The 57,671-nt window shown below is 68.1% G+C and carries 53 protein-coding genes and 2 pseudogenes (1 of these 55 only partly in view); 16 read left to right on the top strand and 39 right to left on the bottom strand.

Annotation, left to right across the window (positions count from 1 at the left end):
• Both EET10_RS11935 and EET10_RS11930 read left to right on the top strand, forming a co-directional pair.
• Nucleotides 1–568, top strand: partial view of an alpha/beta hydrolase gene (locus tag EET10_RS11935; protein WP_036401164.1) — the 3' portion only. It extends 398 nt beyond the left edge of the window; 568 of the gene's 966 nt are visible here — the last part of the coding sequence; its start codon lies off the left edge, out of view; the stop codon is at nt 566–568.
• A gap of 7 nt (nt 569–575) precedes the next feature.
• Nucleotides 576–1,270, top strand: a pseudogene (locus EET10_RS11930) (alpha/beta hydrolase); the annotation flags it as partial.
• A gap of 10 nt (nt 1,271–1,280) precedes the next feature.
• Here EET10_RS11930 and EET10_RS11925 read toward each other — a convergent pair.
• Nucleotides 1,281–2,309 (bottom strand): AraC family transcriptional regulator, encoded by a 1,029-nt coding sequence (locus EET10_RS11925; RefSeq protein ID WP_036401166.1) that lies wholly within the window; start codon nt 2,307–2,309, stop codon nt 1,281–1,283.
• Nucleotides 2,310–2,383: 74 nt separating this feature from the next.
• Between EET10_RS11925 and EET10_RS11920 the strand changes: the two genes are divergently transcribed.
• Genes EET10_RS11920 through EET10_RS11910 form a run of 3 tightly spaced genes read left to right on the top strand, consistent with a single transcriptional unit; the run spans nt 2,384 to nt 5,870 of the window.
• A complete protein-coding gene (locus tag EET10_RS11920; RefSeq protein ID WP_063468124.1) occupies nt 2,384–3,775 on the top strand; it encodes a cytochrome P450 in 1,392 nt (463 codons plus the stop codon).
• The gene (locus tag EET10_RS11915; RefSeq protein ID WP_063468123.1) at nt 3,772–5,250 is read left to right on the top strand and encodes a flavin-containing monooxygenase; all 1,479 of its coding nucleotides are present in this window, start codon (nt 3,772–3,774) and stop codon (nt 5,248–5,250) included. The genes EET10_RS11920 and EET10_RS11915 overlap by 4 nt, the downstream gene beginning before the upstream one ends.
• Nucleotides 5,251–5,294: 44 nt before the next feature.
• Nucleotides 5,295–5,870: a pyridoxamine 5'-phosphate oxidase family protein gene (locus EET10_RS11910; protein ID WP_122502168.1), complete on the top strand. Its 576-nt coding sequence runs from the start codon at nt 5,295–5,297 to the stop codon at nt 5,868–5,870.
• 82 nt (nt 5,871–5,952) lie between these two features.
• Here EET10_RS11910 and metK read toward each other — a convergent pair whose 3' ends face one another.
• The 5 genes from metK to mihF all read right to left on the bottom strand — a co-directional run bounded on the left by metK (nt 5,953) and on the right by mihF (nt 9,942).
• On the bottom strand, nt 5,953–7,164 hold the full coding sequence (gene metK / locus EET10_RS11905; protein ID WP_036401174.1) for a methionine adenosyltransferase: 1,212 nt from the start codon (nt 7,162–7,164) through the stop codon (nt 5,953–5,955).
• Nucleotides 7,165–7,290: 126 nt separating this feature from the next.
• A complete protein-coding gene (gene coaBC, locus EET10_RS11900; protein ID WP_036401177.1) occupies nt 7,291–8,553 on the bottom strand; it encodes a bifunctional phosphopantothenoylcysteine decarboxylase/phosphopantothenate--cysteine ligase CoaBC in 1,263 nt (420 codons plus the stop codon).
• A 16-nt stretch (nt 8,554–8,569) separates the two neighbouring features.
• Nucleotides 8,570–8,899 carry a DNA-directed RNA polymerase subunit omega gene (gene rpoZ, locus EET10_RS11895; protein ID WP_023373127.1) on the bottom strand — a complete coding sequence of 110 codons (330 nt, stop codon included), beginning with the start codon at nt 8,897–8,899 and terminating at the stop codon, nt 8,570–8,572.
• A 72-nt stretch (nt 8,900–8,971) separates the two neighbouring features.
• Nucleotides 8,972–9,532 carry a guanylate kinase gene (gene gmk, locus EET10_RS11890; RefSeq protein ID WP_244601920.1) on the bottom strand — a complete coding sequence of 187 codons (561 nt, stop codon included), beginning with the start codon at nt 9,530–9,532 and terminating at the stop codon, nt 8,972–8,974.
• Between the two features lie 92 nt (nt 9,533–9,624).
• Nucleotides 9,625–9,942, bottom strand: coding sequence for an integration host factor, actinobacterial type (mihF, locus tag EET10_RS11885; RefSeq protein ID WP_015355818.1), 318 nt, complete (start codon nt 9,940–9,942; stop codon nt 9,625–9,627).
• Between the two features lie 627 nt (nt 9,943–10,569).
• Between mihF and EET10_RS11880 the strand changes: the two genes are divergently transcribed.
• On the top strand, nt 10,570–13,530 hold the full coding sequence (locus EET10_RS11880; RefSeq protein WP_122502167.1) for a PE family protein: 2,961 nt from the start codon (nt 10,570–10,572) through the stop codon (nt 13,528–13,530).
• A 32-nt stretch (nt 13,531–13,562) separates the two neighbouring features.
• Here EET10_RS11880 and EET10_RS30190 read toward each other — a convergent pair whose 3' ends face one another.
• Nucleotides 13,563–13,733, bottom strand: a complete 171-nt coding sequence (locus tag EET10_RS30190) for a hypothetical protein (protein ID WP_168991026.1) — start codon at nt 13,731–13,733, stop codon at nt 13,563–13,565.
• 41 nt (nt 13,734–13,774) lie between these two features.
• Between EET10_RS30190 and EET10_RS32280 the strand changes: the two are divergent.
• Nucleotides 13,775–14,280 (top strand): annotated as a pseudogene (locus tag EET10_RS32280) (lipoprotein LpqH).
• 13 nt (nt 14,281–14,293) lie between these two features.
• Here EET10_RS32280 and pyrF read toward each other — a convergent pair.
• From pyrF to pyrR, 7 genes are all read right to left on the bottom strand, one after another.
• Nucleotides 14,294–15,118 carry an orotidine-5'-phosphate decarboxylase gene (pyrF, locus tag EET10_RS11870; RefSeq protein WP_036401180.1) on the bottom strand — a complete coding sequence of 275 codons (825 nt, stop codon included), beginning with the start codon at nt 15,116–15,118 and terminating at the stop codon, nt 14,294–14,296.
• Entirely contained in the window at nt 15,115–18,480 is a 3,366-nt protein-coding gene (gene carB / locus EET10_RS11865; RefSeq protein ID WP_036401182.1) for a carbamoyl-phosphate synthase large subunit, read from the bottom strand. Before carB ends, pyrF begins: the two co-directional genes overlap by 4 nt.
• 82 nt (nt 18,481–18,562) lie before the next feature.
• Nucleotides 18,563–19,687 carry a glutamine-hydrolyzing carbamoyl-phosphate synthase small subunit gene (gene carA / locus EET10_RS11860; RefSeq protein ID WP_036401185.1) on the bottom strand — a complete coding sequence of 375 codons (1,125 nt, stop codon included), beginning with the start codon at nt 19,685–19,687 and terminating at the stop codon, nt 18,563–18,565.
• A complete protein-coding gene (locus EET10_RS11855) occupies nt 19,684–20,181 on the bottom strand; it encodes a PH-like domain-containing protein (RefSeq protein WP_036401187.1) in 498 nt (165 codons plus the stop codon). Before EET10_RS11855 ends, carA begins: the two co-directional genes overlap by 4 nt.
• A 76-nt stretch (nt 20,182–20,257) precedes the next feature.
• A complete protein-coding gene (locus tag EET10_RS11850; protein ID WP_122502166.1) occupies nt 20,258–21,550 on the bottom strand; it encodes a dihydroorotase in 1,293 nt (430 codons plus the stop codon).
• Entirely contained in the window at nt 21,547–22,506 is a 960-nt protein-coding gene (locus EET10_RS11845) for an aspartate carbamoyltransferase catalytic subunit (RefSeq protein WP_036401194.1), read from the bottom strand. Before EET10_RS11845 ends, EET10_RS11850 begins: the two co-directional genes overlap by 4 nt.
• Nucleotides 22,503–23,066, bottom strand: a complete 564-nt coding sequence (gene pyrR / locus EET10_RS11840; RefSeq protein ID WP_063468546.1) for a bifunctional pyr operon transcriptional regulator/uracil phosphoribosyltransferase PyrR — start codon at nt 23,064–23,066, stop codon at nt 22,503–22,505. The genes EET10_RS11845 and pyrR overlap by 4 nt, the downstream gene beginning before the upstream one ends.
• A 238-nt stretch (nt 23,067–23,304) precedes the next feature.
• Between pyrR and EET10_RS31620 the strand changes: the two genes are divergently transcribed.
• Entirely contained in the window at nt 23,305–24,969 is a 1,665-nt protein-coding gene (locus EET10_RS31620; RefSeq protein ID WP_122502165.1) for a PE family protein, read from the top strand.
• A 78-nt stretch (nt 24,970–25,047) separates the two neighbouring features.
• The gene (locus EET10_RS11825) at nt 25,048–25,680 is read left to right on the top strand and encodes a class I SAM-dependent methyltransferase (protein WP_099188287.1); all 633 of its coding nucleotides are present in this window, start codon (nt 25,048–25,050) and stop codon (nt 25,678–25,680) included.
• 13 nt (nt 25,681–25,693) lie between these two features.
• Here the strand turns inward: EET10_RS11825 and EET10_RS11820 are convergent, their stop codons facing one another.
• The 4 genes from EET10_RS11820 to EET10_RS11805 form a co-directional block, all read right to left on the bottom strand.
• Nucleotides 25,694–26,704, bottom strand: coding sequence for a sulfotransferase domain-containing protein (locus EET10_RS11820; protein ID WP_174719686.1), 1,011 nt, complete (start codon nt 26,702–26,704; stop codon nt 25,694–25,696).
• A gap of 32 nt (nt 26,705–26,736) precedes the next feature.
• On the bottom strand, nt 26,737–27,930 hold the full coding sequence (locus EET10_RS11815; protein WP_036401203.1) for a type III polyketide synthase: 1,194 nt from the start codon (nt 27,928–27,930) through the stop codon (nt 26,737–26,739).
• Entirely contained in the window at nt 27,927–29,396 is a 1,470-nt protein-coding gene (locus EET10_RS11810) for a fatty acid desaturase (protein ID WP_122502164.1), read from the bottom strand. The genes EET10_RS11815 and EET10_RS11810 overlap by 4 nt, the downstream gene beginning before the upstream one ends.
• Nucleotides 29,397–29,667: 271 nt before the next feature.
• Nucleotides 29,668–30,528, bottom strand: coding sequence for an LppX_LprAFG lipoprotein (locus EET10_RS11805; protein WP_099188283.1), 861 nt, complete (start codon nt 30,526–30,528; stop codon nt 29,668–29,670).
• A 361-nt stretch (nt 30,529–30,889) separates the two neighbouring features.
• Here EET10_RS11805 and EET10_RS11800 point away from each other — a divergent pair, with 361 nt between their 5' ends.
• The 3 genes from EET10_RS11800 (at nt 30,890) to EET10_RS11790 (ending at nt 33,732) form a co-directional block, all read left to right on the top strand.
• Nucleotides 30,890–32,095 (top strand): serine hydrolase domain-containing protein, encoded by a 1,206-nt coding sequence (locus EET10_RS11800; protein WP_036401205.1) that lies wholly within the window; start codon nt 30,890–30,892, stop codon nt 32,093–32,095.
• Nucleotides 32,096–32,104: 9 nt separating this feature from the next.
• Nucleotides 32,105–32,644 carry a GNAT family N-acetyltransferase gene (locus EET10_RS11795; protein WP_036401207.1) on the top strand — a complete coding sequence of 180 codons (540 nt, stop codon included), beginning with the start codon at nt 32,105–32,107 and terminating at the stop codon, nt 32,642–32,644.
• A gap of 137 nt (nt 32,645–32,781) precedes the next feature.
• Entirely contained in the window at nt 32,782–33,732 is a 951-nt protein-coding gene (locus tag EET10_RS11790) for an ERCC4 domain-containing protein (protein WP_122502163.1), read from the top strand.
• 1 nt (nt 33,733) lies between these two features.
• Here EET10_RS11790 and EET10_RS11785 read toward each other — a convergent pair whose 3' ends face one another.
• The 4 genes from EET10_RS11785 to EET10_RS11770 all read right to left on the bottom strand — a co-directional run bounded on the left by EET10_RS11785 (nt 33,734) and on the right by EET10_RS11770 (nt 37,809).
• Nucleotides 33,734–34,153, bottom strand: a complete 420-nt coding sequence (locus tag EET10_RS11785) for a type II toxin-antitoxin system VapC family toxin (protein ID WP_036401212.1) — start codon at nt 34,151–34,153, stop codon at nt 33,734–33,736.
• On the bottom strand, nt 34,150–34,374 hold the full coding sequence (locus EET10_RS11780) for an antitoxin (RefSeq protein ID WP_036401216.1): 225 nt from the start codon (nt 34,372–34,374) through the stop codon (nt 34,150–34,152). The genes EET10_RS11785 and EET10_RS11780 overlap by 4 nt, the downstream gene beginning before the upstream one ends.
• 35 nt (nt 34,375–34,409) lie before the next feature.
• Complete coding sequence (locus EET10_RS11775; RefSeq protein WP_036401219.1) at nt 34,410–37,250, bottom strand: aminotransferase class I/II-fold pyridoxal phosphate-dependent enzyme; 2,841 nt, start codon at nt 37,248–37,250, stop codon at nt 34,410–34,412.
• Nucleotides 37,251–37,554: 304 nt separating this feature from the next.
• Nucleotides 37,555–37,809: a GreA/GreB family elongation factor gene (locus EET10_RS11770; protein WP_051490382.1), complete on the bottom strand. Its 255-nt coding sequence runs from the start codon at nt 37,807–37,809 to the stop codon at nt 37,555–37,557.
• A gap of 198 nt (nt 37,810–38,007) precedes the next feature.
• Between EET10_RS11770 and EET10_RS31615 the strand changes: the two genes are divergently transcribed.
• Nucleotides 38,008–38,139 carry a hypothetical protein gene (locus tag EET10_RS31615; protein WP_280177813.1) on the top strand — a complete coding sequence of 44 codons (132 nt, stop codon included), beginning with the start codon at nt 38,008–38,010 and terminating at the stop codon, nt 38,137–38,139.
• A 135-nt stretch (nt 38,140–38,274) separates the two neighbouring features.
• Here the strand turns inward: EET10_RS31615 and EET10_RS11765 are convergent, their stop codons facing one another.
• From EET10_RS11765 to EET10_RS11755, 3 genes are all read right to left on the bottom strand, one after another.
• The gene (locus tag EET10_RS11765) at nt 38,275–39,540 is read right to left on the bottom strand and encodes an NAD(P)/FAD-dependent oxidoreductase (RefSeq protein WP_063468261.1); all 1,266 of its coding nucleotides are present in this window, start codon (nt 39,538–39,540) and stop codon (nt 38,275–38,277) included.
• A gap of 122 nt (nt 39,541–39,662) precedes the next feature.
• On the bottom strand, nt 39,663–40,313 hold the full coding sequence (locus EET10_RS11760) for an Rv1733c family protein (RefSeq protein WP_122502162.1): 651 nt from the start codon (nt 40,311–40,313) through the stop codon (nt 39,663–39,665).
• Nucleotides 40,314–40,427: 114 nt separating this feature from the next.
• Nucleotides 40,428–41,963 (bottom strand): PucR family transcriptional regulator, encoded by a 1,536-nt coding sequence (locus EET10_RS11755; protein ID WP_063468263.1) that lies wholly within the window; start codon nt 41,961–41,963, stop codon nt 40,428–40,430.
• Nucleotides 41,964–42,049: 86 nt separating this feature from the next.
• Between EET10_RS11755 and EET10_RS11750 the strand changes: the two genes are divergently transcribed.
• Entirely contained in the window at nt 42,050–43,525 is a 1,476-nt protein-coding gene (locus EET10_RS11750) for a dihydrolipoyl dehydrogenase family protein (protein WP_063468264.1), read from the top strand.
• 37 nt (nt 43,526–43,562) lie between these two features.
• On the opposite strand, the gene EET10_RS11745 is transcribed toward EET10_RS11750, so the two are convergent.
• From EET10_RS11745 to EET10_RS11730, 4 genes are read right to left on the bottom strand one after another with little or no spacing between them, the layout of a single operon-like run.
• On the bottom strand, nt 43,563–43,970 hold the full coding sequence (locus tag EET10_RS11745; protein ID WP_051490385.1) for a hypothetical protein: 408 nt from the start codon (nt 43,968–43,970) through the stop codon (nt 43,563–43,565).
• Nucleotides 43,967–44,491, bottom strand: a complete 525-nt coding sequence (nusB, locus tag EET10_RS11740; RefSeq protein ID WP_036401224.1) for a transcription antitermination factor NusB — start codon at nt 44,489–44,491, stop codon at nt 43,967–43,969. Before nusB ends, EET10_RS11745 begins: the two co-directional genes overlap by 4 nt.
• 2 nt (nt 44,492–44,493) lie before the next feature.
• Nucleotides 44,494–45,057, bottom strand: coding sequence for an elongation factor P (gene efp / locus EET10_RS11735; RefSeq protein WP_036401225.1), 564 nt, complete (start codon nt 45,055–45,057; stop codon nt 44,494–44,496).
• Between the two features lie 15 nt (nt 45,058–45,072).
• Entirely contained in the window at nt 45,073–46,191 is a 1,119-nt protein-coding gene (locus EET10_RS11730; protein ID WP_063468265.1) for a M24 family metallopeptidase, read from the bottom strand.
• A gap of 32 nt (nt 46,192–46,223) precedes the next feature.
• Here EET10_RS11730 and EET10_RS11725 point away from each other — a divergent pair, with 32 nt between their 5' ends.
• A complete protein-coding gene (locus EET10_RS11725) occupies nt 46,224–46,976 on the top strand; it encodes a B-4DMT family transporter (protein WP_063468266.1) in 753 nt (250 codons plus the stop codon).
• Here EET10_RS11725 and aroQ read toward each other — a convergent pair.
• From aroQ to EET10_RS11675, 10 genes are all read right to left on the bottom strand, one after another.
• A complete protein-coding gene (aroQ, locus tag EET10_RS11720) occupies nt 46,973–47,413 on the bottom strand; it encodes a type II 3-dehydroquinate dehydratase (protein ID WP_036401227.1) in 441 nt (146 codons plus the stop codon). The two genes, EET10_RS11725 and aroQ, sit on opposite strands and share 4 nt — an antisense overlap.
• Nucleotides 47,410–48,498, bottom strand: coding sequence for a 3-dehydroquinate synthase (gene aroB, locus EET10_RS11715; protein ID WP_122502161.1), 1,089 nt, complete (start codon nt 48,496–48,498; stop codon nt 47,410–47,412). Before aroB ends, aroQ begins: the two co-directional genes overlap by 4 nt.
• Nucleotides 48,495–49,031 (bottom strand): shikimate kinase, encoded by a 537-nt coding sequence (locus EET10_RS11710; RefSeq protein ID WP_063468267.1) that lies wholly within the window; start codon nt 49,029–49,031, stop codon nt 48,495–48,497. The genes aroB and EET10_RS11710 overlap by 4 nt, the downstream gene beginning before the upstream one ends.
• Nucleotides 49,032–49,047: 16 nt before the next feature.
• Nucleotides 49,048–50,253: a chorismate synthase gene (gene aroC, locus EET10_RS11705; protein ID WP_063468274.1), complete on the bottom strand. Its 1,206-nt coding sequence runs from the start codon at nt 50,251–50,253 to the stop codon at nt 49,048–49,050.
• A gap of 228 nt (nt 50,254–50,481) precedes the next feature.
• A complete protein-coding gene (locus tag EET10_RS11700; RefSeq protein WP_063468268.1) occupies nt 50,482–50,901 on the bottom strand; it encodes a prepilin peptidase in 420 nt (139 codons plus the stop codon).
• 11 nt (nt 50,902–50,912) lie between these two features.
• Nucleotides 50,913–51,728, bottom strand: coding sequence for a shikimate dehydrogenase (locus EET10_RS11695; protein WP_081260777.1), 816 nt, complete (start codon nt 51,726–51,728; stop codon nt 50,913–50,915).
• Nucleotides 51,706–52,953 (bottom strand): endolytic transglycosylase MltG, encoded by a 1,248-nt coding sequence (gene mltG, locus EET10_RS11690; RefSeq protein WP_036401234.1) that lies wholly within the window; start codon nt 52,951–52,953, stop codon nt 51,706–51,708. The genes EET10_RS11695 and mltG overlap by 23 nt, the downstream gene beginning before the upstream one ends.
• Entirely contained in the window at nt 52,946–53,458 is a 513-nt protein-coding gene (gene ruvX / locus EET10_RS11685; RefSeq protein WP_036401236.1) for a Holliday junction resolvase RuvX, read from the bottom strand. Before ruvX ends, mltG begins: the two co-directional genes overlap by 8 nt.
• Entirely contained in the window at nt 53,459–56,164 is a 2,706-nt protein-coding gene (alaS, locus tag EET10_RS11680; RefSeq protein ID WP_099188281.1) for an alanine--tRNA ligase, read from the bottom strand. It abuts the gene before it with no gap.
• A gap of 94 nt (nt 56,165–56,258) precedes the next feature.
• Nucleotides 56,259–56,648 carry a secondary thiamine-phosphate synthase enzyme YjbQ gene (locus EET10_RS11675; RefSeq protein ID WP_099185116.1) on the bottom strand — a complete coding sequence of 130 codons (390 nt, stop codon included), beginning with the start codon at nt 56,646–56,648 and terminating at the stop codon, nt 56,259–56,261.
• Between the two features lie 171 nt (nt 56,649–56,819).
• Between EET10_RS11675 and EET10_RS11670 the strand changes: the two genes are divergently transcribed.
• The gene (locus tag EET10_RS11670) at nt 56,820–57,443 is read left to right on the top strand and encodes a hypothetical protein (RefSeq protein WP_036401241.1); all 624 of its coding nucleotides are present in this window, start codon (nt 56,820–56,822) and stop codon (nt 57,441–57,443) included.
• The last annotated feature ends 228 nt before the right edge of the window (nt 57,444–57,671 follow it).

Genomic DNA, 57,671 nt, shown 5'->3' with positions numbered 1-57,671 from the left:
TGCCGCGATCGAAGACGCCTGGGCCGCAATGTTATGGGCCGCCGAACGGGCTGCCGACATCGAGGCCGACAGCACCCGGTTGGCAGTCGCCGGGGATTCGGCGGGTGGCACCATCGCAGCGGTGATGGCGCAGCAAGCTCGTGACAATGCCGGACCGAACCTGGCTTTCCAGCTGTTGTGGTATCCCTCCACGATGTGGGATCAGTCGCTGCCGTCGTTCACCGAGAACGCCACCGCGCAGATCCTGGACGCCAAGGCGGTGGCCGCGTTCTCTCGTTGGTACGCAGGCGGAATCGACTTGTCTGACCCGCCGGCGGGAATGGCGCCGGGCCGGGCGGAGGACCTGGCCGGCCTGCCGCCGGCCTACATCGGCGTCGCCGGATACGACCCGCTGCGCGACGACGGCATCCGCTATGGCGAGCTGCTCAGCGCCGCCGGCGTGCCCGTCGAGGTGCACAACGCCGAGACGATGGTGCACGGCTACGTGGGCTACGCCGGTGTGGTGCCGGCGGCCACCGCCGCGATGGATCGCGGGCTGACGGCGTTGCGCGAGGCGCTGCACGGGTAGCTGCGACGGTACGTGCTGGTCGCTCGGCAGTGTGGACGCCCATGACCACGTCGCCCGCGCGCATGCCGTCGGCGCCGACGCCATCGTGGTGTCCGTCGACTACCGGCTGGCCCCCGAGCATCCCCACCCGGCCGGGATCGAGGACAGCCGGGCGGCCCTGCGCTGGGTCGGCGAACACGCCGAAGAACTCGGCGGCGACCCCAAGCGGATTGCCGTAGCCGGTGATTCGGCCGGCGGCAATATCTCGGCGATCATGGCGCAGCTGGCCCGCGACAACGGCGGACCGGAGCTGGTCTACCAGTTGCTGTGGTAGCCGTCGTGTATCGGCGACCTGACGTTGCCGTCGTTCACCGAGAACGCCGCAGCACCCATCCTGGACACGGAGGTCATCGAAGCGTTCCTGTCGTGGTACGTGCCGGAGCCCGACCTCAGCGACCACATCACGCTGCCGGCCACCCCGGCCCCGGCCAACGGCGACTTGTCCGGCCTGCCCCCGGCGTTTGTCCGTACCGCCGCACACGATCCGCTGCGCGACCACGGTGCCCGATATGCCGAGTTGCTGAACGCCGCCGGTGTTGCCGCGCAATGGTGCAACGAGCTGAACATGGTGCACGGCTATGTCAATTTGCGCTGGTGGTGCCCGCCGCGGCCGAGGCCGCCAGCCGCGGGCTGGCTGCGCTGAAGCAGGCGTTGCGCGCTTAGCTGCCGCTTCCTAGTTTCGCTGTGGATACGCGCTGGGTGCCACGCCGTACCACCGTTTGAAGGCGTGCGAGAACGTCGAGACCTCGGTATAGCCCAGCCGCCTGGATACCTCTTCGGTGGTCAGGCCGACATTGCACAACAAATCGACGGCAACGGTGGACCGCGCCTCGTTCAGCAAGGCGCGAAAAGACGTGCCTTCCTCGGCAAGCCGGCGCCGCAGTGTGCGCGGGTGCACGCCAAGCCCGGCCGCGACGTCGGGCAGCGTCGGAAACAGTCCGGAATCACGAAACAGCTTGGTGCGCACCAGCGCAGTGATGCCCCGGCGTTGCTCATTGCGCTGCATCAGCACGTCACACTGCGCCATACACATTTCCAGGGTATGCCGATCTGCCTGCGGCAACGGCTCGTCGAACATGGCGCGCGGGAAATGCAACCGGTTGTGGGCCCGGCCGAATGCGACGTGATGAATCGGCACCAGTTCGAGCAGCGGCCGCAGCAACCGCTCGTCGACCGCCACTTCCGCCGACACCTGCTCGGCATACTTGGCCGCCACTGGCAATGCGAAACTTGTTGTGGTGGAGAGGATTCCGGCGATATCGCGTTCGATGAAAAACCGCCGCACGTCGGCCGGCAAGTGACCGGCGTCCAGCTCGAGTAAACAGTCTCCGGCCGTTTCGAACAACCGGACGTCGATGTGCAACATCGTCAGCGCGAAGTAGCGCATCGCGATGCTGAAGAGTTCGCGCAAAGTGGCACAAGACATCACCGCAAACCCGAACAGTCCCAAATGGGTGAGCGTGAACCGGCTGCCCACGTCGACCCCGATCCCCGCATGGTCCGGCAGCCGGGCCAGCAATCGGCGGACGGCAAGGATCTCGTCGCCGGCACTGATGACGGCATCGGGATCATCGAGATCCGCCGGCTGGATCGCGGTGCCAGCAAGCACATCGCTGGTGGGCACCCCGCGCTCGTTAGCCACCTCGCACAGCACCCGGGTCGCATAGATCCCGTGACTCACCTCGGCTTGCACGTGTCCCATGACTGTCCTCAATTCCCAACTCTTTGTCCCATAGTCTCATTACCGGCGGCCGACGTCGCCCATACCGTGACCCCATGGCCAGTGCGATCGCCGAGCGACCCTTGAACAGACCAGCCAGACGCCTGAGCACCTGGACGATGACGCGTGAGGCCCTCACCGTCGGCTTCGATGCCGGCGACGGATTCCTGGGCCGGGTGCGCGGCAGCGATATCGTCCGATTTCGCTGTGCTGGAAGACGTTTCGTTTCCATCACGCATCCCGGCTATATCGACCACGTGTTACACGAGGCGCGGCTGAAATACGTCAAGTCCGACGAATACGAGCCCATCCGCGCGGCGGCCGGCATCAACCTGCTCACCGATGAGGGCGACTCGTGGGCCGCGCACCGCGGCGTGCTGAACCCGACGTTCGCCCGGCGTCACCTCAACGGCCTCGTCGACCTGATGATCGACCCGATCGAAGACGTCACCGCTACCCTAGTGCCCGCCACGCCGTTCGACATGCACGAAACGATGGTCCAGGCGACCCTGCGCGTGGTCGCCAATGCCCTGTTCAGCCAGGATTTCGGGCCGCTGGTCCACAGCATGAATGATCTGGCGACCCGCGGGCTGCGCCGGGCCGAGAAATTGGAACGACTGGCATTGTGGGGGCTGATGCCGCGCCCGGTGTACGACGCGCTGGTCTGGTGCACTTTCTCCGGCGTCCACCTGCCGCCGCCGTTACGGGAGATGCAGGACATCACGCTGGCGCTCGACGCCGCGGTCAACGCGGTGATCGACGACCGACTGGTCCATCCGACCCACTCCGAAGACCTGCTCAACGTCCTGCTGCACGCCGACGACGGAAGCTGGCCGCGCCAGCGGGTCCGCGACGAGGCGCTGACCTTCATGCTCGCCGGCCACGAAACCACCGCGAACGCCATGTCGTGGTTCTGGTATCTGATGGCGCTGCACCCCGATGCCCGCGACCGGATGCTCGCCGAGGTCGACGACGTGCTGAGGACCGGCCGGCCGACCGCCGACCACCTGGGCAAGCTGCCGTGGACGACGGCCTGCTTGCAGGAATCGCAGCGCTACTTCTCCTCGGTATGGGTTCTCGCCCGCAAGGCCGCAGCGGACGACGTCATCAGCGGGCACCACATCCGCCGCGGGACCACCGTCGTCATCCCGATCCACCACATCCACCACGACCCCCGCTGGTGGCCCGACCCGGAGAAATTCAATCCCGAACGGTTTCTCGGCAACGGCGCCAAGGACCGTCCCCGCTCGGCCTATCTGCCGTTCGGAGGGGGCCGGCGCATCTGCATCGGACAGAGCTTCGCCCTGATGGAAATGGTGTTGATCGCGGCAATCATGAGTCAGCGCTTTGTCTTTGACCTCGCGCCGCACTACCCTGTCGAACTTGAGGCGACACTGACCCTGCGACCCAAGCACGGGCTGCACCTCATCGGAAGCGAGCGCTCATGAAGGCCGACTACCAGATACTGATCGTCGGCGCCGGATTCTCCGGGATCGGCGCGGCGATCAAGCTCGACCGGGCCGGGTTCCACGATTACCTGCTGATCGAAGCCGGCGACGGAGTCGGCGGAACCTGGTACTGGAACACCTATCCCGGTATCGCCGTGGATATTCCGTCGTTTTCCTACCAATTCTCGTTCGAGCAGAGCCCGCGCTGGTCGCGCACCTACGCACCCGGCCACGAACTTCGCGCATACGCCGAACACTGCGTCGACAAATATGCCATCCGGTCCCGCATCCGGTTCAACACCAAGGTGCAGGCCGCCGAATACGACGACGAGCACCGTCTATGGCGGATCCAGACAGACCCCGGCGGTGTGGTGACCGCCAGGTTCGTGATCAACGCCAGCGGCGTGTTGACCGTACCGAAACTGCCCGACATCGACGGGGTGGACTTGTTCGACGGCACCACCATGCACACCGCACGCTGGGACCACAGCCAAGACTTGACCGGTAAGCGGGTCGCAATTATCGGCACCGGCGCATCGGCGGTCCAAGTCATCCCGGAGATCGCGCCAATTGTCACGCACCTCACCGTTTTTCAGCGAACGCCAATCTGGTGCTTCCCGAAGTTCGACGTGCCGCTGCCGGCGGCGGCCCGCGCGGCGATGCGCATTCCCGGCGGCAAAGCCGTCCAGCGGTGGCTCAGCCAGGCCTTCGTGGAAGCGACGTTCCCGATCTCGGCGCACTACTTCACGGTGTTTCCGCTGGCCCGATGGAGCGCGGTACTGGGACGGCGGTATCTGCGCCAGCAGGTCGAAGACCCGGTGGTACGCGACCAACTCACGCCGCGTTACGCGGTCGGCTGCAAACGGCCGGGCTTCCACAACAGCTACCTGTCCACCTTCAACCGCGACAACGTCCAGTTGGTCACCGAACCGATCGACAAGATAACCCCGTCGGCGGTGGCCACCATCGACGGCGTCGACCACGAGATCGACGTGCTGATCCTGGCGACCGGCTTCAAGGTGCTCGACACCGACGACGTGCTCACCTACCCGGTGATGGGGCGCGGCGGCCAGTCCCTGAGCCAGTTCTGGGACGAACACCGGACTCAGGCTTACGAGGGCGTCAGCGTTCCCGGCTACCCGAACTTCTTCACGGTGTTCGGCCCCTACGGCTATGTCGGCTCGTCGTATTTCGCGCTGATCGAGGCGCAGACCCACCACATCCTGCGGTGCCTCAAGCGGGCCCGCCATGACGGCGCGACCCGCGTCGAGGTGACCGAGGAAGCCAACGCCCGCTATTTTGCCGAGGTGATGCGCCGCCGGCACCGCCAGGTCTTCTGGCAGGACAGCTGCCGGCTGGCCAACAGCTACTACTTCGACAAGAACGGCGACGTGCCGTTGCGTCCGACGACGACCATGCAGGCCTACTGGCGCAGTCGCCGCTTCGATCTCGACGACTACCGCTTCACCAGTTAACTTCACAGCTGAGCTTCACCGGCGCTCGCGTAGGCTCGACAACTATGGCAAAGGTGTTCTCCCACATCGACGAATCGCTCCGGGAGTTCATCGGCAAGCAGGCGATGTTCTTCGTTGCCACCGCGCCGTCCGACGGCGGTCGAGTCAACCTCTCCCCCAAGGGGTATCGGGACACCTTCGCGGTGCTCGACGACCACACCTTCGCCTATCTCGACTTGTTCGGCAGCGGCACCGAGACAATCGCCCACCTGCGCGACAACGGCCGGATCACCGTCATGTTCTGCTCGTTCACCCGCAACTCGCGGATCCTGCGGCTGTTCGGCACCGGACGAGTGGTACGCCCCGACGACGCCGAATTCGACAGCCTCCGAACGCATTTCAAGTCTCTACACCCGGGAACCCGGGCCGCTGTCGTCGTCGACGTCGACCGGATCGCCGATGCGTGCGGCTTCGCGGTGCCCTACTACGAACTAGTCGACGAACGGCCGGTGCTCGACGCCCATTTCGCCAAGGCATCCGAGGAAACCTACGTGCGCCTGGTCGAGCGCAATCAGCACAGCATCGACGGCCTGCCCGGGTTGGAGCCCGATCACCCGATGCCGCCCAGCGTCGAACGCTGAGCGCACCCCGGCTCGCGAACAGACACAGAATCGCATGCGGGCAGCCCTGGCAGTGCGATTCTGCGACTGCTCGCGCCGGGAACTAGATGGCGCGCTTGAGGTCGTCGACCTTGTTGAGCTGCTCCCACGGCAGCTCGATATCGGTGCGGCCGAAGTGTCCGTAAGCAGCCGTCGGCGCATAGATCGGGCGCAGCAGGTCCAGGTCGCGGATGATCGCCCCGGGCCGCAGGTCGAACACCTCGCCGATGGCCTTTTCGATCTTGACCGGGTCGACCGTTTCGGTGCCGAACGTCTCGACGAACAAGCCCACCGGGGCGGCTTTGCCGATGGCGTAGGCCACCTGCACCTCCACCCGCTCGGCCAGCCCGGCCGCGACGACGTTCTTGGCCACCCAGCGCATCGCGTACGCCGCCGACCGGTCCACCTTGGACGGGTCCTTGCCGGAGAATGCGCCGCCGCCGTGGCGGGCCCAGCCGCCGTAGGTGTCGACGATGATCTTGCGGCCGGTCAGTCCGGCGTCACCCATGGGCCCGCCGAGCACGAACTTGCCGGTCGGGTTCACCAGCACCCGCACCTGTGAGGCATCCAGCGTCTGGTGGGCCAACTCGTCGAGCACACTCGTGAGTACGTGCTGGCGGATGTCAGGATCCAGCGTCTTCTCCAGGTCGATGTCTGCGGCGTGCTGCGTGGAGATGACCACGGTGTCCAGCCGCACCGGGACGTTGTCCTCGTAGGCGATGGTGACCTGCGTCTTGCCATCAGGGCGCAGGTAGGGCAGCACCCCGTTCTTGCGGACCTCGGTCAGCCGCCGCGACAGCCGGTGGGCCAGTGCGATGGGCAGCGGCATCAGTTCAGGAGTGTCGTTGATCGCGTAGCCGAACATCAGCCCCTGGTCGCCGGCGCCCTGAGCGTCCAGCGGGTCCGCCGCGCCTTCGACACGCGCCTCATGGGCGGTGTCGACGCCCTGGGCGATGTCGGGAGACTGTGCCCCGATGCCGATGTTGACACCACAGGACGCCCCGTCGAAGCCCTTGTCCGACGAGTCGTAGCCGATCTGGAGGATGCGGGCGCGCACGGTGTTGGTGATGTCGGCGAACGCCGCTTTCGCCGTGGTGGTCACCTCGCCCACGACGTGCACCTGCCCGGTGGTCACCAACGTCTCGACCGCGACACGGGAGCGGGGATCCTCCGCCAGAAGCGCGTCGAGGACCGAGTCGCTGATCGCATCACAGATCTTGTCGGGATGTCCCTCGGTCACCGACTCACTGGTAAACAGCCGACCCTTTTCGCTCACTCTGCGTCCTTCCAATAATTAGTTAGCCGAATTATATCCTCCGGCAACAATTTCAGTTCGTCCACTCGGGCAAGGGATCGTCCAGCACCTCTCCAGCAGCCGTACAGGCCTCCACCCGCCGATCCGCTACCCGATACAGCCATGCAAAAACGCGACGATCGCGTCAACGATACGACTGGCCATCAGCGTCTTGGAACCGTGCTGCAGCGCCGACTCGGTTCCGTCCGACGCCAGCAGCCAGCCATCGTTGTTGTCCACCTCGAAGGCCCGGCCGTCACCGACGGCGTTGACGACCAGCAGATCGCAGCCCTTGCGCCGCAGCTTTTCCCGAGCGTGAAACAGCACATCGCCATTGGCGTCACCGGTCTCGGCCGCGAACCCCACAATGGCCCGCATCTTGGGCAACTGTCCGTGCTCGCGGGCGCGCACCACGCCGGCCAGGACGTCGTCGTTGCGTACCAACTCGATCGTCGGCGACCCGGTCTGGCCGTCCGGGCCTTTCTTGATCTTGGCGGCCGACACCTGCGCGGGCCGGAAGTCGGCGACGGCCGCCGCCATCACCAACACGTCGACCTCGGGTGCATGCTTGGACACCGCGTCGCCGAGTTGCTGCGCCGAGCTCACGTGCACCACGTTGACACCGGCAGGGTCGATGAGCCCGGCCGTGTGTCCGGCGATCAGTGTCACCTCGGCGCCGCGCTGGGCGGCGACCCGCGCGACGGCGTATCCCTGCTTGCCGGAGCTGCGGTTGCCGATGAAGCGCACCGGGTCGATCGGCTCGCGGGTGCCGCCGGCGGTCACCAGGAGTTTGCGGCCGGCAAGGTCGTAGTGCAGGGCGTCGGGCCGGTCCAGCAGCAGCTGGGCAAAGGTGGTGATCTCCTCGGCCTCGGGCAATCGTCCCGGGCCGCTGTCACTGCCGGTGAGGCGCCCGAATGCGGGTTCGAGCACTACCGCACCACGGCGGCGCAGGGTGGCGACGTTGTCGACGGTGGCCGGGTGCAACCACATCTCGGTGTGCATTGCCGGCGCGAACAGCACCGGGCATCGCGCCGTGAGCAGAGTCGCGGTCAGCAGGTCGTCGGCGCGGCCGTGCACCGCCCGGGCCAGCAGGTCGGCGGTGGCCGGTGCGACGACGACGAGGTCGGCCTGTTGTCCCAGGTGAACGTGTGGGACAGCGGGCACGTCGTCGAAAACGTCGGTGCGCACCGGCTGACCGGAGAGCGCCTCGAAGGTCGCCGCCCCGACAAAGCGCAGCGCGGATTCGGTGGGGATGACCCGGACATGGTGCCCGGCCTCGGCGAGCTGACGAACGACGGTGCAGGCCTTGTAGGCGGCGATACCACCGGAGACGCCGACTATGACCTGTTTGGGGATCCGCTTTCGGTCCATCCGGGGCCCGGCCCTGTTACTCGCCCTCGGTGTGCTCGAGTAGGTCGGCGTGGATCTCGCGCAGGGCGATGGATAGCGGCTTTTCCTGCAACCCGGGCTCGACCAGTGGACCCACGTACTCCAGGATGCCCTCGCCGAGCTGGTTGTAGTAGTCGTTGATCTGCCGGGCGCGCTTCGCCGCGTAAATCACCAGCGCGTATTTGCTCGAGACGCGGTCCAGCAACTCGTCGATGGGCGGGTTGGTGATGCCGAGCGGGGTGTCGTAGGCCCCAATTCCGGCCGATGCCGGATCGAACTGATCCGAGGCGGAACCGGCTAGCGGCGCGTCTGACTGCGGAATACTCACGAAAGACTTTCTCCTGGCGGCGTAGAGCGGTGCGAAAGCGGCAAAATCTCGATTCTCAAATCCGGCTGGGACTCATGCAGAGCCGGGCATAGCACTAACCAGCAAGGATACCAATTCGGCGCACGCAGACTCCAATCGACGGTTCACCACGACCTTGTCGAAGTCGTTTTGGGCCGCCAATTCGATGCGTGCGGTGTCCAGACGGCGGCGGATGACCTCCGGCGTTTCGGTGCCCCGGCCGACCAGTCTGGCCTCCAGGTCTTCCCAGCTGGGCGGCGCCAGAAACACCGTGATGGCCTCGGGCATCGCCTTCTTGATCGCCCTGGCCCCGGCGAGGTCGACCTCGATCAGAACCGGCTCACCTGACGCGGCGGCTTGCCGCACCGGCTTGGCCAGAGTGCCCGAGCGGTGCAGGCCGCCGTGGATATCGGCCCATTCCAACAACTCGCCGCCGTCGATCAATTGCTGGAAGCGGGCCGCGCTGACGAAGTGATAGTCGACGCCATCGACCTCACCCGGGCGCGGGGCACGCGTCGTGGCCGAGACACTGAAGTGCAGGTTCGGAATGCGCTCCCGCAGACACCGGACCACGGTCGACTTGCCGACCGCGGAGGGGCCGGACAACACGACCACAGGTCCCCTGCCCGGCCCCTCGCCCACGCTCACTGGCGTTGCGTGGTCAGCGCCGCCAACAGGCCAGTCGGCCCGCATCGCGGTGGTCGCGGTTAGGCGGAGCCGAACTTTTCCAGCAGCGCCTTGCGCTGACGGTCGCCCAGACCACGCAGGCGGCGAGTCGGCGCGATCTCCAGCTCGGTCATGATTTCCTGCGCCTTGACCTTGCCCACCTTCGGCAACGCCTCAAGCAGCGCGGACACCTTCATCTTGCCCAAGACTTCGTCGGTTTCGGCATCCTTGAGCACCTGGGTGAGGTTGGTGCCGCCACGCTTGAGCCGATCTTTGAGCTCTGCTCGCGCTCGACGTGCGGCAGCAGCCTTCTCCAACGCGGCCGCGCGCTGCTCGTCGGTCAACTGGGGAAGGGCCACGATTCCTCCGTCTCTCATCGATATCAATCGATCATCATTTGTCTCGGCCGGGTACTCCAGCCAGCGCAGACGACCGTACTCACGCTTCCTGACGAAATCTAACCCGACCCCCTGGTTACGGCGACTATTTCTGCTGCGTGGGCCCGGCGCGGCGCATCAGCGAGTGGCTCGCCGGGCCGGGCTGACAGCGGTTTGACATGGTGCCGGACCCACGGCGACACGTCCTCTTCTTGGCCCAGGATAATGCCATCTAGCTGCGGTTTTACTGCTGTTGGCTCAGCTTAGGCCGGGCCGGGCCGGGCGGTCCCGGGCGGCACGGCGCCGGGCCCGCCAGCCGCAGTGGCGTGGACCACGCAGAAAGGTCGCGCCTCGCGCGTGTCGCGCTGCATCCGATTCTTGGTGGGCCGTCGTGCCCGAGTGGGCTGGCACTCCATAACCTGCTCGCTTCCCCCGTCCCACCTGACAGCCGTCAACCGCGCCGGATCCCTCACCGCCGATGCGGAAACAAGCGCGCGCGGTCGCCAAAAAGCCAGGTCGACTGGCGCACCTTGCACTACGATCCATGCCTGCCGACTTACGAATAGTGCAAGGGCCATCACTTACCGGGACTCGTCGCGGAGGTATGAGATGTCGTTTGTGATCTCGGCGCCCGAGGCACTGTTAGCCGCGACAAGGGACCTGGCCGACATCGGTTCGACGCTCAGCGCAGCCAACGAGGCCGCCGCAGGCCCGACAACGAGGGTGCTGGCCGCGGGCGCTGATGAGGTGTCGGCGGGCATCGCGGCGTTGTTCGGGTCGCACGGGGCGGCATATCAGGCGCTGTGCACCGAGGCGGCGGCGTTTCATGATCAGTTTTCCCAGGCGTTGAGCGCCGCCGCCGGCTCATATGCCAGCGCCGAGGCCGCCAACGTCCAGCAGATCCTGACGAGCGCGCTGACTGGCGGCTGGGCGCCGGCGGCCGCGCAGCCCCCCAACCTCGGGCAGGAGTTGCTTGACCTGGTGAACGCGCCCACCCAGACGCTGTTCAACCGCCCGCTGATCGGCAACGGCGCCAACGGCGCACCGGGAACTGGGGCGCCCGGCGGGCCGGGTGGGTACTTGTTCGGCAACGGCGGGGCGGGCGGGTCGGGCGCGCCTGGTATGCCGGGCGGCAACGGCGGGGACGCCGGACTGTTCGGGGCCGGGGGCACCGGCGGTACTGGCGGGCCCAACACCACGGTCGGCGGCACCGGCGGGGCCGGTGGCAACGGCGGATTCGGCGGATTGTTGTACGGCCCAGGCGGCGCCGGCGGGGTGGGCGGCGGCGCTGGGGCCACGGGCAGCGCCGGCGGGGCCGGCGGGGCGGGCGGGCTCGGTGGGCTGTTCGGCGCCGGCGGCGCCGGCGGAGCCGGCGGGCTCGGGGGCGGCACCGGCGATGGCGGGGCCGGCGGGGCGGGCGGGGCCAGCCGGCTGATCGGCGACGGCGGGGCTGGTGGTTCCGGCGGCCTCGGCGGCACCACCGCCGGTGACGGAGGCGCCGGCGGCGCCGGCGGCGCAGCTGGCGTGCTCTACGGCAGCGGAGGCGCCGGCGGGGACGGCGGGTTTAGCTTCAAAGGCGACGGCGGTATCGGCGGGGCCGGCGGGCACGGCGGCTCGCTGATCGGCAGCGGCGGCGCCGGCGGGTACGGCGGGACCGCCGACTCCAATTTCGGTGGGGCCGGTGGTAACGGTGGGCACGGCGGGTTGGTCGGCAACGGAGGTGGCGGCGGCAATGGCGGGCCTAGTCCCACCGGCGTCGGCGGCGCCGGGGGCAACGGAGGGTCCGCAACGCTGTTCGGTTCCGGCGGGATGGGCGGCGACGGCGGGGCGTCCTCGAAGGGCAGCGGCGGGTCCGCCGGAAATGGCGGCGACGGCGGCCTATTGTTCGGCTTCGGCGGCGACGGTGGTGAAGGCGGGCATAGCGCAACGGGCACCAGCGCCGGAAACGGCGGGTCCGGCGGCAACGCCTACGGGTTCGGCTCCGCCGGTAACGGCGGCCCCGGCGCGGTCGCCGGGGCCGGTCTCGGCGGAGCCGGCGGAGCCGGCGGCAACGCCTACGGGTTTGGCGACGGCGGCCACGGCGGGGCCGGCGGGTTCAGCGGCGGCGCCGGCGACAACGGCGGCAAAGGCGGGGCCGGCGGCAACGCACGTCTCAGCGGCGCGGGCGGGGCCGGCGGCGCAGGCGGGGCCAGCGCCCTGAGCAGCGGCGGGGCCGGCGGTAACGGCGGATTCGGCGGATTGTTATACGGCCCAGGCGGCGCCGGCGGGGTGGGCGGCGGCGCTGGGGCCACGGGCAGCGCCGGCGGGGCCGGCGGGGCGGGCGGGCTGGGTGGGCTGTTCGGCGCCGGCGGCGCCGGCGGAGCCGGCGGGGCCGGGGGCGGCACCGGCGATGGCGGGGCCGGCGGGCACGGCGGGGCCAGCCGGCTGATCGGCGACGGCGGGGCTGGTGGTGCCGGCGGCCTCGGCGGCACCACCGCCGGTGACGGAGGCGCCGGCGGAGCCGGCGGCGCAGCTGGCGTGCTCTACGGCGCCGGCGGTGCCGGCGGCGCTGGCGGGTACAGCTTCAAAGGCGATGGCGGCGTCGGCGGGGCCGGCGGGCACGGCGGCTCGCTGATCGGCAGCGGCGGCGCCGGCGGGTACGGCGGGGTGGCCGACTCCAATTTCGGTGGGGCCGGCGGTAAGGGTGGGGACGGCGGGGCGTTCGGCAACGGAGGTGACGGCGGCAAAGGCGGGCCCAGTCCTACCGGCGTCGGCGGCGCCGGGGGCAACGGAGGGTCCGCAACGCTGTTCGGTTCCGGCGGCATGGGCGGCGAAGGCGGATCCACCTCCAAAGGCAGCGGCGGGTCCGCCGGTAATGGCGGCGACGGCGGCCTATTGTTCGGCTTCGGCGGCGACGGTGGTGAAGCCGGGCATAGCGCAACGGGCACCAGCGCCGGAAACGGCGGGTCCGGCGGCAACGCCTACGGGTTCGGCTCCGCCGGTAACGGCGGCCCCGGCGGGTTCGCCGGGGCCGGTCTCGGCGGAGCCGGCGGAGCCGGCGGCAACGCCTACGGGTTTGGCGACGGCGGCCACGGCGGGGCCGGCGGGTTCAGCGGCGGCGCCGGCGACAACGGCGGCAAAGGCGGGGCCGGCGGCAACGCACGTCTCAGCGGCGCGGGCGGGGCCGGCGGCGCAGGCGGGGCCAGCGCCCTGAGCAGCGGCGGGGCCGGCGGTAACGGCGGGTGGGCCGGCGCGTTCAGTGGCAGTGGCGGCACGGGCGGCACCGGCGGGGCCAGCGAAGCCGCCGGTGGCACAGGCGGGGCCGGCGGGGATGGTGGCACCGCACTCGGTATTTTCGGTTCCGGAGGTAACGGCGGGGTCGGCGGCAGCGCCACCGGCACCGGAGCCACCACCGGCGGGGCCGGTGGGGCCGGCGGCAAGGCTGGGCTGATCGGCGACGGCGGGAACGGTGGTAACGGCGGTGACGTCACCAGCGCCGTCGGCACCGGTGGCGCCGGCGGTGCCGGCGGCGACAGTGGGAAGCTGATCGGCGCACCCGGCTTCGCCGGACAAAACGGGGTGCTGTTGTAGCCGGCAGGGCGGGTGCGCCGCTCGGCCCGCAATCACACCGCGGCGAGGTAGGCGACGATGTCGCGCATCCGTTCGGCAGCCGCGCGCTGCGCCCGGATCGCAACCACCACGGCAACCTCGGCAGGCAGGGTCTGGGCGCCAAAGTTATCGCCTTCGGTGCCCACCGTGGGAGTCCTACCGGCAACGCCGTCAGAGGCATACATTTCTCCTGGCCCGTCTCCTGGCCCGGCAACAGAGGACTGCGATGACGAATTCGCGCGGAACCGTTCGGAAGGTTCTCGGCACTATCGCGTTCGGTGCTGTCGTGCTGGGCGTCACTGTGCCGGCATGCTCGACGCAAGGCGGCCAGCCAGCTTCGTCGCCGAGCTCGAGTCCGGTCGCCAGCAACGCGACCGTGACCGTCGAAGGGCGTTCTCACGCAATCACCGGCGGGGTCGAGTGTCGCACCTCGCCGGCGCATCCGAGCGCGACGCCAACAGAGTCGGGGAATCAGACGACGCGCATCAGCGCCTACGACGATTCAGCATCGGTGACCCTGTCCCTGTCGGATCAAACACCGCCGGGCGTCAACGGCTTTACGATCTTGCTCAAGACGGGAAGCACCACCTACCAGCTGCCCTACCTGGACACCAGGTCCGGCGACCCAAAGACGGCAAGAGATACACGGTCACCGGGACGGGCCAAGCTTTCCCAGAGGGGCAAGGCACTATGCGCGAGCTATCGTTCCGGGTCGACGTGACCTGTCCGTGAGCGGGACGGGCCGCTACACCGCCGACAGGTAGGCGACGGCCTCGAGTAATCGTTGGGCCGCGGACCGGATCGCCGCGATACCGGGACCCGCCCGCAACACCTCACGCGACACCGCGGGCAACAGCTGGTCCGGCGTCGCCCCGCCCAGTCCGCCGAGCGCCTCGGGCCGCCCGCCCTGCACGCCGACACCGGGCACCAGCACCGGTCCGCCCAGGGCGCTCAGGTCGGGGGGCTGCAGGACGGTTGCCCCGACGACCACGCCGACGGATCCGGGACCGGGTTCGCTCGCCCGGTTGGCTGCGGCGACGTGATCGACGATCAGTTGCGCCACCGTGCGGCCCTCGGCGTCGGCGCGCTGCACCGTCGCACCCTCGGGATTGGAGGTGGCCGCCAGCACGAACACCCCTCGGTCATGAGCCGCAGCGACCTCCAGCAGCGGCCGCAGCGACCCGAACCCCAGATACGGCGAGGCGGTCACGGCGTCTGCGGCCAGCGGCGAGTCGCCGGCCCAGGCCGTGGCGTAGGCGGCCATCGTGGAGCCGATGTCGCCGCGCTTGGCATCCGCCAGCACGAGCACCCCGTTGGCTCGTAACGTGGCAATGGTGCGTTCCAGCACCGTGTATCCCGCGGCGCCGTAGGCCTCGAAGAACGCCACTTGCGGCTTGACCACCGCGAAACCGGCGTAGGCCTGCACGCAGATATCGCAGAACGCGGCCAGGCCGTCGGCGGTGGCCGGCAGATCCCAGGCCCGCAGCAGCTCGGGGTGGGGATCGATGCCCAAACACAGCGGTCCCCGGCGCGCCTTGGCCTCGGCCAGCCGGACGCCGAAGCCGGTCACCGGTCGGCGCTCCGCGTATCGATCGCGCGGTGCAGCTCCTGCAGCGACCGCACCCCGATGTCGCCGCGGATCCCGGCTTCGATGCCCTGTACGGCGGCCGATGCGCCCTGCACCGTGGTGATGCACGGAATGTTGACGGCCACCGCGACCGAACGGATCTCGTAGCCGTCGATGCGCGGACCGGAATTGCCGTAGGGAGTATTGATGACCATGTCAACCTCGCCGGCTCGGATCGCGTCGACGGCCGACATCTCGGGGCGGCCAGGTTGCGGTGACTCGAAATGCTTGCGTACTTCGTCACACGGAATCCCGTTGCGGCGCAGCATCTCTGCGGTCCCTTCGGTGGCCAGAACGCGAAACCCCAAGTCGGCGAGCCGTTTCACCGGGAACACCAGCGAGCGCTTGTCGCGGTTGGCGACCGAGACGAACACCGTCCCGTGGGCCGGCAGCGAGCCGTAGGCTGCCGTCTGACTCTTGGCGAACGCGCTGCCGAAATCACGGTCGATGCCCATCACCTCGCCGGTGGATTTCATCTCCGGGCCCAGCAGCGAATCGATGGCGGCGCCGTCGGCGCGGCGGAACCGGTGGAACGGCAACACGGCTTCTTTGACCGCGATGGGGGCGTAGGGGTCGGCGTTCCCGCCGTCACCGGAGGCTACCAGCATCCCTTCGGCACGCAGCTGAGAAATACTGGCGCCCAACATGATCCGGGCGCACGCCTTGGCGAGCGGGACGGCGGTGGCCTTGGATACGAAAGGCACGGTACGGCTGGCGCGCGGATTGGCCTCCAGGACGTAGAGGACGTCGTCTTTGAGTGCGTATTGCACGTTGAGCAGCCCGACCACCCCGATCCCGTGCGCAATGGCTTCGGTGGCCTTACGCACCTTCTCGATGTCGCTGCGGCCCAACGTCACCGGCGGCAGAGCGCAGGCCGAATCGCCGGAGTGGACGCCGGCTTCCTCGATGTGTTCCATGATTCCGCCGATGTAGACCTCGGCGCCGTCGCAGAGCGCATCCACGTCGATCTCCACCGCATCTTCGAGGAAACGGTCTACAAGCACCGGATGTTCGGGCGAGAGCTGGGTGGCCCGGGTGATGTAGCCCTTCAGCGTCTCCTCGTCGTAGACGATCTCCATGCCCCGGCCACCCAACACATACGACGGCCGCACCAGCACCGGATAGCCGATCTCGTCGGCGATCCGGCGGGCCTGCGCGAACGTCGTCGCGGTGCCGTATTTCGGCGCCGGCAACCCCGCGGTGCACAGCAGATCGCCGAAGGCACCGCGGTCCTCGGCCAGATCGATCGCCTCCGGTGGGGTGCCCACGATCGGGACGCCGGCGTCGGCAAGTCGCTGCGCCAGCCCGAGCGGGGTCTGGCCGCCGAGTTGCACGATCACACCCGCCACTCCAGATTGAGGACCGGGGCCGCCTGCGGCCGACTGTTGCTCGGCGTGGAACACCTCGAGCACGTCCTCGAAGGTCAGCGGCTCGAAGTACAGCCGGTCGGCGGTGTCGTAGTCGGTGGACACCGTCTCCGGGTTGCAGTTGATCATCACGGTCTCAAAACCGGCCTGGCTCAACGTGGTTGCCGCGTGCACGCAGCTGTAGTCGAATTCGATGCCCTGCCCGATGCGGTTGGGCCCGGACCCCAGGATCAGCACTTTGGGTTTCTCGGTCTGCGGCGCCACCTCCGTCTCGGCGGCCGGGTCCAGCTCGTAGCTGCTGTAATGGTAGGGCGTCTTGGCCTCGAACTCCGCCGCGCAGGTGTCCACCGTCTTGTACACCGGGTGGATGTCCAGCCGCTCGCGCAGTGATCGGACCCCGGCCTCCCCCGCCAATTCCGGCCGCAGTGACGCGATCTGGCGATCCGACAGTCCGCTGTGTTTGGCGTGTCGCAGCAACTCGGCGTCCAGTACCGGCGCGTCGACCAGTTCGGCGCGCAGCTTGACCAGCTCACCGATCTGGGCGACGAACCACGGGTCGACACCGCTGGCCTCGGCGGCTTGTTCCACCGAGGCACCCAGCCGCAGGGCCAGTTCGATGTCGTAGAGCCGGCCTTCGGTGGGGGTCTGCAGCCGGGTGAGCACCTCATCGACGTCGCCTTCGGGGTCGGGGGCCGTCCAGAACCCGGCGCGGGTGGTCTCCAGCGAGCGCATCACCTTGCCGAGCGCCTCGACGAAGTTGCGGCCCAACGACATTGCCTCGCCCACGGATTTCATGGTGGTGGTCAGCGTCGGGTCGGCGCCGGGGAATTTCTCGAATGCGAACCGCGGCGCCTTGACCACGACGTAGTCCAGGGTGGGCTCGAAGCAGGCCGGGGTTTCCTTGGTGATGTCGTTGACGATCTCGTCGAGGGTGTATCCGATGGCCAGCTTCGCGGCGATCTTAGCGATCGGGAACCCGGTGGCCTTGGACGCCAACGCACTTGACCGCGACACCCGCGGGTTCATCTCGATCACGATCAGCCGGCCGTCGCGGGGGTTGACCGCGAACTGGATGTTGCAGCCGCCGGTGTCCACACCGACCTCGCGCAGGATCGCGATGCCCAGATCACGCATCCGCTGGTACTCGCGGTCGGTCAGGGTCATCGCCGGCGCGACGGTGACCGAGTCGCCGGTGTGCACGCCCAGCGGGTCGACGTTTTCGATCGAGCACACCACCACCACGTTGTCGTGGCCGTCGCGCATCAGCTCGAGCTCGAATTCCTTCCAGCCGTAAATCGATTCTTCGATCAGCACGTTGGCGCTGGGTGAGGCGGCCAGCCCGGCACCGGCCATCCGGTCCACCTCGTCGGCCGAATGCGCCATCCCCGAGCCCAGCCCGCCCATGGTGAACGACGGCCGCACCACCACCGGCAGGCCGAGCTCGGCCACCGTCTCGCGGACCTCGTCCATGGTGAAACAGACTCGGCTGCGGGCCGATTCGCCGCCGACCTTGGTGACGATGTCCTTGAACCGCTGCCGGTCCTCGCCGCGCTGGATGGCGTCGAAGTCTGCGCCAATCAGCTCGACCCCGTAGCGTTCCAGCACCCCGTTCTCGTACAGCGCGACCGCGGTGTTGAGCGCTGTCTGGCCCCCCAACGTGGCCAGCAGCGCGTCGATCTTGTTGCCGCGCTCGGCCTGTTGGGCGATCACCCGTTCGACGAAGGCCGGGGTGATGGGCTCGACGTAGGTGTGGTCGGCGTATTCCGGGTCGGTCATGATGGTGGCCGGGTTGGAGTTGACCAGGCTGACCTGCAGTCCCTCGGCGCGCAGCACCCGGCAGGCCTGGGTGCCGGAGTAGTCGAACTCGCAGGCCTGTCCGATGACGATCGGCCCCGAGCCGATGACCAGGACGTGGCGCAAGTCGGAGCGACGCGGCACTAGCAGTCCCCTTTCTGGGCGCGAGCGTATGCAGCTGTACGCCTGTTACGGCGTGTCGCTGTATGGACACCCGCCCTCACCATCACTGGCCCTCCATCAGCTCGACAAATTGGTCGAACAGGTACTCCGCGTCGTGCGGACCGGCTGCGGCCTCCGGGTGGTATTGCACCGAAAAGGCCCGTCCGTCAGTCAGTCTGACGCCCTCGACCACCCCGTCGTTGGCGCAGGTGTGGCTGACGACGGCCGGGCCGAAGGGCGTGTCGAAGCGCTGGCCGGCCTCCCCCTCCAGCGCGAAGCCGTGGTTTTGCGCGGTCACCGCGACCCGTCCGGTGGCGTGGTCGATCACCGGGATGTTGATCCCGCGGTGACCGAAGACCATCTTGTAGGTCGACAGCCCCAGCGCGCGGCCCAGGATCTGATTACCGAAACAGATGCCGAACAACGGGATTCCTGCGCCCAGCACCTCACGGGTGAGCGCGACGACGCGGTCGGCGGTCGCCGGGTCACCGGGGCCGTTGGACAGGAACACGCCGTGTGGGTTGATGTCGGCGATCTGGTCGAAACTCGCCGACGAGGGCAGTACGTAACTGCGGATCCCGCGCCGGGCGAAGTTGCGCGGCGTGTTGGTCTTGATACCCAGGTCGAGTGCGACGACGGTGAGCCTGGGAAGTCCCGGTGGCCCTTCGGGTTCGACGACATACGGCTGCGGGGTACTGACCTCGCCGGCGAGATCGGCGCCCAGCATGGGCGGCTGACCCTGCACGCGCTGCAGCAGCTCGGCCGGCTCGGCCAACGACTCGCCGGAGAAGACACCTGCCTTCATCGACCCTCGGCTGCGCAGATGACGCACCACGGCCCGGGTGTCGATGCCGGCGATGCCGACGATGTGCTGGCGGATCAGCTCGTCTTCGAGGGTGCCGGTGGCGCGCCAGTTGGAGGCTCGCGGCGACGGGTCACGCACCGCGTAGCCGGCGACCCAGATCTTGTCGCCGCGGCTCTCGGCGTCCTCGCCGTTCCAGCCGGTGTTGCCGATCTGCGGCGCGGTGGCCACCACGATCTGGCGGTGATAGCTGGGGTCGGTCAGCGTCTCCTGGTAACCGGACATGCCAGTGCTGAACACGGCTTCGCCCAGGGTTTGGCCGATGGCGCCGAACGGCGTTCCGGTGAAGACGCGGCCGTCCTCAAGTACCAGCAGGGCCTTGGTCACGCGGCTCCTTCCAACCAGCCGTGGTAGTCGTCGCGGTTATCCGCGCGAAACCCGGTGTCGATTTCGGTGCCCGACGGAAGTTGCCACCGGATCGCCAAAATCCCGTCCCGGGCGGCGACCTTACCGACGATGCCGCGCTCGGCACGCAGCGCGGTAATGGACTGCCGGGGAATCCAAAGCGGCTGCGCACCAACGCGTTCCATCAGAATTCCGATCGGATAGCGGCTCAGCACCGCCCTGCTGCGGTACCCGAGATCGCCCACCGCCACCCGGTCGTTCCAGGCTGGCGACAACGTGCAGCCGACATAGATGCCGCGGGTGGTGATAGACGCGGGACCCAGTTCGTCAGGCACGTCGGGCAACTCGCCGATCAGTTCGGCCTGCTGCTGCGAGCGCCGCCGCCAGCCGCGCATCATCAGCGCGATCACCACCGTGATCGTCACCACCAGCACCGCCGCGAAGATCATCGAGCCCGCCAGCGTGCCCGAGTTCATGCGCGCCGCTCCTCTCCCCCGCAAGCGGGAGGTACCCCCACATCGCTCTGTTGCTGTGCATCGTCACCGGCGCGGTTCATGCGGGACTCTTTCCGTCCCGGGCGGTGACCTTCCCGCGCAGTAAGGTCAACGTCACGGCGGCCGGCAATGTCATCGACTCGTAGGGAGTGTTGGCCGACCGGCTGGCCAGCTCGGCCCCGGAGACCGTCCAGGTGGCGTCGGGGTCCACCACGGTCAGATTGGCCGGCTCCCCCACCTGCAGCGGGCGCCCCTGATCAGGCAAGCCCACGATCCGCGCCGGATTCTCGCTCATCACCCGCGCCACGCCGCGCCAGTCCAACAGGCCCGGCCGCACCATGGTCTGCACCACCACCGACAGGGCCGTCTGCAACCCGAGCATGCCGGGGCGCGCTGCGGCGAATTCGACACACTTCTCATGCTCGGCGTGCGGGGCGTGGTCGGTGGCCACACAGTCGATGATCCCCTCGGCCAGTGCTTGCCGCAGTGCGATGGTGTCTACGGCTTCGCGCAGCGGCGGGTTGACCCGGTTCACCCCGTCGTAGCCGGCCAGTCGGCCGTCGTCGAGCAGCAAATGGTGTGGGGTGACCTCGGCTGTGATCGAAATACCTTGGCCTTTAGCCCATTTCAGGATCTCCACAGTACCCGCGGTAGAGGCGTGGCAGATGTGCACCCGGGCGCCCGCATCGCGGGCCAGCAGCGCGTCGCGGGCCACGATGGATTCCTCGGCGGCCCTCGGCCAGCCCGACAGGCCCAGCCGCGCGGCGTTCGGGCCCTCGTGCGCGACGGCCCCGACGGTCAGCCTGGGCTCCTCGGCGTGCTGGGCGATCAGCACGCCCAGGCCGGTGGCATATTCCAGGGCGCGGCGCATCACCAGCGGGTCGTGCACGCAGACGCCGTCGTCGGAGAACATCCGTACCTGTGCGGCGCCGGCGTTCATCATGCCCATCTCGGTGAGTTCGGCTCCGGCCAGCCCCACCGTCACCGCGCCGACCGGGTGTACGTCGACCAGGCCAACCTCCTGACCGTGGCGCCACACGTGGTCGGTGACCACCGGGCTGTCGGCCACCGGATGGGTGTTGGCCATTGCGAATACCGCGGTGTAGCCGCCCAAAGCCGCTGCGGCCGAGCCAGTTTCGATATCCTCGGCGTATTCGCGGCCGGGCTCGCGCAGATGGGTGTGCAGGTCGACCAGTCCGGGCAGCAGAACCTGGCCGGTGGCGTCGATGACGTCGGCCCGCTCCGGGATGGCCAGCCCCGCGCCGATGTCGGCGATCTGGCCGTCATCGACCAGTACATCGACCCGCTCCCCCTCGCCGTAGAGCCGCACCCCGCGGATCAGCACACTCACGCCGCGCCTTCTTTCCCGGCCGACTCGGCCCCCACCAGCAGGTGGAACAACACCGCCATCCGCACATGAACACCGTTGGAAACCTGTTGCAGCACAGCCGATTGCGACGAGTCGGCAACCGAAAAAGCGATCTCCATACCACGCAGCATCGGCCCGGGATGCAGCACCACGGCACGGCCGGGCAGCATCGCCTGCCGCCGGTCGGAAAGGCCGTAGCGCACCGAATACTCACGCGCGGACGGGAAGAAACCGCCGGTCATCCGCTCGGCCTGCACCCGCAGCATCAGCACCGCGTCGGCGGCCGGTAATTCGGCGTCGAAGTCGTAGGACACGGTGACGGGCCAACCGTCAGCCCCCACCGGCAGCAATGTCGGCGGCGCCACCAGCACCACCTCAGCGCCCAGCGTGTGCAGCAACATGACGTTGGAGCGCGCCACCCGGCTGTGCAGGATGTCGCCGACGATCACGACGCGACGGCCCTCGATGCCGCCGAGCCGCTGCCGGATGGTCAGCGCATCCAGCAGCGCCTGGGTGGGGTGCTCGTGGGTGCCATCGCCGGCGTTGATCACCGACGGGCCGTCCTCGCCGTTTCTGGTCCAGTCGGCCAGCAAACGCGCCGCACCCGAGGCCGGGTGCCGGATGATCAGGGCATCGGCGCCGGCCGCACGCAGGGTCAGCGCGGTGTCGCGCAGCGACTCGCCCTTGCCCACCGAGGATCCGGTCGCGCTGACGTTGATCACGTCGGCGCTCATCCACTTACCGGCCACCTCGAAGGACACCCGGGTTCGGGTCGAATTCTCGTAGAACATGGTGACGATGGTGCGGCCGCGCAGGGTCGGCAGTTTGCGGACCTCGCGGCCCACCAGAGCCTGCGCGAACCGGTCGGCATCGTCGAGGATGGCGGTGGCTTCGTCACGGCTCAGGTCACCGGCCGCCAGGAGGTGCCGCGGGGTCATCGCGAGATCACCACGCCGTCGTGCCCGTCGTGTTCGCGCAGCTGCACGTGCACGCTCTCGCTGCGGGAGGTCGGCACGTTCTTGCCGACGTAATCGGCGCGCACCGGCAGTTCCCGGTGGCCGCGGTCGACCAGGACGGCCAACTGCACCGCGCGGGGCCGGCCCACATCGCGCAACGCGTCCAACGCCGAGCGCACCGAGCGCCCGGAATACAGCACGTCGTCGACGAGAATCACCAGCGCATCGTCGATACCACCGGCCGGGATGGAGGTCTCTTCCAGCGGCCGCGGCGGTTTGCTCATCAGGTCGTCGCGGTACAGCGTGATGTCCAGCGCGCCATGGGCAACCTCGACACCGCTGTATTCACGGATATGGGTTGCCAGCCGCCGGGCCAGGGTCACGCCGCGGGTCGGGATGCCCAGCAGCACCACCCTCGGCGAGTCGGGGCTATCGAGCGCAGTTTTTTCGATGACCTGGTGCGCGATGCGGGAAATGGTGCGACCGACGTCGGCGGCGGACATCAGTTCGCGGCCGTTCGCGGCATCACTCGCAGTAGCCATGCGAGACGGTGACCTCCTTCTCCGCCTCTCTGGACGGATCGTTAAAGGATGTCGGCTGCGGGGCAGCCTAGCACTGCCCTGCCCGCACGACGATGCAGGGCGCGCATTGGGCGTAGGTGGCCGCGCAGCGGCTACGGGCGTGCGGGTATTGGCCAGAAGCCTGTCCCTGAAAACGTTCTCCGATACGCCGCAACGGCGATAACATCGAACTGTTGCTCTGTGCCGTGAGGGGCGTCGAATGTCATTTGCGGTCGCAGTGCCAGAGGCACTGACGGCGGCCGCTGCGGATGTGGCCGGTATCGGTGCTGTGCTCAAGGTGGCTAACGCCGTCGCCTTGGCTCCGATCACAACGGTGCTGGCGGCGGGCCAGGATGAGGTATCGGCGGCGGTCGCGGCGCTGTTCGCTTCGCATGGCCAGGCCTATCAGGTGATCAGCGCCCAGGCGGAGACGTTCCATGCCCGGTTCGCGCAGGGTTTGACGTCCGCGGCCGGTTGGTATGCCAGCGCCGAAGCCGCCAACGCCTCGCCGTTGCAAACGGTGGAGCAGGAGGTGCTCGGCGTGATCAATGCGCCCAGCCAGGCGCTGTTGGGACGCCCATTGATCGGTGACGGCACCAATGGTGGGCCGGGGCAGGCGGGCGGGCCCGGCGGGTTTTTGTACGGCAACGGCGGCAACGGCGGCGCCAGCAACACCGCTGGTGTGTCCGGCGGCGCAGGTGGACCGGCAGGGTTGTGGGGCGATGGTGGGGCTGGCGGGGCCGGTTTCAATGCCGGCGCCGGTGTCGCCGGTACCAACGGCGGGGCCGGCGGTAACGGCGGGTGGCTGGTCGGCAACGGCGGGCCCGGTGGCGCCGGCGGGGCGAGCGGAGGCAGTGCCGCTGCACCGCTTTCCGGCGGTGCTGGCGGCGCCGGTGGCAATGCAATCGGGTTATTCGGCAGCGGCGGCGCCGGCGGTAATGGTGCGACCGGCAGCACCGGCAGCACCGGCCTCGTTGGCGACGGCGCTCCCGGTGGCGACGGCGGGCTGGGCGCGCCCGGTGGGCACGCCGGAGTGCTCTACGGCACCGGCGGCGCCGGCGGGGCCGGCGGGGCCGGCGGGGCTGGTGGCGCGGGCGCCTACTACCAAAACGGCTTCGCCGGCGGCGCCGGCGGCAACGGTGCCATGGGTGGAGCGGGTGGAGCTGGTGGCGGGCTGGTGGGCGTCGGCGGGTCCGGCGGCGCCGGCGGGGCTGGTGGGGTTGGCGGCGACGGCGGCCCCGGCAACGAAGCCGGCGGCGCGGGCGGCGCCGGCGGCGCGGCCGGCATGGGCGGAGCGGGTGGGGCTGGCGGCGGGCTGGTGGGCGTCGGCGGGTCCGGCGGCGCAGGCGGGTCCGGCGGCGCAGGCGGCGCAGGCAACAACGGCGGCCTCGGCGGCAAAGGCGGCCCCGAATTTGGCGATGGCGGCAAGGGCGGCGTGGGCGGCGCCGCCGCCATCGGCGGAGCGGGCGGAGCCGGCGGCGGACTGGTGGGCTTCGGCGGCGCCGGCGGTAACGGTGGTGCCGGAGGTGATGGCGGCGACGGCGGCATCGGTGACGTGAGCGGCGCCGGCGGCGCCGGCGGTGATGGCGGTGATGGCGGCGCCGCCGCCACCGGCGGCGGCGGTGGTATCGCTGGGTTGGTGTACGGCACCGGCGGCGCCGGCGGTGCCGGTGCCACCGGTGGTAGTCCCGGTTCCGGCGGCACCGGCAGTCCCGCCGGCACATCCGGCTTGGCGGGTGCCGCCTCCGGCGGCGGTGATGGCGGCAGCGCCCAACTCGTCGGCGACGGCGGTGCTGGCGGGGCCGGTGTCGACGGCGCGCCCGGCGGTGACGGCGGCGCCGGCGGAAAGCTCTTCGGCAATGCCGGCGCAACGGGACCGGCGTAGTGGATCTGCTAATTCTGTTGCTAGGATGACGATTTCGGCTACTCTGGCGAGATGACCGGTCCTAACTCCCCCCAGCGCATGGATTTCGATGCGCTGTACCGCGGGGAAAGCCCCGGCCCGAGCATCCCGCCGATGACGACGCCGCCGTGGGATACCAAGGCGCCCAAAGAGAACGTGATCGCGTGGCAGGCCGGCGGCTGGGTCCACGGTGACGTGCTCGACATCGGCTGCGGGCTCGGCGACAACGCGATCTATCTCGCTCAGCACGGACACCGCGTGACCGCTTTGGACATTTCTCCGACCGCGCTGATCATCGCCGAACGCCGCGCCGGCGACGCCGGAGTCGACGTGCGGTTCGCGGCGGCAGACGCCACCACGCTCATCGGCTACACCGACGCTTTCGACACCGTGATCGACAGCGGCATGTTCCATTGCCTCGACGACGACGGCAAGCGCAGCTATGCGGCGGCCGTGCACCGGGCTACCCGGCCGGGAGCCACCCTGCTACTCAGTTGCTTCTCGGATGCCAATCCGCCGAACGAGGAATGGCCGCGGCCGGCGGTGTCCGAACAGACCCTGCGCGACGTGCTCGGCGGCGCCGGGTGGGATGTCGAATCGCTGGAGCCGGTCACGGTGCGCCGCGAAATCGACGGAGTCGAAGCGGAAATGGCGTTTTGGTACGTACGAGCCCAACGGCGTATGTCGAACTGAGCCGGCCCGAGCCTCAGGCGGCGGGGTCGTAGCCCCGGCGCCCCTCGTGCGCCCAGGCCAGCAGATCCGGTGGGGCAAGCTGGTTGATGCGGTGGTTGTAGCGGCGGTGCTCCTCGTAGCCGAAATACTGCTGCCAGTCGCCGCTGCGGCCGCGGCGGAAGAATTGCTCCTGGCTGTGCCAGATGCCGTCGGTGGTGTTGGGGGCGATCTCCGCCGCGCGGGATCGCATGGCGTCCAGCGACGCGTGGGCGACGAGTTCGCGGGCGCGATCGCGACTCAGGTCGATACCGAGTACCGCGGCAAGCCGCATCAGCTCGGCTATCAGGTCCACCTCGTAGTCGGCATAGTGGAACAGCGCCACATTCGGCAGGTGCCGCCGCTCCCATGCCGTGCCGAAGTGGTGCAGCACGTTGGCCAGCGTTCCGATTCCTTTGGGGGGCGCGAACCCCACGCCCGGCGGTGGCAGGGCCGGCCCCTCCATCCAGTGCCGGAACTCCTCGGCCGGGCCGCGGCCACCGGATTGCGGGGCGGGCCCGGGCCCCGGCCGACCCGGCTGCAGCGGCGGGGGCACCGCGGCCTCATGCAATTCCCGCAGTCGCTCGGCATCGACGTTGGCGACGTGGAACAGCATCGACACTGCGGCATCGCGCGGATCGCGGCCGACGCAGATGTAGGTGACGCGATCATCGAGCACCAGACCGTCCAGCGGGGTGTGGGTCTTGATGAACCGGCGGTGGTCCTGTGCGTCGAGGACGGCGACCACCTCCTCGATGGGCCGGATGGTCTGGTCGAGCCACGGTGACACGGTCGACAATGGTCCCGGCAATTCCGGCCCGTCGAAGACAAGCAGCGAAATCAGCCGCTGTGTCCAGGTCATGCCGCACTTGGACGGCGTCGAGATGATGATGTCGCCGTCACGCAGTTGCAGGGCGTCCCAGCGCGTACTGTCGGTCATCAACGAGCGGTACAGGACGCGGTCCGTCGCCGGTGCATTGGCATTCGGCCGCCCGGGGGCATTGGTCATGTGCCACCTCCCTTCGAGTGTCAAAGCCGCGGTCACCGGCGCACGATATCGAACAGCATGCCTTCGACGGTGACCCCCGGCGCAAAGGCGAACGCCACGCCGGTCGAGATGGGTTTTGCCGACTCCGCCTGCCGCACCATCATTTCCAGCACGAAGATCAGCGAGACGCTCAGCATGTTGCCGAAGCGTGCCAGCACATCCCAGCTGGGCGCCGCGAGCTCGGCCGGGACGCCCAACGAGCGCACCGACTGTTCGATGATCTTGGGACCACCCGGATGGATCGCCCACAGATCGATATCGCACTGTTGTAATCCGTTGTCCTGCAGCATTTCTGCGACGACTGGCGCAACTCCGCGGTAAATGTAGTCGGGCAGGTCCTCTGACAGTTCGCAGGTGATGCCGTCATGATTGACGCCCAGCACGATGCCGTCTTCGGCGTCGTCGAGGAGCCGGCTGAAGTTGCTGCGGATCACCACACTGCCCGCCGGCAACTGCTGTCGCACCTGGCTGGCACCGATCACCAGCGCGGCACAGCCATCGCCGAACAGGCTGTGGATCACCACATCGTTGATGTTGTCGGCGAAAACCGCGTTGACCGAGCACAATTCGATGCACACCACCAACGCCTTCATTGCCGGGTGGGCTCGGACGTAATTGGTGGCGGTGCGAATGGCGTTCATCGCCGCCGCACATCCCATGAAATTGACCACGACTCGCGAAATCGCCCGCGACAGGCCGAGTTCCTTGACGATCGCCACGTCCACGCCCGGAGCGATGAACCCGGTGCTGGTGACGAACACCAACAGCCCGATCTCTTCGGCACCGTGGCAAAGTCCGTCGAGCGCACGCCGGCTCACCTCGACCGCCAGCGGTACCGCATGCCGGTAGAACAGGCCCATCCGGTCCCGGATGGTTGCGGGTTCGCGCCGGAATGCGTCGAACTCGGCGTCCAGCGGATTGACGGCCATCCTCCGGGTGTCGATGCGGGTCTTCTCATAGACCCGGGTAACCCGTTCCCGCTGTTGCGGGTCGAGGAACATCTGGGCCACCTGCGCAGCGGCGTCGGACTGCCGGACCACCCGTCGCGGCCCCCCGGTAGCCATGCCTTCGATGACCGCCACCGTTGTCGGCGGAGCCGGTGGCAACTGGGCGAGGTCATAGTGGGCTTCGCAGCCGGGCGCCTCGGCCACCGGGCGCAGGGCGCCACCCTCAGCTGCGCTGCTCATACCGACCCGATTCCGACGAAGCCGGCAACCACGTAGCCGGCACTGGCTTTCCAGGCCGCCGGCGAGCAGTGTTCCCGCAGGAAACCCCACTTGTGCTCCCTGGCTTGGCGCGACGGCGAGAGCAGGTAGGTGCGGCAGAGCTTCGGCAGCCGATCGGTCACGAAACTCTTTGCCGGAAGCCACTCCACGCCGGACTTCGCCGCCTCTTCCCGTAATACGTCCTCGGTGACGATGTTGGCGAACCCGCTGCGCTGGAACGGCAATACATGGTGGACGCGGTGCGAACTCAGGCCCGCCGACAGGAAGCAGTCGACATAGCGATTCCCGACCACCACCAGGTCGTTGGCGTGCACCACTTGGTCCACGCCCCAGTCTTCACCGGTTGGGGCGGGCTCGCCGGCGTCGTCCTCGAACTCGTGGCTCGCCACCACCAGGAAGGTGCTGACCCACAGCGTCACGACGAATTGCAGTGCCCAGGCCCAGAAGTCGCCGGCCAGGGCGAAGACCGCCATCTCGGTGACCAGGAGCAGACGCACCCCGGACGACCCCAGGAAGTGTGGCAGCGCATTGCGCCAACTTCCGTAGCCCTCCTCGACACCCACCTTGCGAGTCATGTTCCACACGTCGGCGATGCGGATGGCCATGCCGGTGAGCAGGTGGCCGAACTTGTGAACCGTATGCACCGGCACCCGATACAGCCGCGGCAGCTGCATCATCATCGTGAAGACGTTCTTCTTGATGTCGACGTCGCTTTGGGTGTACGGGTGATGCAGCAACGTGTGCCCGTCGGCGACCACCAACGACAACGCCACATAGTTCAGGTCGAAGGCATTGGCGAAGAACCGATTAGGGCCCCGTTGCGCCCGATGCAACGCGTAATGGCCGTAGCCGACCAGCGAACTGCGCAGCAGCACCATGGCAATCACAAAGGCCCACAACGGCATCCACCGTGGTTCGGCCAACCGCACACCCTGGACCGCCACATACGCGGCGGCCAGCAGCGCCACGACGATATTGAACAGCCGGTCCATCCGTTTGATCCGCGCGCCCAGCGCCGGCTCGGTCAGCCGCGCTTTGACGCGGTGCATCAAGTCGTCGGGGTTGTCGAAACGGTACTTGGGGGTGTCCCGCCAGCTGTTGAAGCTGTCTTTGAACAGGAACGGCGGAGCGTTGTGTTTGGGATGGATATCGCGCGGCGTTGCATCGCGGCCCAGGGCGTAGCGGCGCTCCAAGATTCGCTCTACCTTGGCCGGATCACGATGGTAGGAGGCGATGATCGCGGTGATATCGCGATTTTTGGTGCGCCCGATGAAGAAGGCGCCACCGGGATGCTTGGATATCCAATCGCTGAGGTCGTATGCCCGCCCGTTGTAGACCCACACGTCTGACAGCGGTGGCCCGCCAGGAGGAGGAGCAGGGCGCAGAGCGGGGCCGCGCTCCTGAACGTCTGGGAGGTCGTTCGTCATTCGTATTCCTCCAGGTCTGGTCGGGTGAGATCGGGCGGTGGCCGTCGGTTCCGGCGAAGTGACCCCAATGGTGCCCCAATGTTGGACGTATGGCCTTGGAGAATTCTCAACGGCATTCGGGGCCGCGCGATCTGCCCTTACGGTGCACCAAATCGGTTGCGCCCCAAGGAGCCAACCGCGGGCGGGAACCGGCCCGGAGACGATTCGGCGGTCCTAGCCGCCGTTCGGCAGTCGCGGGCCGGTTCCCAATCGGCAATGCACCCCGCGGCGGTTATCCCGTCGGGTTGGGAATGGTGACCGGCGCGCCCCAGGCCGACAGGTTGATGGTGACGTGGCCCTGGTCCTTGTCGACGACCATGCGCACCAAGTTGGGGCTGGGCGCCGGCGCTCCGGGCGTGGTGCTGGTGCCCGCCGCCTTCACGTCGACGATGTACAACGTGATCGGCAGCGTGCCCCCGCCCTTACCCAGCTGAGGCACCAGTGGATCGATCACCGCGGCGTCGATGCTTCCCGTCACCTTGACGGTGGCGATACCGTCGATCGTTTCGTTTCCGGCGATCTGCGCACTTTGGACCTTGGCGATGACGTTGCCCAGTCCCTTGTCCTTGTCGAGGACGATGCCCGGGTCGTAGATCTTCTCCGCCGGCCCCATCGAGGTGTACTTCCCGCTGTCGTCCTTGGTGTACATGGTCTTGTTGGTGACCAGGAACTGCTTGGAGACCGCGGGGGCCTTCGGCTGCAATCTGATCATGGCGTCCCCGACGGCCTGACCGTTGCCCTCCGGCTGGTTGGTCACGTCGGCATTGACGCTCTCCATGGGAAGCGTCGTGATGTTGGTTGTCTGCAGACTCACATGAAGCGAGTGCAGGCCTTTGGTCGCTTTGGAGCTGTCCTGCAGGAGTTGCTGAGCTTCGGGTGACGGGGCGCCGGATGACCCGGACGCGCTGGTCGCGGCGGAGCTTGAGGATGCCCCGGAGGTTTGAGAGGTGCCGGTGGCCGCTTTGTGGCCGCACCCGGTGATGACCGTCGCGAACAGCGCTGCCGCGAACAGCATCGCGGCCGGCACCGGGAACGAGGGTCGGTGGGTGAGACGTCGGTGGGAGGTGTGCGCTTGTGAGATCAAGCCATTCATGGCCAACCTTTGCTGAGTTATCCAACCGGTGGTAATGGAGCAGCGGATCGCTAGGTTCATACGGCATGGACGGAGGCCGGCACGCCGGTCCCCGTCCACAGTTGCGGGTCTTGGTGACCGCTCCCCGCACCCTGGTTCACCGCAACGGCTCGGTTAGCAGCCCCAAGCCGTCGCTCCCACAGCCTGTTCCCCAGATCACATTGCCGGAGAGCGCGAGGGTAACACGCCATGGCCAGGTCGGAAGGCTTTTCGCACAACTAACAACCGCGTGCGCCGACCCCCGACCCACGGTCGATCGCGATGAGCCGACAGTCGGTCCCGCCGCCGCGCCCGCCGACGTCCGGCGACTAACCTAGGGCCGGTGAAGCTCGACGGCAATCAGGCATCCATTCGCCAAGTCTGTGACGCCGGCCTGCTTTCCGGGGCGGTGACCGTGGTCTGGCAACGCGGAGAGGTGTTGCAGGTCAACGAGATCGGCTACCGCGACGTCGATGCGGGTCTGCCGATGCAACGAGACACGCTGTTTCGCATCGCGTCGATGACCAAGCCGGTGACGGTTGCCGCGGCCATGAGCCTGGTCGACGAGGGCAAGCTGACATTGCGGGACCCCATCGCGCGCTGGGCGCCGGAGCTGGCCGACCCGCAGGTGCTGGACGACCCGCATGGCCCGCTGGACCGGACGCATCCGGCCCGGCGCCCCATCCTGGTCGAGGATCTGCTGACTCATACCAGCGGCCTGGCCTACAGTTTCTCGGTCTCCGGGCCCATCTCGCGGGCCTACATGCGACTGCCCTTCGGCAAGGGTTCGGACACCTGGCTGGCCGAACTGGCCGCCCTGCCACTGGTTCACCAGCCCGGCGACCGGGTCACCTACAGCCATGCGATCGACGTGTTGGGCGTGATCGTGTCTCGCGTCGAGGACAAGCCGTTCCATCAGGTGCTCGACGAGCGAGTGCTGGGTCCGGCGGGCATGACCGACACCGGGTTCTTCGTCTCGGCCGAGGCGCGGGGACGCGCCGCGACCATGTACCGGCTCGACGAGGACGACAAGTTGCGCCACGACGTGATGGGGCCGCCGCAGGTCAGGCCGCCGTCGTTTCCCAACGCCGGCGGCGGACTGTGGTCGACCGCCGACGACTACTTGCGGTTCGTGCGGATGCTGCTGGGCGACGGGACGGTCGACGGAGTCCGGGTGCTGTCATTGGAGTCGGCGCGCCTGATGCGCACCGACCGGCTGACCGACGAGCACAAGCGCCACAACTTCTTGGGAGCGCCGTTCTGGGTGGGCCGCGGTTTCGGGTTGAATTTGTCGGTCGTGACCGATCCGGCGAAGTCGGCGCCGCTGTTCGGTCCGGGCGGCACGGGAACGTTCAGCTGGCCCGGCGCATACGGGACGTGGTGGCAGGCCGACCCGTCAGCCGACCTGATCCTGCTGTATCTGATCCAGCATTGTCCCGATTTGTCGGTGGATGCCGCGTCGGCGGTGGCGGGCAACCCCGCGCTGGCCACGCTGCGGACGGCCCAACCACGATTCGTCCGCCACACTTACCGCTCCCTCGGACTGTAGCGGGGCGCCATGGCCCGGTTCCCGTCCGAATACCTCGAAGGCGCACGGCTGCTGCTGCGCCCACCCGTGCTCGACGACGCCGAGGCGTTGTTCGACGGGATTGCCCACGATCCCGAGGTAACCCGCTACCTGTTGTGGACGCCGCATCCCGATGTCGCAGAGACGCGACGGGTGATCACCGAGCATTTCAACGTCGGCGACGACGAGCGGACCTGGCTGCTGGTGCCCCGCGGCGGCGGCGACGTCGTCGGCCTGATCAGCTGCCGAAGCCGGCTGCGCCACTCCGTCGAAATCGGCTACTGTCTCGGCCGACGGTGGTGGAACCGGGGTTTCATGTCCGAAGCGCTGGCCATGTTGCTGGCCGAGTTGGCTGCCGACCCCGGGGTGTACCGGGTCTGGGCCACCTGTCACGTCGACAACGCCCGCTCGGCGCGGTTACTGCAGCGGGCCGGTTTCGAGCTCGAGGGCCGGCTGCGCCGCCACTCCGTGCACCCGACCATCGGGCCCGAACCGCAGGACAGCCTGCTCTACGCCACGATCCTGCGGTGAGTGCGAAGCCAGGGCGTTGACCGGGAAGCCTGGGCGCGAAACGGCGAAAATTCGCGCTCTGAGCGCACGTTCAAAGCCACACGTGCACACCCAAGCAGTGTCGTCGGCGCCGCATGCCACCCGTACCCTCACAATCTGTGGAGCTGATCGTCGCCGCCAACCCGGACGAAAACTCCCGACTGCCCTACCTGATCCGGCTGCCGATGGGCGCAGGACTGCTCTTCGCCACGTCTGACGTGTGGCCGCGCACAAAGGCGCTGTATTGCCATCGTCTCGACATCGCCGACTGGCCCGACGACCCAATCGTCGTCGACCGGGTCGAGCTGCGCAGCTGCAGCCGCCGCGGCGCGGCCATCGACGTGGTCGCTGCCCGCTCCCGGGAGAACCGATCCCAACTGGTGCACACCATGGCTCGCGGCCGCCAGGTGGTGTTCTGGCAGCGCCCCAAGACCCGCAAGCAGTCCCGGCCGGGCGTGCGCACCCCCACGGCTCGCGCCGCCGGCATCCCGGAACTCGACATCATCGTCGACGCTCACGAACGCTATCCCTACACCTTTGCCGACAAACCCGCGCGGACGACGCGCGAAGCCCTTGCCTGCGGCGACTACGGACTGAAAGTAGCCGGCCAGCTCATCGCGGCAGTCGAGCGTAAAGCGTTGTCGGACTTCGCCTCTGGCGTGCTCAATAGCACGCTGAAATACCAGCTCACCGAGCTGGCGGCGCTACCCCGGGCCGCGGTGGTCGTCGAGGAACGGTATTCGGAGATCTTCGCGCTGAGCTATGCACGCCCGGCAGCGGTCGCCGACGGGCTTGCCGAGTTACAGATCAGCTTCCCGACAGTGCCGATCGCGTTCTGCCAAACCCGTAAGCTCGCCCAGGAATACACCTACCGCTATCTTGCCGCCGCGTTCACCTGGTTCGTCGACAATGCCGACGCCGCAACGGTTTTCGAGCCGACTCCGGCCACGCACGAGCCCAGCAGTGCCGAACTACGCGCGTGGGCGAAAGCCGTGGGTCTGCCCGTATCCGGCCGCGGGCGGCTGCGCCCGGAGATTCTGCGGGCCTGGCAGGACGCGCATCGCAGTTGAGCTACAGCACCTCGATCACTCCGGCTGATGCCGAATCGGCGAGTGCGGCGTCGAAGGTGACCAGCCGCCCGCCATATCGGGCGGCCAGGGCAATCAAGTGACGGTCTGTAACGAGGCGATGAGTCGACACAACTCCGCGATCGCCGTCCTCACCGACCACCAAAGGCACGTCGTCGGGCCAAAACTCGTGTCCTGGAAGGCGTCTTAGCGCCTCCAGTTGCGCTATAGCCGTCGACGGTGTCGTCGACACCTGCATCAGCCTGCGATTGCTCGAAATGCGAACAAAGCCGATCTCGGTGACGGGCGTCGTAGCCCATCCTTTCGACGAACACCGCGTGAACCATTCCCGCGCCGCCACGTGGTGGACGTGGTTTCGCCAGCCCAACGCGATCAGCACATTGACGTCGAGCAGTGCGGTCACACGTCTTCCTCGAGGGCCCGGGCGACATCTTCATCGGTGATGGTCGGCGCATCCGGAGGGACATCGAATACCGGCAGTCCATCGACCACGACGATCCCCACCGGCCGCAACGACCTACGCGCCAGCTCAGAAATGACCGCACCCACCGACCGACCCTCCGCCCGTGCGATGCTACGCGCATCTTCTAGGACGTCGTCATCGATTTGCAAAGTGGTGCGCATAGCATCAGGGTACCGCCGGCCGATGCGCCCACCCGTTACGCGTCCTCGGCGACAGCCCCCACGACGCCGTCGCCGTTCAGAGCCGAGGCGTCCGGCGGCACCTCGAACGACGGCAGCGCGGCTCCGACCGAGGCAATCGCGTTGCGCGCGGCCTCCATCCGCTTCAGGGCAGCGTCGGTGAACACCGACAACCCGAGTTCGTGGTTGTAGCCGTGGATTTCTTTGACGTCGAGCTGGGCCAGGAAGTAGACGATCTCCTTGGAAACCACCTGGCCGGGCACCAGCACCGGGAAGCCCGGCGGGTAGGGCACCACGAACGTCGTCGACACCAGCGTCCGTCCCTCGGCAAGCCGCCGCCCGGCCATGCCGATCTGCACGTACTCGCGGTCGGACTCTTCATAGCCGGCGTAGAAGGCCGACCGGGTGTCGCCGTAGACACTGTTGTCGTCTGGGCGGAAGGCCACGTCGAACTCACTGAAATCGGGTAGGTGCGGCAGATCCTGGGTGATCTCCTCGACGCGGCGCTGGTGCAGCGCCCAGTCGGCGGCGCTGGCCGCCCTCTGGGTCCGGTCGAAGTCGGTGGCAATCCGGCGCAGCACGTCGAGCAGATAGTGCACGCTCGACCACGTCACGCCGATGGTGAAGATCAGCAGCACACTGTTGATCGACGTCTTGTTGATCTGGATGCCGAACCGCTCCATCAGGATCTTCTCGCGGAAGTCGTAACCGTTCATCCCCGTCGCACCGATGAACAGGGTGACCCGGGTCGCGTCCAGCACGAACTGGTCGGAGCGCCACGCCTCGTTCCATTCGGCCAGCGCGCCCTGCCGGACCTGACGGTAGGAGCTGACCGAGGAGGCCCGGTATTCCTCGGGCACCAGGTCGGACTCGTCGAGGATACGGAACCACTTGCTGATCAGCCGGTCCTTGCGTACCCGGTGCCGAAAGACCAGCGCCATGTCGTAGACCTGCCGGACCAACTGGAATCCCTCGATGTCGACCTGCCGGCGCGCCAGGTCCAGCGAGGCCAGCAGTTGCTGGTTGGGCGAGGTTGAGGTGTGGGTCAAGAACGCCTCACCGAACGCGTCGCGGGCGAGTGCGTTGAAGTCCTGGTCGTGCACGTGGATCATCGACGCCTGCCGCAGTGCCGACAACGACTTGTGGGTGGAGTGCGTCGCATACACCCGCACCCGCGCGCGAGCAGGGTCGGGCAGCAACCGGCGATCCAGCCACTCCGACCGGTCGACCCCTTGCATCGACGCCGACCACTGCCGGTATTCCTTGGCGTATTCGTCCGAGGCCAGCATCTCTTCGAGGTGCTCGGCAGCCACCATCGCGGTCCGCTGCCGCGCCCACGGAACGGCGGTGGCGAACGCGTACCACGCCTCGTCCCACAGGAAGCAGATGTCCGGCTTGATCGCCAGCACCTCCTCCATCACCCGGCGCGGGTTGTAGACGACACCGTCGAAGGTGCAGTTGGTCAGCAGCAGCATGCGCAGCTTGTGCAGCTTTCCGGCCGCTTCCAGGTCCAGCAGCGCCTTCTTGATCGTGCGCAGCGACACCGCTCCGTAGATGGCGAACTGCGGCAGCGGATAAGCGTCCAGGTACAGCGGATACGCGCCGGCCAGCACCAGGCCGTAGTGGTGCGACTTGTGGCAGTTGCGGTCGATCAGCACGATGTCGCCGGGCCGGGTCAGCGACTGGACGACGATCTTGTTGGCCGTCGACGTTCCGTTGGTGACGAAGTAGGTGTGGTTGGCGTTCCAGGTGACCGCGGCCTTGTCCATCGCCTTCTTGATGTTGCCGTGCGGGTCCAGCAACGAGTCCAGGCCGCCGGAGGTGGTCGAGGTCTCGGCCATGAAGATGTTGCGGCCGTAGAACTCGCCCATGTCCTGCAGCGACTTGGAGTTGAAGATGCTGGCGCCGCGCGCGACCGGCAGCGCGTGGAATTGGCCGACGGGTGCGGCGGCGTAGGCCCGCAGCGCGTCGAAAAACGGCGTGGCGAAACGATTCCGGAGCCCGGCGAGCACCGTGCTGTGCAGGTCGGTCACGTCGTTGAGCCGGTAGAACGTCCGGTCGTAGACGTCGGGCTCGTCGCCATCGCCCGCCGCGATCGACTCGTCGGTGAGCAGGTAGAGGTCGATGTGTGGCCGCAGCTCTCTGATCCACTCACCACATTCGATCCAGTCGTGCGGGCGATCGGGAATGACCATCGCGCCGTCGGCGTCATTGGGCCCTAGCAGCGTGTTCATCAACGGCAACCGGTCACGGGAGCGCAGCGGCAGGTCGTGGCGGATGATGGCAGCCTGGATCTCACCGTTGAGCGCGACCGCGGTGATCGCGTCCTCGACGCTGGGGGCCACCAGGATCTCGAACTGGACGTCGTCGGCGGGGTTGCGCAGCGCCCGCAGGCACTCGACGAGGCTCTCCGGAGCCGTGGGGGGCGCGTCGTCGGCCAGCAACACCGTGTAGAACTGCTGCTGTTTGGCCTGGGCCACCAGTTCCTGGTCGGCCAGCGGCGCCGAGATGTCGAACAATGCTGTCCGGTCGCCGTATTCACTGAGCAGGCGCACGGCCAGCGACACCTCTTCGGTGAGCCGCACAGTGGACTTGCTCTCCAGGTGAGCACGGAAGGTCGCCAGGCTCTCCGCGCCGGGATACAGCCAGTACCGCTCGTAGGCTCCGATGCGGTCCATCAGCCGCTTGACCTTCGCCATGTCGTGGGTGATGTCCAGCCCGGCAAGGTCCACCTCGGCCAGGTGGCGGCACGCATCGTCGAGCAGGTTCCACGTGTCGATGCGTGTGTACGACGGGTTGGCGACTGCCGCCAACGCGGAGACACGAAGTCGCCGCGGGCGGGAGCTGTCTCGGTACATGTCGTCACCTGTTCTTGTGGTGCGGTAGCGCCATTCGGCGCAACTTGTCATTATCGCGCCCAGGACGGAAATGACGGAAATAGTGGCCGGTACCGACACACCGGCAGTTCGACGATGTCCGATTGCGGCAGCGCATGCCGCGAGGTTACGCCGTAGACCCGACGGGCGGGAGGGGATCGCCCGCCGTGGCCGCTCCGCGAACCGGCCCCTGTGGCCGCGTCAATCCCCCACGGCGCGAACAGACCGCCGAAGTCTCGTAACCACCAGAGCCGTCTACTGTTTGGTGGGCAACGACATTCCTGCTTCAGGTGGCCCCGGCCATGTGGACGCCGTATGGTCCGGCGCACACGAGTGTGACCGTCAAGGTGGCGCAACCGGGCAGGGTGAAGCTGCGTTCGTCACCGGGGAGCGCACCGGCGACCGCGGCGCCCAGCGGTGACCGCAGCGAGTAGACCTCCACGTCGCGGTGCTCGGCGCCGCGGGCGCCCCGCAGGAATGTTTCGATGTATTCGATGTCAGCCGTGTCGTGGTGACGGACCGTGACGTCCCTACGCGCCACTGGCGTCCGCGAGGGCGGATGCCTGCGCCTCGCGGCTTTGATAGTGCCACGGCCGGACCTCGACGCCCATCAACGTCGTGACGGTGGATCAGCCAACCACCGACATCGCAGTTGCAGCAGACGGCGGCAACTACCGACCTGCCGCCCTGTGGTCGCCATCGTAGTTCGCCGCATCGGCTCGGCGGAGCGCCGTTGTCGGTGACCAAACGCTACGTCGAAAACCAAACCGGGCCCGCTGCCATCGGGCTACGCCCGACCGCGACCGCTCCGCCCAGCGGCTACGCCGCCACCCCTGCCATTGGTTACTTCATCACCAACTTGATGCGCTAACCGCGCTCTAGAGAAGCGCGGCTTCCATCACATTCCTTTGGTGGGGGGTCGGGGGTGTCGTCAGGGGCGGGCCGCGGCGGGGCAACCGCCCCTGACGACTCGGGGCCCGTAGTGGGCAAGACGTGATCTGGTGTGCTAGCGGCCCCTTCCGCGCAACGGATCGAACTCGCGTAGGGCTTGCGGTTGCTTGCCGGTGGTAATCTGCTCGGCCAACAGCCGACCGGTCACCGGTCCGTGCGCCAGTCCCCACATGCCGTGTCCGCCGGCCACGAAGACGCGCGGTGACACCGCACCGATGACGGGACGGCCGTCGGCGGCGATCGGTCGCGCGCCCACCCACACGTTGCTGCGTTCAGCCCATCGCACGCCATCCAGCAGCGGACCGGCCGAGGCCACAATGGCCGCCACCCGATCGGGTATGAGCGGTGCGCGCGGGTGGCGAAATTCCATGGTGCCCGAAACGCGCATCGCGCCGTGGTGCGGCGTAGCCGCGACCCGCACGCTCGGCAGGTAGATGGGCCAGGGCATCGGGCGCTCGACCGGCACGGTGAACGAGTAACCGCGACCAGCCCGCACCGCTACGCCTAGCCGGCGGCCGGCCAGTTGCGGCAATTGTGCGCCGGTGGCGATCACGGCGGCGTCGGTGATCAGCGGTGCGCCGCGGCACGGCCGCACCGCAATACTGTTGGTTGCGTTGACAATTTCGGTTATTTCCAGCGTGCGCAGCGTCGCCCCGCGGTTCACCACCGCGCGACCCAGAGCAGCCACGAAGCGGGCCGGATCGATGAAACGCTGTCCGTTGACGCTGAGCCCGACCCGGACCGCCCGGGATGCCAGCGGCACTTGCTCCCGCAGCGCCGCGCCCGTCAATACGGTGATATCCGTTGTCTGGCCGGCCTTTCCGAGCTCCTGCAGGTCTTCCTGGAATCGCTGTGCCGCTGCGGTGGAGTCGAATACCGCGGTGATGGGTGCATCGGTCACCGGTGCGTCGACCCCGTTGGCGATGAGCACGTCGAAAGCTTCGATGCAGTCCTCGTTGAGGATTGCGTTGGCGCGCACCGCGCGCTGCCACGATGATCGCCGGCAGTGACCGGCGAACCGCGCCAAGAACATCCCGAGGCCCATGTCGGCGGTGAACGGAATGTGTAGCGGGGCTTTCGAGTCGAGCAGGGACCGTATTCCATAGCGCAGCACTGCCGGCGAGTTGAGCGGCAGTGCCAGCCCCGGCGCAATCCACCCGGCGTTGCCGCCGGAAGCGCCGGCGCCCACGCCGTCGCGATCCACCACCGTGACGTTCACGCCCCGCTCCTGAAGGAACCATGCCGTCGACAATCCGACGATGCCGGCACCGACGACAACCACCGAACGAGGCCAATCGTCAATGCGGTCGACGCCGGCCATCACTGACCTCCATAAACTGAACTCCTGCTTGCTATTTCTCATGCTGGGCCGAATGGGCACCGCGGTTCTTGGCGTAGCCGGCCAATCACCCGAGGAGCCATTGTGGTTCTGCGACAGCACCCTCAGCGATGCGCGGCCCTCGGACCGATACCACGACAGCTGCTTGTGGACGGCAGCGATCGGCCGGCGCGTGCGCGGTCGGCGACCATCCAGACGCCGGCCAGGAACACGGCTGTCACGGCGGCCATGATCAGCCAGGCCGACAATCCGGCCGCCACCGCATCGTCCAGCGCGGTCCTCAGTGGCAGGCCGACGTGATAACCGTTCTCATCAACCCAGATGTCAACGGAATCACCGGCTTTCACGCCCCGCGGCGCATCCACCGGACCCGCGTGCTCGACTCCCCCGACAACCCAGCGGGCCGGCACGCTGACCATCTGCGGATCGGCGAGCTCTTGATGGGCGGCCTTGTCGCTGGTGACCACCGCAGTGACCGACTGACGGGTTTGCGCCTGCCCGGCGTAGAAGCGGCTGCGGGATTCGTGCTCTCCGGTGCCCACGACGACGGCGATCGGCAGGCCGGCCAAAACCACCACCGCGACCCAAATCGCAAGCAGTACCTCGAATCCGCGGGCGGTCGGCATGCGGCGGGCCCACCGCGATAGCCACGCCGCAAGCGGGTGCGGCCGGCGCAGGGTGTAGATGTCCATCGAGGCGTCGTCACCTGAGGTGCGGCCGGTGAGCCGGCGCCGGTCGGAACACGGAGTGGTCATCGGACATTCCTATCGACGGGTTTGCCGGAGGTTGACAACCTCCAGGGTGGCGTCGACAGGCGCCGCAGTGTTTGCCGAAGTCCGACAACCCGGCCGTCGCGCGTTGTCGGGTTGCTACAGCAGCCCGTCAGAATCGGTGGCCGCCAGCTCGATCGTCATGGCCAACCGCTTCTTGGCGTCGTCCAGCGACAAAGTGGTGATCTCGGCCATCTTCCGCAGCCGGTAACGCACGGTGTTCTCGTGCACCCCCAGACGCTCACCGGCCCGCGCCGGGTCGCCCTGCTCCTCCAGCCAGGCCCGCAGCGTGGGCACGTACTCGGTGGCGTTGGTTCGGTCGTGGCGGCGCAGCTCGGCCACCGGCCCACGATCTGGCAACCGCCCGGACCTGGCCGCGGTACGCAACCGTTGCAGCAGGATGTCATCCCAGGACCGGTCGTATGCCGGTGGGGAGGCGCTGTCCGGGGACAGCTGGTGCAGCGCCAGACACTCGTCGGCCTCCTGGCGAGCCGCGACGAGGTCGGCCACCTCGGCCGGTCCGCTGATGCCGGCCCACACCCGGGCCCCCTCGGGCAGCGCCGCCCGGACACCGCTGAACCAGCGCCGCGCCGTTGCCGGCTGATCGCCGGGCAGCACGGTGTAGACGGTATTGCCCGCCAACGCGCTGCGGCCCGGCCGTGACCAACCGAACCCCGTGGTGACGCGCTCGAAAGCCAACAGCAGCGCGGCATCACGGTCGGCGCCGACGAACGCCCGCAACGCAATCACCCGCAGCGGACCGCGCGGCAATCCCAGCCTGCTGGCGACCGTGGCGGCGTCAATGGTGCCCTCCAGCAGCTGAATCACCAGTTCGGATTCGACCTGGCGCTCCAAGTCGGCGCTGGCTCGAGACCGCAGCAGATGCAGGGCCACGGTATGCGCGCCGTCGGTCAACGCGGTGCGCTCGGCACCGCTCAACGCAGCCGAACACGCCACCCACACCGACCCCAAGACTTCGCGTCCGGAGCGGACGGCCACCACCATGCGCCCGGTCAGGCCATGTTCGCTGTCTGCGGCAACGTGAAGCGGATCCTCGGACGTGGCCAGGTGAGCTAATACTCCGCGCTCGTCCAAGAGCACGCGCAGCTGCTCCGGCGTCTGGCGGCCCAAAATGGTGGCGACCCGCGCGGGGTCGGCGCCTTGCTGCGGCCGCGAGTACGCCAGTACCCGCAACAGCCGATCTTCGATGGTCACCGCTCCACCGGTGGCCTCGGCCAGGCTGTCGGCCAGCGCGAACAGATCCGTGGGACCACGTCCGGATTCCGTCTCGCGGCCCTCCAAAACCAGCCCGTAGACGACCGCGGCGACCTCGCTCCAGGACAGCGACTCGTCGAGCACCATGCCCGCTCCCGCCGTGAGGTCACCCTCCAAGGTCACGGGCGATGCGCCGTCGCGGGTCAACACCACCACAGCTCGGGCCGACGCCGCCCACTGAACCGCTTCCGCGACGGAACTCGCGCCGATCGCCAGCAACACATCTCCGACTACCGGACGGGTCGCGGCTGCCTCGTGGATCACCACACTGCGCAATTCCGTCGACCTGGGCAACGACGACCACCGCAGCCGCACGCCGTAACCACCCAACACATTCACCAAGCGGTCCAACGTGATCACCAGCCGCCCCCAAATCCGGACTGTTCACCCAGGGTAATTCGGAATCGAGCGGATCCCGAAAACGGCCTGCACATAGGATTTCGGCCATGGCGGCCGACCAACAGGAACAGACATACGACCAGACATTCGACGTAGTGGTGCTCGGGGCGGGTCCGGTGGGCCAGAGTGTGGCGGACCGCGCACGGGCGGCCGGCCTGGACGTCGCGGTGGTCGAACGTGAGCTCGTCGGGGGCGAGTGTTCGTATTGGGCCTGCGTGCCCAGCAAGTCGCTGCTGCGTCCGGTCCTCGCGGTCTCCGACGTCCGCCGGGTCGACGGCGCGCGCGAGGCGGTCACCGGTGCGATAGACCCGGCCGGTGTCTTCGGCCGCCGCGACCGCTATGTGAACGACTGGGACGACACCAGCCGGGTCGACTGGGTGGCCGGTATCGGAGCGACGCTGGTCCGTGGACATGGACGGTTGGACGGTCCGCGACGAGTTGTCGTCACCACACCCAGCGGCAGGGAGGTGGTGCTGGCCGTCCGGCACGCGGTTGTCATCTGCACCGGAAGCCGGTCCGCGATCCCCGACTTGCCCGGCCTAGCCGAAGCACGACCCTGGACCAACCGCGAAGCCAATGACAGTAGCGATGTCCCGAACCGGCTCGCCATTGTCGGGGCCGGCGGCGTGGGTGTCGAAATGGCAACGGCCTGGCAAGGATTGGGCTCAAAGGTGACCTTACTGGCCAGAGGCTCGCGCCTACTGCCGCGGATGGAACCCTTTGTGGGAGAGCTTGTCGGCCGCGGTCTGGCAGAGGCTGGTGTGGACGTGCGCACGGGTGTGACAGTTCGCGAACTCAGCCGGGCATACCCCTACTGCCCGCTGGCACTCGCGCTGACCGACGGCACCGAGCTCGAGGTCGACGAAATACTGTTTGCCACCGGCCGAAAACCCCTCACCGACCATATCGGCTTGGAAACAGTCGGATTAACCCCCGGCAGCTGGCTCGATGTCGACGACACCTGCTGCGTGCCCGCCGTCGAAGATGGTTGGCTCTACGCGGCCGGCGATGTCAATCACCGCGCGCTGCTGACCCATCAGGGCAAGTACCAAGCGCGCATTGCCGGTGCGGCCATCGGCGCCCGCGCCGCGGGCACGCCGCTGGACACCGCGCCGTGGGGCGTTCATGCGACCACCGCAGACCATCACGCCGTGCCGCAGGCCCTTTTCACCGACCCCGAAGTCGCCGCGGTCGGCCTCACAGAAGAACAGGCGGTGCAGGCCGGGCACCGGGTCAAGGCCGTCGATGTCGAAATCGGGGACGTCGTCATGGGAGCCAAGCTTTATGCCGACGGGTACAGAGGCCGGGCGCGAATGGTGGTCGACGTTGATCGCGGCCATCTGGTCGGCGTGACCATGGTGGGCCCGGGCGTCACGGAGATGCTGCACTCGGCCACCATCGCCGTCGCCGGCCAAGTGCCGATCGAGCGGTTGTGGCACGCCGTGCCGTGCTTTCCGACTGTCAGCGAATTGTGGCTGAGACTTCTTGAGGCCTACCGGGATTCGTTTTTCGTGGTCGTCTAGGGTCGGGCGGGAGCAGCACCGACGACGGGACGCATGGTCAGCCATCCCGTTCGTCGTCGCTGTCGACGATCCGCCGGTTACCCAGCGTGCTGTCGACCCAGCGCATCATCGGAAGTTGGGGAAATTGCGGAAACTCCCAGCGACGCGCCGGCAGGTCGGTGACATCGCCGAGGGACCGCACCACCGCCTGGGTCAGACCCATGATCGCGGCCATCACCGGCAGCAGGGGCTGCAGCGGCTTGGCCGCCGAGCGAACCGTGCTGATGCGACGGGCCAAGACCAGGCGCTCTACACAGTGATACAGCCAGGCGCCCACGCCCAGCGCATAGATCGACAGCGCCGAGGCGACGATCGCCCACCCGTAGGCAGCGCAGATCACAGCGCCGAACACCACCGCCGCGGCCATCCAGGCGGCGATCACGACACGCAATTCGAGTCTGCTCATGAACCCGATCCTTGGTTTTCCGGCAGGCGTTCCGCATCTCCAGGCACCGCCTGGCGGACCGCGTGAGCGGCCGCGCGGATCTGCGGCGTCACCAGCATGACTTGCCCCAGCACTCCGTTGACGAAGCCGGGCGAATCGTCGGTGGACAGTTCCTTGGCCAGCTCGACGGCCTCGTCGACGGCTACCGGTTCGGGGACGTCGTCGGCATGCAGCAATTCCCACACCGAAACCCGCAGAATGGCGCGATCCACCGCAGGCAGCCGATCCAGGGTCCAGCCCTGCAGATGCGCGGCGATCAGGTCGTCGATGTGGGCGGCGTCCTCGCTGACGCCGCGCGCCACCGCGGCGGTGTAGGGATGCAACGGCGCGACTTCCGGCTTGGCTGCCGCGAGTGCGGTGCGCGACTCGACCACCTCGAGCGGGCTCATGCCCCGCGCCTCGGCCTCGAACAACAGGTCCACCGCGCGCTTGCGGGCCTGATGGCGTCCTTTAACCGGCTTGCCCGGTCTTCCCTCGGGCATGCTCAGACGTTGACCCTGCCCAGGTAGCTGCCGTCGCGCGAATCGACCTTCAGCTTGTCCCCGGTGTTGATGAACAGCGGCACCTGGATCTGGGCGCCGGTCTCCAGCGTGGCCGGCTTCGTGCCGGCGCTGGACCGGTCACCCTGCAACCCCGGCTCGGTGTGGGTGACTTCGAGTTCGACGGTTACCGGCAGCTCGATGTACAGCGGCGCCCCGTTATGGAAGGCCACCTGCACCGGCATGCCCTCCAGCAGAAACCGCGCGGCGTCGCCGACCAGGGACTCCGGCAGCGGATGCTGCTCGTAGTCCTGGCTGTCCATGAACACGAAGTCCGAGCCGTCGCGGTACAGGTAGGTGGTGTCGCGGCGGTCCACGGTGGCGGTTTCCACCTTCACCCCGGCGTTGTAGGTCTTGTCGACGACCTTGCCCGACAGCACGTTCTTGAGCTTGGTTCGCACGAATGCCGGGCCCTTGCCCGGCTTGACGTGCTGAAACTCGACGATTTGCCACAGCTGCCCGTCGATATTCAGGACGAGTCCGTTCTTGAAGTCAGCGGTGGTCGCCACGGTCTGCTAAATCTCCTACAAAATGGCCAGTTCCTTGGGGAACCGGGTCAACAACTCCGGGGTCTGTCCGGCGCTTTCCGAGGCGCCTGGCGTCTTGGAGGGCACTACCAATGTGTCCTCGATGCGGACACCGCCGCGGCCGGGTAGATAGACGCCGGGCTCCACGGTCACCACGGAGCCCGCAAGTAGTGTACCGGCGGATGTCGCCCCGATGCCCGGCGCTTCGTGTATCTGCAGGCCAACACCGTGTCCCAGACCGTGTCCAAAGTTGTCGCCGTAGCCCGCGTCGGTGATCAACTGGCGCGCGGCGGCGTCGACCTCACGCAGCTCGGCATCCGGGCACAACGCCTCGCGACCGGCCCGCTGCGCCCGGGAGACCAGCTGGTAGAGCTCCAGCTGCCAGTCGGCCGCCTTGCCCAGCACGAAGGTGCGGGTCATGTCGGAGTGATAGCCGGCGACCAGCGCGCCGAAGTCGATCTTGACGAAATCACCGGTGGCCAGCACCGCGTCGGTGGGCCGGTGGTGCGGGATGGCCGAATTCGGTCCGGCCGCCACGATCGTCTCGAACGACACGGCGTCGGCGCCGTGATCGAACATCAGCCCTTCCAGGTCGCGGGCCACCTCGCGCTCGGTGCGGCCCGGGCGCAGGCCGCCGCGCCGTAGCAGGTCGGTCAGCGCGGCGTCGGCCGCTTCGCAGGCCAGCCGCAACAACGCGAGCTCACCGGCATCCTTGACCTCACGCAGCGCCTCCACCGTCCCCGACGCGCGGACCAGCTCGGTCTCGGTGTCCTGCAGCGCAGCCGTCAGCGCATCCAGGCCATCCACCGTGACCACATGGCTTTCGAAACCCAGCCTGCCGACGCCGCATTCGGCCGCACGGCAGCTCAGGTGACGGCCGAGTGCCCGCTCGATGACCACCTCGAGGTCGGGCGCCTGCTGCGCGGCCTGAGTGCGGTACCGGCCGTCGGTGGCCAGTACGGCTTCGCGGTCGTCGGCGAACACCAGCAACGCGCCGTTCGACCCGCTGAAACCGGATAGATATCGGACATTTATCAGGTCGGTGACCAGCATCGCATCCAGTCCGGCGGCACCGATTTTGGCTTTCAGGTTGTGTCGACGCTGGGAATGTGTCACGACCGTTGACGGTACAGCTACGCTGAACTCCCATGACTAACTGGATGCTGCGCGGACTGGTGTTCGCCGCCGCGATGGTCGTTTTGCGCCTTTTTCAGGGCGCGCTGATCAACGCCTGGCAGACTCAGGCCGGATTGATCAGCCTGGTGCTTCTCGCGTTGTACATCATCGCCGTCGTGGTGTGGGGACTCACCGACGGAAACGCCGACGCCAAAGCCAATCCGGACCCCGACCGCCGCGAAGACCTGGCCATGACCTGGCTGCTGGCCGGCCTGACAGCCGGAGTGCTCAGCGGTGCGGTGATCTGGCTCATCGCCGTTTTCTACAACGGCGTCTACGCCGGTGGGCTGATCAACGAGCTGACGACGTTTGCGGCCTTCACCGCGCTCATCGTCTTCCTGTTCGCGATCACCGGGGTGGCCGTCGGCCGCTGGCGTATCGACCGCAATGCTCCCCCACCCCCCGCGCACGACGGATCCAGGGGTCGTGGCGATACCGACGTATTCTCCGCTGTGCGCGCCGACGAGACGCCGACCGGGGAGATCCAGGCCCCCCGGGCGGAGGCGCAGGCCACCGCGCCCACCGCCGTTGCCACCGTCGAACGCGAAGCACCCACCGAGGCGATCGCCACCGCAGAGCGTGAGTCTCCGACCGAGGTGATCCGCACCGGCGAGTCCGAGGCGCCCACCGAGACGATCCCCACCAGCGACGCTGAGGCACGCACCGAGGCGATCCGTCTCGACGATGACCAGACCAACCCCGTTAACAAGCCCAAGCAGGATTAGCGTTCGGCGATGTTCGCCAGGTAGCGCAGGGCGAGCAGATAGCCCTGGACACCCAGGCCGACGATCATTCCGGTCGCCACGGGGCTGAGGTAGGAGTGCCGCCGGAACTCCTCGCGGGCATGGACATTGGAGATATGCACCTCGATCAGGGGTGCGCTCAATTCCGCGCAGGCGTCGCGCAACGCCACCGAGGTGTGCGTCAGGCCGCCGGCGTTGAGAATCACCGGCTCTGCGGCGTCGGCGGCCCGATGAATCCATTCCAGCAGTTCTGCTTCGCTATCGCTTTGCCGCACAACGGCTTTGAGACCAAGGTCGGCGGCCTCCCGCTCGATCATCGCGACCAGCTCGGCGTGGGTGGTGCTGCCGTAGACGGCGGGCTCGCGCTGGCCCAGCCGGCCCAGGTTCGGACCGTTGATCACGTTCACCGTCACACTCATTCGGCGCAGACTCCCGCGTAGGCGCTCACCAGCAGTCCCGGGTCCGGCCCCACCAACCGCCCCGGCCTGGCCAATCCGTCCAGGACCACGAAACGAAGCACGCCGGCGCGCGTTTTCTTGTCGCCGGCCATGATCTCCAGTAGCTGGGGCAGCGCATCCGGGTCGTAGCCGACCGGCAGCCCCAGCGACGACAGGATCGCGCGATGGCGTTGCGCGGTGGCTTCATCCAGCCGTCCGGCAAGCCTGGCGAGCTCGGCCGCGAACACCAGCCCGACCGACACGGCGGCGCCATGCCGCCACCGGTAGCGCTCGCGCCGCTCGATCGCGTGGCCCAAAGTGTGGCCGTAGTTGAGGATTTCGCGCAGCTCGGATTCCTTCTCGTCGGCGGCGACGACCTCGGCCTTGACGACGACCGCGCGGCGGATCAGCTCCGGCAGCACATCGCCGGCCGGGTTCAGGGCAGCCTCTGGGTCGGCTTCGATGAGGTCCAGGATCACCGGGTCGGCGATGAACCCGGCCTTGACGACTTCGGCCATCCCGCAGGCGATTTCGTTGTGCGGCAGGGTTTGCAGCGTCGCCAGGTCAGCGAGCACGGCAAGCGGCTGGTGAAACGCCCCGACCAGGTTCTTGCCCGCATCGGTGTTGATACCCGTCTTGCCGCCGATGGCCGCGTCCACCATGCCCAGCAGCGTGGTGGGCACGTGCACGATCGACACGCCGCGCAACCAGGTGGCCGCCGCGAAGCCGGCGACGTCGGTGGCGGCTCCCCCGCCGAGGCTGACCAGGGCATCTTTGCGGCCGAGTCCGATGCGGCCCAACACCTCCCAGATGAATGCGACGACGGGCAGGTCCTTGCCGGCCTCGGCGTCGGGAATTTCAATGCGGTGCGCGTCGACGCCCTTGTCGGCCAGGCGTTTGCGGGCGGCCTCGGCCGTTTCGGCCAGCACGGGCTGATGCAGGATGGCGACCTTGTGCCGGCCGGCCAGCAGTTCGTCCAAGTGTGTCAACACACCGCTGCCGATCACCACCGGATAGGGCGGGTCGACGGCAACATGCACCGTCGCGGGCGCGCCGGTTTCGGTCATGTTGCCGCCTGCGTAGGTGTCTGACTGGGCGTCTGCAGCCGCGACATGATGAAGCGGACCACCGCGCTGGGATTGCGGCGATTGGTGTCGACCCGGATGGTCGCGACGCGGCGGTACAGCGGAACCCGTTTGGCCATCAGTGACCGGTACTTCTCGGCGCGGTCGGACCCGGCCAGCAGGGGCCGCACGGTGTTGCCGCCGGTGCGCCGCAGCCCTTCGGCGGCGTTGATCTCCAAGTAGACGACGGTGTGGCCGGCCAGGGCCGCACACACGCCCGGGCTGGTGACCGCGCCGCCGCCCAGCGACAGCACCCCGTCGTGGTCGGCCAACGCCGCGCGCACCACGTCTTCCTCGATGCGCCGGAACTCCTGCTCCCCGTCGGTGGCGAAGATGTCGGCAATGCTGCGCCCGGTCTGCTGCTCGATGGCTGCGTCGGTGTCGAGAAGATTGACCCCGAGGGCTTTGGCCAGCCGCCGGCCGATGGTCGACTTGCCGGATCCCGGCAGTCCCACGAGTACCGCTATTGGTGCCATCTGATTGCCTATCCGGCTATCCCGACACCCGAGCGGCCGGTGACTGGCGGTCGGTGACCGCGCGCTGGTAGGCCTCGATATTGCGGCGGGTTTCGGTCAGCGAATCGCCACCGAACTTCTCCAGGACCGCGCGCGCCAGCACCAGCGCCACCATGGCCTCGGCCACCACCCCGGCGGCCGGCACCGCGCACACGTCGGAGCGCTGGTGGATGGCAACGGCCTCGTCCCCGGTGGCCAGGTCGACGGTGGCCAGCGCCCGCGGCACGGTGGAGATGGGCTTCATCGCGGCGCGCACCCGCAGCGGCTGGCCGTTGGTCATCCCACCTTCGAGCCCACCGGCCCGGTTGGTGGAGCGGACGACACCGTCAGACCCGGGGTACATCTCGTCGTGAGCCAGGCTGCCGCGACGGCGCGCGGTCTCGAACCCGTCACCGATCTCCACACCCTTGATCGCCTGGATGCCCATCACGGCCGCGGCCAGTTGGCTGTCCAGCCGGTTGTCGCCGCTGGTGAACGATCCCACCCCCACCGGCAGGCCCAGTGCCACGACCTCCACCACGCCGCCCAGGGTGTCGCCGTCTTTTTTGGCCGCTTCGAGCTCGGCGATCATGGCCTGCTCGGCAGCCTTGCCGAACGCGCGGACCGGGCTGGCATCGATGGTGGCCAGGTGTTCGGCCCCGGGCGGCGGGCCGTCGTAAGGCGCCGACGAGCCGATTGAAATCACATGGGACAGCACGTCGACACCCAGCGCCTGTTTGAGGAACTGCCGCGCGACGGTTCCGGCGGCCACGCGCGCGGCGGTCTCGCGGGCACTGGCCCGCTCGAGCACCGGCCGGGCGTCGTCGAAGCCGAACTTGAGCATGCCGGCGTAGTCGGCGTGGCCCGGACGCGGCCGGGTGAGCGGCGCGTTGCGGGCCACATCCTGCAGTTGGGCCGGGTCGACGGGGTCGGGGGCCATCACGGTTTCCCACTTCGGCCATTCGGTGTTGCCGATCTCGATGGCGATGGGTCCGCCCAGCGTGCTGCCGTGACGCACGCCGGACAACACCGTCACCGCGTCGCGCTCGAACGTCATCCGCGCGCCACGACCGTAGCCCAACCGGCGGCGGGCCAGCTGGTCGGCGATGTCGGTCGAGGTGACGTCCACTCCGGCGACCATGCCGTCGACCACGGCCACCAACGCACGGCCATGGGACTCACCCGCGGTGATCCAGCGCAACACCCGAACATCTTCCCATGTGGACGTCCCGGGCTCGCTGACCGGCATGAGCCGTATGTCGCGACGCGGTTCCGCCGTCTCCGGTTCGGCGATGAGCAACGTGGTCAGCGCCGAGGTGTACAGATAGATCACTGCTCGTTGCGCATCTGTTCGAGAACATCGGACAGTTGGCGGTCTCGCACCGGTGTGGCTGTCACGTCGAGAGTGCCATGGTTCGCGAGTAATCCGACCTCACATCAACACCATTGCCAGCGCGACCGCGGTGGCCAGACACATCGATGGGCCGTGCGGCACGGTGGCGGCGCCGCCGATACACCGGGCAACCACGCCGCACACCGCGGTGAACAGCGGCGCCGCCAGCGCCGCCAGAAACCACACGTCGGCACCGAAGCAGCCGGTTAACCCGCCCACGCTGAACGCCAGCTTGACGTCACCGGCGCCCATCGCCGCCGGTGCGAGTAGATGGACCAGCAGGTACACCCCGGCTAACGCGGCCGCGCCGGCCAGCGCCGGCAGGCCCCGGCCCGCGGCCAGTGCGCCGAGCAGGATCACCGCGGCCCCGGGCACGGTCAACGCATTAGGTAACCGTCGCTCCCGGACGTCGTAGACGCACAGCGCTCCCATCCAGAGCACAACCGCCCCCGCCAGCATGTCGGGCCACGCTAATCCAGCTCCGCCATTGCGCAAGTCATCGCCTCACGGGGCGCGGGCATCCCGGTGAATTGCTCCACCTGAGTGAACGCCTGATGCAGCAGCATCTGCAGTCCACTGATCGCCCGGCCGCCGGCGTCCGTCACCGCAGCGGCCAGCGGTGTGGGCCACGGGTGATAGATCGCGTCCAGCAACACCGGGACACCGGCAAACGCCGGGGCGTAGCGCGCCGCCACGTCCGCCGGCAGCGTGCTGACCAGCACCGTCGCGGCGGCGACCGCGTCGGCCAAGCCGGCGTCGTCGAGGGCGCAGAACCGGCTCGTCACGCCGGCCCGCGTTCCCAGGTCGACCAAACGGGCCGCCTTCCCGGGATTGCGTGCCACCACGGTGATGCCGGTGATGCCGAGTTGGGCCAGCCCGACGACCGCGGCCGGCGCGGTGCCGCCGGACCCCAGCACCACCGCGTCTCCCGATGCCGCACCGAGAGCGCCGGTCACCCCGTCGATGTCGGTGTTGTCGGCGCGCCAGCCGCGGGGGGTGCGCACCAGCGTGTTGGCCGAACCAACCTGCTCGGCCCGGGCGGTTCGCTCGTCGGCGAACCGCAGGGCGGCGAACTTGCCCGGCATGGTCACCGATACGCCGACCCACTCCGGCCCGAAGCCGCCGACCACGGCCGGCAGTTGTTCGGCGGTGCACTCGATGCGCTCATAGGTCCAGTCGTGCAGGCCCAGCGCGCGGTAGGCGGCCAGGTGCAGCTGCGGGGACCGGGAGTGGGCGATCGGGGAGCCCAGGACCCCGGCTTTTCTAGCGGGTGCTGTCGAGGACACCGTTGTGTTTAGCCAGCTCGATGTTGGCCAGATGCTGCTGATAATCCCGGGTGAACAGCGTCGTGCCCTGAGAGTCGATGGTGACGAAATACAGCCAGTCCCCGGGCGCCGGATGTTCGGCCGCGTGCAGCGCGTCCACCCCGGGCGAGCAGATCGCGGTCGCCGGCAGCCCCTCGGCCATGTAGGTGTTCCACGGTGTGCGCAGCGCGCGGTCGGCGTCGCTGGTGGCCACTTCCCGGCGATCCAGCGAGTAGTTCACGGTGGAGTCGAACTCCAGCGTGCGGTGTTCGTGCAGGCGGTTGTAGATGACCTGCGCTACCTTCGGGAAATCCTGGACGCTGGATTCCTGCTGCACCAGCGACGCCACCACCAGGATGTCGTAGGGTGACAGGCCCAGCGACGTGGCGGTGTCCACCAAACCCGCCTTGGCGTATTCCACGGCGCCCGCGCTGATCAGCGACGACAGGATGGCGCCCGCCGAGGCCGACGGATCGATATTGAAGGTGCCCGGCGCGATGAGCCCCTCGATGCGGCGATGGTCATCGCCGAGCTCGATCACCGGCTCAACCGCCCACGCCGGCACCGAGAGCATCGCCGGGGTGTTCTTGCTTGCCGCGGCGCGCAGGTCGGCCACCGCTACACAGTGCTTGTTCCCGTCAAGGTCCACACACGTCGCCCGCGAGATCAACGTGAGGATTCCGGGCGTCACCACGTTGGTCTTCATGTCTGTGGTGTCGTCGAGCTGACGTCCTTCCGGGATGACCAGCCTGCCCACCCTGCTCTTCGGGTCGGCCAGCCGGGCGACCGCGTTGGCTGCCGGGATCTCGGTGCGCATCCGGTAGTAGCCGGGCTGAATCGACGAAATAGCCTCGTTGCCGTGCGCGGCGTCGACGAAGGCCCGAACCGTTTTCACCACGCCGTGCTTGTACAGCGTCTCCCCGACCGCCGTGGTCGAGTCACCCGCCTCGATCTGAATCACGAGGTCGTGCCTGCCGGGTCCGGTGTAGTCGTTACCGGCGCCCAGCATCAGGTGCCAGAGCTTGCCGCCGAACACAACGGCCGTCACCACGACCGCGACCAGCAGGGTGAACGCCAATCCGCCCAGGATGCGCCGCCGTCTTCTGCGGCTGTGGCTGCGCTTGCGCCGGTCGACTCTGCTCATCCGGTGCCGGTGCGGCCCGACCGCCACCGGCTCGGCCCGCTGACGGTCGACGTCCTCAGCCATCGGCCACGTTCCCGGTTGCCGGTGCGGGCGCTGTACTGCGGCGCTGATCCAGCCACGCCTGCAGGATGGCCACCGCAGCGGCCTGGTCGATCACCGCACGTTGGTCTTTGGCCCGGATGCCCGCCTGTCGCAGTGATCGCTGCGCGCTGACGGTGGTCAGCCGCTCGTCGGCAAGCCTCACCGGTGTCGGGGCAATGCGCTGCGCCAGCGCATCGGCCAGGTCGATCGCGTCCTTGGCCGCGGGGCCGATGCGGTCGGCCAGCGTGCGCGGCAGTCCGACCACCACCTCGACGGCCTGCAGTTCGACGGCCAGCGCAACCAGCCGGCGCAGGTGCTTGCCGGAGCGGTCGCGGCGCACTGTTTCCACGGGAGTGGCCAAGATGCCGTCGGGGTCGCTGCAGGCCACGCCGATCCGCACACTCCCCACATCAATACCGAGGCGTCGTCCCGGTCCGGGGTCTGAGTCGCCGGGCCGGTCGGGCTGGCGTTGAAGTGGGGCGCTCACTCAACCGACCCGCGCTATCGCGGCGATCTCGGAGCGGACCGCGTCGAGCGCGGCGTCGATGCCGGCCGGTTTCTTTCCGGAACCCTGCGCCAGGTCGGCCTTGCCGCCGCCGCGGCCGTCGACGGCCACGGCCAGCTGTTTGATCAGCTCGTTGGCGCGGATCCCCAGGTCTTGGGCGGCCGGATTGGCGGCGACGGCATAGGGCACGCTGTCGTTTGCGCCTTCGGCGACCAGCGCGATCACCGCCGGATCGCTACCCAGCCGGCCGCGGATATCGCCTACCAGGGAACGCAAATCGGCCGATGTTATGCCGCCCGACATGCGCTGTGCCACCACCCGGACGACACCGATGCGTTCGGCTCCGGCGGCGGCGTTGACCGCAGCTGCCCGCGCATTCGCCAGCCGGACGCGTTCCAGCTCCTTCTCGGCGGCCTTGAGCCGATCCACCAGGGTGGCCACCCGCGCGGGGACTTCGTCGGAGGGCACCTTCAGCGACGAAGCGAGCCCCGCCATCAGGGCGCGCTCCTTGGCCAGGTGACGGAAGGAGTCCAGCCCGACGTAGGCCTCCACCCGGCGCACCCCGGACCCGATCGACGATTCGCCCAAGATGGTCACCGGCCCGATCTGCGCCGAGCTGTCGACGTGGGTGCCTCCGCACAGCTCCAGCGAGAACGGCCCACCGATTTCGACGACCCGGACTTCGTCGGGGTAGCTTTCGCCGAAGAGCGCCATCGCACCCATCGCCTTGGCTTTTTCGAGCTGCTCGGTGAAGGTGTGCACTTCGAAATCGGCCTGCACCGCTTCGTTGGTCACCTCTTCAATTTGGGTCCGCTGGTCTTCGGTGAGCGGCCCCTGCCAGTTGAAATCGAACCGCAAGTAGCCCGGTCGGTTCAGCGAGCCGGCCTGAACCGCGTTGGGCCCCAGCACTTGCCGCAACGCAGCGTGCACCATGTGGGTCCCCGAGTGACCTTGCGTGGCGCCTCTGCGCCAGCCCGGGTCCACCGCGGCGATAACGGTGTCGCCCTCGACGAATTCTCCGGACTCGACGTTGATCCGGTGCACCCAAAGGGTTTTGGCGATCTTCTGCACGTCGGTGACCGCCGCTCGGGCGCTGCCGCCCGATCCGGTTCCGCTGATGGTTCCCTCGTCGGCGATCTGTCCGCCCGACTCGGCGTACAGGGGGGTGCGGTCCAAGACCAATTCCACCCGATCTGCGTCCACAGCGTCGCCGTGAGCCACCACAGGCACCCGCTTGCCGTCGACGAAGATACCCAGGATTCGTGCTTCCGAGGCGAGTTCGTCGAACCCGGTGAATTCGGTGGGTCCGGCGTCGACCATTTCCCGATAGGCGGTGAGGTCGGTGTGCGCGTGTTTGCGCGCGGCGGCGTCGGCCTTGGCTCGGCGGCGCTGCTCTGCCATCAACTCGCGGAAGCCGCTCTCGTCGACCGTCAGCCCGGATTCGGCTGCCATCTCCAGGGTGAGCTCGATCGGGAAGCCGTAGGTGTCGTGCAAAGTGAAGGCGTCCGAACCGGAAACCACCGTGGCGCCCTTGGCTTTGGTGCTGCCGGCGACCTCGTCGAAAAGCCTGGAACCCGACGCCAGCGTGCGATTGAACGCCGTCTCCTCGGCGACGGCGATGCGGTTGATCCGGTCGAAGTCGCTGACCAACTCGGGATACGACGGACCCATCGCGTCGCGCACGGTGGCCATCAGGTCGCCGACGATCGGGGTGTCGATGTTCAGCAGCTTGGCCGACCGGATGACGCGGCGCAGCAGCCGGCGCAACACGTAGCCGCGGCCGTCGTTGCCGGGGCTGACGCCGTCGCCGATCAGGATCGCTGCGGTGCGGCTGTGGTCGGCGATGATGCGGTACCGCACGTCGTCGGCGTGGTTTCCGGCGTCGTAGGGGCGCGGCGCCCGGGCGGCTACCAAGTCGATGACCGGTCGCAGGAGGTCGGTCTCGTAGACGTTGTGCACGTCTTGCAGAACCAGCGCGACCCGCTCGACCCCCATGCCGGTGTCGATGTTCTTGCGGGGCAGCGGGCCCAGGATCTCGTAGTCCTCTTTGGTGGTACCCTCGCCGCGCTCGTTCTGCATGAAGACGAGGTTCCACACCTCGAGGTAACGGTCTTCGTTGACGACGGGCCCGCCTTCGGGGCCGTAGTCGGGGCCACGGTCGTAGTAGATCTCCGACGACGGCCCGCACGGCCCGGGAATGCCCATGGACCAGTAGTTGTCGGCCATGCCGCGGCGCTGGATCCGCTCGGGCGGCAGACCGGCGACTTCCTGCCACAGGCCGGCGGCCTCGTCGTCATCGAGATAGACTGTGGCCCAAAGTCTTTCGGGGTCCAGCCCGTACCCGCCGGCGGCGACGCCGTTGGTCAGCAGCGACCAGGCCAGTTCGATTGCCCCGCGCTTGAAGTAGTCGCCGAACGAGAAATTGCCGGCCATCTGGAAGAAGGTGTTGTGCCGGGTGGTGATGCCCACCTCGTCGATGTCGGGCGTGCGGATGCACTTCTGGATGCTGGTTGCTGTCGCGTACGGCGGTGTGCGCTGTCCCAGGAAGTAGGGCACGAATTGGACCATGCCGGCGTTGACGAACAACAGGTTGGGGTCGTCGAGGATCACCGATGCGCTTGGCACCTCGGTGTGGCCGGCCTTCACGAAATGATCGAGGAATCGTTTCCTGATCTCGTGTGTCTGCACTGTGGTCGCTTCCCTAAGTTTCCTCGGTCAGTTTCAATACCAGCCTATTCGCCGGTCTATTAGACGGCTTTCCAAAGAACGCATTGTGCCCGGCTTAGCCTTCCACGAAACTCAAACGCACCGAGCGCCGCGGATTGTCCCGGTTCAAGTCGACCAGAACGACGCTTTGCCAGGTGCCCAGCAGCGGCTCGCCGCCCGAGACCGGCACCGTCACCGACGGGGCGACCAGGGCCGGGAGCACGTGGTCGGCGCCGTGTCCGGGAGAGCCATGCGCGTGCCGATAACGGTCGTCGCGCGGCAGCAGTCTTTCCAGGGTGTCGACCAGGTCATGGTCAGAGCCGGCGCCGGTCTCGATGATCGCGACCCCGGCCGTCGCATGCGGGACGAACACGTTACACAGACCGTCACCGTGGGATGCGCAGAAGCCGCGCACCGCGTCGGTGAGATCGACAATGCGGCGACGCGCGGTGTCAACGTCGAGCACATCGGTATCCACTCGCCTAGCCTACCGGGACGGATTTCGCCGCCCGACGATCCAAGTGCCGATCCAGGAGCGGCCCAAGAATTTGTTGCCACGGCTGTTCGGTAGGAGGAAGGTATTCGGTGAGACCGGTGGCGCCACCGGGGCGCCGCCCCGACATAGGAGGGGCCGATCGTGTACGCACGCTCAACCACCATCCAGGCACAACCCTTGTCGGTCGACATTGGAATCGCGCACGTTCGCGATGTCGTGATGCCTGCTCTGCAGGCGATCAACGGATATGTCGGGCTGTCGCTACTGGTAGACCGGCAGACCGGCACATGCATCGCCACCAGCGCCTGGGAGACCCTGGAGGCAATGCGCGCCAGCGCCGAGCGGGTCGCACCCGTCCGGGATCGGGCCGCGATGATGTTCTCCGGCAACGCGCGGGTCGAGGAATGGAATATCGCCATGCTGCACCGCGACCACCGCTCGCATCCCGGGGCATGCGTGCGGGCCACCTGGCTCAAGGTGGTACCGGATCAGATCGAGCGATCGCTGGACTTCTACGGCATGCATGTGTTGCCCGAAATGGAGGGCCTGGACGGGTTCTGCAGCGCCAGCCTGATGGTTGACCATCCCGCATGCCGGCGCGCGGTGTCATGCACCACGTTCGACACCCTGGATGCAATGGCCCGTAACCGCGACCAGGCAACCGAGTTGCGCAGCAGGCGGGTACGCGAATTGGGCGCCGAGGTGCTCGACGTGGCCGAGTTCGAGCTGGCGATCGCACACTTGCGTGTGCCTGAGCTGGTCTAACCGCCGAAGATCGCGGCGCTCGGCGTCGACCGTGCACTGACGGCGTCGAGCGTGCACTCACGGCGTCGACCGTGCACTCACGGCGTCGAGCGTGCACTCACGGCGTCGACCGTGCACTCACGGCGTCGAGCGTGTACCCGTGGCGAACAAACGGCCCACCGGCCGCCGTGGCTACCCACTGGAAACCCTGGGCGCACACTCGACGCCCGCTACGCATACTCGACGCCG

The organism is Mycobacterium pseudokansasii, assembly GCF_900566075.1.
Taxonomy (GTDB): Bacteria; Actinomycetota; Actinomycetes; order Mycobacteriales; family Mycobacteriaceae; genus Mycobacterium; species Mycobacterium pseudokansasii.
The sequence above is the reverse complement of the archived record's forward strand: the minus strand, read 5'-3'. Positions and strand labels throughout refer to the sequence as shown.

What these genes read in the sequence shown, in the direction of transcription:
- EET10_RS11745 (WP_051490385.1), bottom strand. Translation starts at nt 43,970, where the DNA reads ATGAGCAGACTCGAATTGCGTGTCGTGATCGCCGCCTGGATGGCCGCG.
- EET10_RS31620 (WP_122502165.1), top strand. Translation starts at nt 23,305, where the DNA reads ATGTCATTTGCGGTCGCAGTGCCAGAGGCACTGACGGCGGCCGCTGCG.
- aroB (WP_122502161.1), bottom strand. Translation starts at nt 48,498, where the DNA reads ATGACCGAAACCGGCGCGCCCGCGACGGTGCATGTTGCCGTCGACCCG.
- EET10_RS30190 (WP_168991026.1), bottom strand. Translation starts at nt 13,733, where the DNA reads ATGTATGCCTCTGACGGCGTTGCCGGTAGGACTCCCACGGTGGGCACC.
- EET10_RS11915 (WP_063468123.1), top strand. Translation starts at nt 3,772, where the DNA reads ATGAAGGCCGACTACCAGATACTGATCGTCGGCGCCGGATTCTCCGGG.
- EET10_RS11925 (WP_036401166.1), bottom strand. Translation starts at nt 2,309, where the DNA reads ATGGGACACGTGCAAGCCGAGGTGAGTCACGGGATCTATGCGACCCGG.
- EET10_RS11750 (WP_063468264.1), top strand. Translation starts at nt 42,050, where the DNA reads ATGGCGGCCGACCAACAGGAACAGACATACGACCAGACATTCGACGTA.
- mltG (WP_036401234.1), bottom strand. Translation starts at nt 52,953, where the DNA reads ATGGCTGAGGACGTCGACCGTCAGCGGGCCGAGCCGGTGGCGGTCGGG.
- pyrR (WP_063468546.1), bottom strand. Translation starts at nt 23,066, where the DNA reads ATGGCTACTGCGAGTGATGCCGCGAACGGCCGCGAACTGATGTCCGCC.
- EET10_RS11880 (WP_122502167.1), top strand. Translation starts at nt 10,570, where the DNA reads ATGTCGTTTGTGATCTCGGCGCCCGAGGCACTGTTAGCCGCGACAAGG.
- EET10_RS11920 (WP_063468124.1), top strand. Translation starts at nt 2,384, where the DNA reads ATGGCCAGTGCGATCGCCGAGCGACCCTTGAACAGACCAGCCAGACGC.
- EET10_RS11825 (WP_099188287.1), top strand. Translation starts at nt 25,048, where the DNA reads ATGGATTTCGATGCGCTGTACCGCGGGGAAAGCCCCGGCCCGAGCATC.
- coaBC (WP_036401177.1), bottom strand. Translation starts at nt 8,553, where the DNA reads ATGGACCGAAAGCGGATCCCCAAACAGGTCATAGTCGGCGTCTCCGGT.
- EET10_RS11910 (WP_122502168.1), top strand. Translation starts at nt 5,295, where the DNA reads ATGGCAAAGGTGTTCTCCCACATCGACGAATCGCTCCGGGAGTTCATC.
- EET10_RS11805 (WP_099188283.1), bottom strand. Translation starts at nt 30,528, where the DNA reads ATGAATGGCTTGATCTCACAAGCGCACACCTCCCACCGACGTCTCACC.
- EET10_RS11815 (WP_036401203.1), bottom strand. Translation starts at nt 27,930, where the DNA reads ATGAGCAGCGCAGCTGAGGGTGGCGCCCTGCGCCCGGTGGCCGAGGCG.
- EET10_RS11765 (WP_063468261.1), bottom strand. Translation starts at nt 39,540, where the DNA reads ATGGCCGGCGTCGACCGCATTGACGATTGGCCTCGTTCGGTGGTTGTC.
- EET10_RS11700 (WP_063468268.1), bottom strand. Translation starts at nt 50,901, where the DNA reads ATGCTGGCGGGGGCGGTTGTGCTCTGGATGGGAGCGCTGTGCGTCTAC.
- EET10_RS11810 (WP_122502164.1), bottom strand. Translation starts at nt 29,396, where the DNA reads ATGACGAACGACCTCCCAGACGTTCAGGAGCGCGGCCCCGCTCTGCGC.
- nusB (WP_036401224.1), bottom strand. Translation starts at nt 44,491, where the DNA reads ATGCCCGAGGGAAGACCGGGCAAGCCGGTTAAAGGACGCCATCAGGCC.
- EET10_RS11780 (WP_036401216.1), bottom strand. Translation starts at nt 34,374, where the DNA reads ATGCGCACCACTTTGCAAATCGATGACGACGTCCTAGAAGATGCGCGT.
- aroQ (WP_036401227.1), bottom strand. Translation starts at nt 47,413, where the DNA reads ATGAGTGTGACGGTGAACGTGATCAACGGTCCGAACCTGGGCCGGCTG.
- EET10_RS11845 (WP_036401194.1), bottom strand. Translation starts at nt 22,506, where the DNA reads ATGACCCCGCGGCACCTCCTGGCGGCCGGTGACCTGAGCCGTGACGAA.
- EET10_RS11855 (WP_036401187.1), bottom strand. Translation starts at nt 20,181, where the DNA reads ATGAACTCGGGCACGCTGGCGGGCTCGATGATCTTCGCGGCGGTGCTG.
- EET10_RS11725 (WP_063468266.1), top strand. Translation starts at nt 46,224, where the DNA reads ATGACTAACTGGATGCTGCGCGGACTGGTGTTCGCCGCCGCGATGGTC.
- EET10_RS11760 (WP_122502162.1), bottom strand. Translation starts at nt 40,313, where the DNA reads ATGACCACTCCGTGTTCCGACCGGCGCCGGCTCACCGGCCGCACCTCA.
- EET10_RS11795 (WP_036401207.1), top strand. Translation starts at nt 32,105, where the DNA reads ATGGCCCGGTTCCCGTCCGAATACCTCGAAGGCGCACGGCTGCTGCTG.
- EET10_RS11710 (WP_063468267.1), bottom strand. Translation starts at nt 49,031, where the DNA reads ATGGCACCAATAGCGGTACTCGTGGGACTGCCGGGATCCGGCAAGTCG.
- EET10_RS11775 (WP_036401219.1), bottom strand. Translation starts at nt 37,250, where the DNA reads ATGTACCGAGACAGCTCCCGCCCGCGGCGACTTCGTGTCTCCGCGTTG.
- EET10_RS11820 (WP_174719686.1), bottom strand. Translation starts at nt 26,704, where the DNA reads ATGACCAATGCCCCCGGGCGGCCGAATGCCAATGCACCGGCGACGGAC.